Genomic DNA, 55,634 nt, shown 5'->3' with positions numbered 1-55,634 from the left:
TACCGGTCGTTGCCGTCGGTGTCCCACGCGACGCTGTTGACGCCGACCAGGTAGCCGGTGCGCGACGCGCTCTTGTAGTTGTAGAGGAACGGTCCGCCGCTCGCGCCGGCGGTGAAGGAGCACTTGAAGCCGATGTGCTCCTGCAGGTTGTACTTCTTGGCCTCGGGCATCGGCCTGGTCTTGCCGTAGCAGAACTTCATCGTGCGCCCGGTGTACGGCTTGTCGCCGTCGGGGTGCTCGCCCGCCGGGTACCCGAACGAGAACACGTTCAGCTTCGTGCTCCTGTTCCAGGTGAAGCCCTGGCCGCCGACGTTGTCACCGAGCCGGCCGACGTTCTTGACCGTCCACTGCCAGCGGTTGTTGACCTTCTCCCAGTTGACCTTGATCCCGTTGTAGACGTTGACGAACGCGTAGTCGAAGTCGTAGTCCTCCTTCACCACGAAGTCGTCGTGCGCGTTGAACGTCTTGGCGGCGTAAATGCCGTAGGGCGCCTTGCCCTCCCAGACATTGTTGCCGTCCCAGTACGACGGGATGAAGATCCAGTTGTCGTAGAAGGTGTTCTTGCTGGTGTCGTAAACGCAGTGGGCGGAGGTCGCCACGAGGTTGCGGTACTTGCCCTGCACCGAGCTGGCCGAGCAGTAGCGCCAGCTCTTCGGGTTACGCGGGTCGGCCTTGGGCAGCGTGAAGAACACGCGGCCGACCGTGTTCGGCAGGTTGACCTGCTTGCTCTTCTTGGCCTTCGTCTTCTCCTCGCCGATCGGCGCGACGGATCCCGGAGGACCGTCGGGGGCGTCGTTGGTGCCCTTGACGCCCTTGGAGGTCAGGTCGAGGCCATCGTCGTAGTCGGTGGCCAGCTTGATGCGGTCGGGTGTCCAGAACTGGACCGCCTGCTCGGCGGGGGTGGCGGAGTTCCGGGACACGACATCTGAGGGTGCGGCCGCGCTCGCCGCGGTGCCGCCGATCGTGCCCGCGGCCAGCCCGACGGCCACCAGGCCGGCGAGCGGGATCGCGATGCGCCTTGCTCGGGAAAACATGGAGCTCCTCTCAGCTTTCGGCGGCCCAGAGCGGGGTACTGCGCCCCGGTGGGCCAGGAAAACGATCGGAACGTTAATGAATGGCGCAAGCGGGCGGCCAGGAAACGACGTGAAAAAGCATGGTCCGGTTCCATTCCGTTATAGAAATAGCGAAATCGCATGTATTACTGATCGGCATCTCCGCAGGTAGCGGTATCGGTTATTTGTCTGCAGTAACAGCGGTAACTCGCATTATCAAATGCCACTTCCCGGCCATCCGAACCTTGTTCTGGTTAGATGACTTTCATGGACCCTCGCACCCCCTGTCTCATTGGCATCGCGCAACGCACCATTCGCGAGCAGCCCGGCCCCGAACCGCTCGATCTGTGGGAGGAGACGGCTCGCGCGGCCGCCGGCGACGCCCGGCTCCCCGTCGAACGGCTCGACTCGATCCAGATCGTCTACACCGACTCCTGGCAGTACGACACCCCGGTCGGCCGCCTCGCCGAGCGCCTCGGCGCGACGCCGCGCCACCGGGCGTACTCCAAGGTCGGCGGTACGGCTCCGCAACTGCTCATCGGCGAGGCCGCGGCCAGGATCGCGGCGGGCGACATCGAGTCCGCGCTGGTCACGGGGGCCGAGGCCCTCGCGACGCGCAGGGCGTACCGGCAGGCGGGCGAGCACGTGCCGTGGAGTCATCCCGCCGTGCCCAAACCCCCTTACGGGTGGGAACGCCCGCCGCACCCGTCCGCGCTGGCTCACGCGCTGTTCCTGCCGGTGCACACCTACGCGATCATGGAGACGGCGCGGCGGGCGGCGTTCGGGCTCATGGTCGGGGAGGAGATGCGCGACAGGGGCCGGATGATGGCGCCGATGACCGAGGTGGCCGCCGCGAACCCGTACGCCTGGCGCAGGACCGTCCGCACCGCCGACGAGCTCGCGCACGACGACCGTTTCGTCGGCTGGCCCTACGCCAGGAGCACGGTGGCCGTGCTGGAGGTGGACCAGGCGGCGGCCGTCGTCCTGGCCGGCACTCGGCTGGCCGACCGGCTCGGGGTGCCCGCCGAGCAGCGCGTGTACCTGCGCGGATGGGCGTACGGCGAGGACACGTGGGAGGTGGCCGCGCGGCCCGCGCTCGGCGCCTCGGAGGCGATCGGCGACGTGGCCGGTGCCGCCTTCCGGCGGGCCGGGCTCGGACTGGACGACATGGACGCGCTGGACATCTACAGCTGTTTCGCGGTCGCGCTGCGGCAGGCGTGCGACGCGATCGGGCTCGACTCGCTGGACCGGCGCGGGCTCACCGTCACCGGCGGGCTTCCGTACGCGGGCGGGCCGGCCAGCGACTACGTGCTGCACTCCACGGCGACCATGGCGGGGCTGCTGCGGGCACGGCCGGGGCACGGGCTGGTGAGCGGGGTGGGGATGCATCTGACGAAGCACACGTACGCGGTGTGGTCCAGCGAGCCGGGCGGGCGGCTGGGGAGCGCTTCGCCGGTGTTCGTGGCCGAGGAGGTGCCTCTCGTGGATGCCTTTGAGGGGGACGGGGTGGTGGCCGGGTACACGGTCGCGCACGCGCGGGACGGGGCCGCCGAGAGAGGGATTCTGGTGGTCGACGTGCCTGGTGGCCGGGCTTATGCGGTGGTGGAGCAGGCCGAGCTGCTGGCGGAGGCGGAGTCGCGGGAGCTGGTGGGGCAGCGGGTGCGGCTTGTGACCGACGGGAAGGTCAATGTAGCCGCGTGGTGACTTAAAGTGGATGCCAAATCTGTGACCGCGTGACTACTATCCGGTGTTGACATTTTTATGTCACAGGCGGACGCTGGAGTCATGCGGAGGACAACTGTGCGCATCGACGAGACGCTCCTCAACGAGGCGAAGGCGTACGCGGCACGTAACGGACGCAGTCTCAACTCAGTGATGGAGGATGCCTTGAGGCAACTGCTCAACCGGTCCACGGAGGTGGCCGAGCGGCCCCGCGTGGAGCTGATCACTTCCACCAGCAAGGCCGGCTTCCAGCCGTGGGTTCAGGAGCGGATCGACGCCGGCGAGAAGCTGGAGCACATCGCCTGGGACCTCGACGACGAGGAGCGTTTCCCGGAGCTGCGCAATGCTGCTAGCTGACATCAACGTCCTCGTCAACGCCTTCCGGCACGAGTCCGCCGATCACGATCGCTGCCATACGTTCGTGGAGGAGATGGTGAACGGCGACTCGAGCTACGCAGTGAGCGACTTCGTCGTCAGCGGCTTCATCCGGACGGTGACCAACCGGCGCGTTTACAAGGACCCCGACGACCTCGAGCGTGCCCTGACCTTCGCCGAGACCTACCGCAACCAGCCGCAGGCGTCGGTGGTCACACCGGAGGCAAGGCACTGGGAGATCTTCTGCCGGCTCTGCCGTCAGGCGGGCGCTACCGGCAACCTGGTCCCCGACGTCTACCTCGCCGCACTCGCCATCGAGCACGGTTGCGAATTCGTGTCCTGCGACAAGGATTTCGCCAGGTTCGAGGGCTTGCGTTGGAGGTCGCCACTCAACTGAACTGAGGTGAAGGGGCGCGAGCCCTCACTACTCGGCTAGGAACGTCGTGGTTGACCAGTTCGACGTCATCGAGCAAGGCGCGCGAGGTCGCCGCCGGTGGATCGGGCTGGTCGCGGTGCTCGCGCTCTTATTGATCCCGATCGTCAGCCTGCTGACCAGCCGGGATCCCCGCCCACAGCCGTTGGCGACGCCCACCCCCGGGCCCATCGGGTCGCTCACCAGGATCGGCGGCGCCCCCAACCTCCTGAACGCCCCGGCCAGGGCCAAGGGCGGCGACGAGGTCATCGAGGTGGTGTTCCCGCACGGGGTGCGGGCCGAGGTGCGTTATCCCGCCGAGCTCGGCCTCGGCGAGATGGGGTCACGGCCGTTCCAGGGTGCCTGGATCGACGGGCAATACCGGCAGTTCACAGCCCCGTACAGCGGTGAGTTCGAGGTGACCAAGGGCGGCGAGCCGATCAGGAACTACACGCCCAACGTCACCCTCTGGCCCCGTCAGGCGGGGAGCGGCTACTACGGGCAGGTGCTGCTGTTCGCGTTCGGGCGGTGGCGGCTGGCGATGTACGACCGGGGGCAGGGGCTGACGTTCGACCAGCGGATGGCGCTGGCGAAAGGGCTGAAGGGGCGGGTGACGAAGGACGGTTACCTCGTGCTGTCGGCGAAGGAGCCCGTGCGGCTCGCCAAGCCGGGGGAGACCGTGCAGGGGGAGCCGGTGGGGCCGCAGCTCTGGTTCGGCGGTGGCGTGGGGGAGATGGTCGCGCTCGTGCCCACGCCCGACTGCAGGAAACGAGCCAGGGTGCCGACGGTCATCAGAGGGCGAGGGCGGTCTGCCGACTCGGTGTGCCGAGGTGACGTGCTGGTCGCCGTCACGGGGTCGCAGCCGTTCAGGAAGAAGGCGATCGAGGGGATCGGCGTCACGCTGAAGTAAGGCGGTCCGGGGAAAGGCGGGGGCGCTGAAGTAAGGTGCGGCCATGTTCGCCGTAACCGCCACACAGACCGACCCCGACAACCCACTCGCCGGGCTGACGCTCGGCGAGCATCCGGAGCCGAAGGTCCCGGACGGATGGACGACCGTCTCCGTGCGGGCGGCCGCACTCAACCATCACGACCTGTGGACGCTCAAAGGCGTCGGCATCAGGCAGGACCGGCTGCCGATCGTGCTCGGCTGCGACGCAGCGGGAGTGGACGAGGACGGCAACGAGGTCATCGTGCACTCCGTGATCGGTACCGGCGCGGACGAGACGCTCGATCCCAGGCGCTCGCTGCTGTCCGAGCTGCACGACGGCACGTTCGCCGAGCGCGTGGCCGTCCCGCGCCGAAATCTCGTGCCGAAGCCGCCCGCGCTCAGCTTCGAGCACGCCGCCTGTCTGCCCACGGCCTGGCTGACGGCGTACCGGATGCTGTTCGACAAGGCCGGGCTGGAGCCCGGCTCCACCGTGCTGGTACAGGGTGCGGGCGGTGGCGTCGCCACCGCGCTGATCGCGCTCGGCAGGGCCGGCGGCTATCGGGTCTGGGCGACCAGCCGTTCCGAGGAGAAGCGCGAACGTGCCCGGGAACTCGGCGCGGACCAGGTGTTCGAGCCGGGCGCGCGACTGCCCGAACGGGTCGACGCGGTCATGGAGACCGTCGGGCAGGCCACCTGGGACCACTCACTCAAGTCGCTCAGACCCGGTGGGCGCATCGTCGTCTCCGGCGCCACCAGCGGCGCGGTCCCGCCCGCCGACCTGAACCGCGTCTTCTTCCTGCAGCTGTCCGTCATCGGCTCCACGATGGGCACGCGAGACCAGCTCCAGCGGCTGGCGGTCTTCCTGGAGCAGACCGGCGTGCGGCCCGTCGTCGACCGGTTGCTGCCGCTGGCGGACGCGCGTGACGGGTTCGCCGCCATGGCCGCAGGGGAGATCTTCGGAAAGATCGTTTTCACCGTATGAATAAGTAAAGGGTTACTTTTGCGGCTCCTGGGTGATACAAGCGTGAGTGGGGTTGTCTCACCCGGGAGGCCGTCATTATGGAGGTCGAGCCCTTCGGCCCAGGTTCGATGCACTGGGACACCGCCGGCGAATATCGCAACCTGCTCGTCGCCGGCAGTGCGCTGGTCATCCAGACCATGCACCCGGCCGTCGGCGCGGCCGTCGCCGAGCACTCCACGTACAAGGACGACCCGTGGGGGCGGCTCACCCGCACGCTCGTCTCCATCCAGAAATGGGTGTACGGCGGGGCGGACGGCCCGGCCGAGGGCCGGCGGCTCAGAGAGCTGCACAAGCCGATCAGCGGGGTGGACGAGCTCGGCAGGTCGTACCACGCGCTGAACGGCGAGGCGTGGGCGTGGGTGCACCTGTCGCTGTTCGAGCGGTTCATCACACTCCGCCGCTGTTTCGGCACCCCGTTCACCGTCGAGCAGCAGCGGCGGCTCTACGCCGAGTCGCGGCAGCTCGGCACGATCCTGCGGGTGCCTGAGCGCGAGATGCCCCCTGACCTGGAGGCGTTCTGGCGGTACTTCGACGAGATGGTGGCCCACCGGCTGGAGGCCCATCCGACCGCGCTCGACGTGCTGTCGGTCCTGCGCGGCACGCCGGCGCCGCCCGGGCTGCCGAGGCCGCTGCGCCGGTTGTGGACGCCGGTCGGGGCCGGATCGGGGGAGTTCAACCACTTCGTGACCGTGGGCACCTTGCCGCCCGCCGTGCGGCAGAAGCTGGGGCTGCGGTGGACGGCACGGGAGGAGCGGCGGCTACGGCACCTCGGGCACGCCGTGGCTGTGCTGACGCCGCGCCTGCCCGAACGCCTGCGGTACATGCCCATCGCCTACCACGCCCGCAAGGCCGAACGGAGCTCGCGCCGCCTGGAGCGGCAGCTCCGCTCGGCATGACCAACCGCCCGGCTCAGCGTCCCGAAGGTGCGAGGGCATGGGTGAGGGTCAGCGTTCGAGGATGTCCCGGACGCGGCGCCTCGCCTCGTCGAGCGCCGTACGCAGCTCCGCCAGTTTCTCCGGCGTCAGCCGGGCCTCCGAGGCCTCCTCACGGGCCTCGGCGACGAAGTCGGCCAGCAGTTCGCCCAGCTCCGCGTCGAGGTCGGCGTGGTTCTTGGGCGCGCCTCCGAGCGTGGACCAGACCTCGGACCAGATCCTGCGCCACTCTCTGTTGAGCCGCTCTCCCTCGTCCTGCCAGTGGTAGGCGTGCTCCATCCACTGCCGCTTCTGCTGCTCCTTGAGCCGCTTGAAGTCCTCCTTCTGCTGCTCCTTGAGCCGCTTGGTGCTTTCCCCGGTCCCCGTGCGGACGTCCTTGGCCATCCGGGTCAGCTCGTCGCGCAACGACCTGACCGTGTCGCGGACGTCCTCCTTGACCTCGCGGGCGATGTCGCGTACCGAGGCGGAGATCTCCTGCTCGAGGTCGTCGAGCTCGTCGAGCCGGGCGTTCAGCTCCTCGCGGCCCTTGTCGGTGATCGAGAACACCTTCTTGCCCTCGACCACCTCGTGCGTCACCAGACCCTCTTCCTCCAGGCGGGCCAGGCGCGGATAGATCGTGCCAGGAGAGGGGGAGTAGACGCCGAGGAAGCGGTCCTGGAGCAACCTGATGACCTCGTAGCCGTGACGCGGGCTCTCCTCCAGCAGCTTGAGCAGGTACAGCCGGAGCCGGCCGTGACCGAAGACAGGGCTCATTCCTTCTCCCCCTTGAGCAGCGCGACCTCGCCGGAGATCGTGGTCGCCGACAGCGACGCCATGCCGCCGCCCAGCCGGCCCGACATCGACTTGGAGCCGGGGCCGTGTGTGTTGGACAGTTCGTCGAACGTGCTGACCAGCCTCCCGGAGGTGGACCGCACGCTGACGTCCGTCTCCACGTTTTCCGGCAGCCTGACCAGGATGGCACCGGAGACGCTGTTGAGCGTCACATGACCCGTCGGCCGCAGCGCCAGGTCGGCCGTGATCCGGCCGGACACGGTGTTCGCTCTCAGTCTGCGCGGGGTGCCGTCGGCCACGGTCAGGTCGCCGGAGACGCTCTTGAACGCCAGGTCGCCGTCCATGGCCCGGCTCTCCACGGGGCCCGAGACGGTCGTGGCGCTCACGTCACCGCTGACGCCGTCGAGCACGATCTCCGCGGACACGCTCCTGACCTGGGTCATCTTCTCGAACCCGGCCACCACGGCGGGCGCGGAGACCACCCCGGCGTTGACCGTGCAGTCCTTGGGCACCGCGATCGTCAGGACCGTCCTGCGCCGGTCACGCCGCAGCCAGCCGAGCAGGCCGTCCCAGGTGAGGTCCTTGTAGGCGACCGTGAGCTCCCCGGTGTCCTCGTCGTACGTCACCAGCAGCGGGGACGCCGACTCGATCTCGGCCACCTCCACTGTGGGCGGGCCGTCGCTGGCGAGCACGTCCAGGCGACCGGCGACGATGCGAACGTCGAGCGACTTCACTGGACCGAACGTCAGCTGTTCCGGTGCATCGATCGTCCACTGTTGCATTGATCCCCGCCCTTCTGGCGACACGTCTCTACACAAGACACGATATGTCGCGTGTGTTGAAATCTCAAGATGTATCGCGTTTGACGGGGCGGTCAGCCGGTGTCCTTGGGAGAAGGGGTGGCGCGCGATCCCCTTCTCCCCATCGGGATCAGTCGTCCTCGTCGTCGTCCAGCCGAGCGAGCCAGGTGGCCAGCCGCTCGATCGGGGTCTCGAACTCGGGGTTGAGGTCGACGAACTCCCGCAACCGCTCACCGAGCCACAGCAGGCTGACCTCCTCCTCACCCCGCCGCTCGACGAGCTCCTCGATCCCCCGATCAGTGAAGTACATCTCTCTCCATTCCTCCTGAAACGGCAGTGAGCCCCCAGCCGGGGCCGGGGGCTCACTTGTTGCGTCGGATCAGCCGAACACCTCGTGGAGCATCTGCTCGAGCTCGGTGTCGTGCGCGTTGTGCGACCCCGTCGCGGGCGAGCTGTTGGGCCGGCGCGAGATGCGGCGCACTGGGCGGCCGTCCAGCGTCTGCGGGTCTTCCGCCAGCTTCAGCGTAAGGTACGGCCACGGCCCCATGTTGGCTGGCTCGTCCTGCGCCCAGACCAGCTCCGCCTGCGACCCGTAGCGCGCCAGCTCGGCGGCCAGCTCCTCACCCGGGAACGGGTAGAGGCGCTCGAGCCGGACGATCGCGACGTCGTCGCGGCCCGACTTCTCCCGCTCCGCGGCCAGGTCGTAGTAGACCTTGCCGGAGCAGAGCACCACCCGGGTGACCTTGGCCGCGTCGGCGAATGAGTCGCCGAGGACCGGCTGGAAGGTGCCGGAGGTGAAGTCGGACGCCTTGGACGTGGCCGCCTTGTGGCGCAGCAGCGACTTGGGTGTGAAGACCACCATCGGCTTGTGCCGCTGCGACTCCACCTGCCAGCGCAGCAGGTGGAAGTAGTTGGCCGGGGTCGAGGGCTGCGCGACCGTCATGTTGTCGAGCGCGCACACCTGCAGGAACCGCTCGATGCGGGCCGAGGAGTGGTCGGGACCCTGGCCCTCGTAGCCGTGCGGCAGCAGCAGCACGACCGAGGACTTCTGGCCCCACTTCTGCTCGCCCGACGAGATGAACTCGTCGATGATCGTCTGGGCGCCGTTGACGAAGTCGCCGAACTGCGCCTCCCAGGCGACCAGGGCGTCCGGGCGGACGACGCTGTAGCCGTACTCGAAGCCGAGCGCCGCGAACTCGCTGAGCAGCGAGTCGTAGACGTAGAACTTCGTGGTGCCCTCGTTGAAGGTCTTGAGCGGCGTGTGGTCGGCGCCGGTCATCCGGTCGACCAGGACGGCGTGGCGCTGCGTGAACGTGCCGCGGCGCGAGTCCTGGCCCACCAGGCGCACCGGGTGGCCGTCGATGAGCAGCGAGCCGAAGGCCAGCGTCTCGCCCATCGACCAGTCGATCGTGTCCGTCTCGACCATCTGGCCGCGGCGCTGCAGCACCGGCGCCAGGCGCGGGTGCGGCGTGAAGCCCTCGGGCAGGTTGAGCTGGGTGTCGACGATGCGCTTGAGCGTCTCGTCGCTGATCGCGGTGGGCGTCTCGTCATGCGACCACTTGACGACCTCGGCGGGCGGCACGCGCATCGCGGCCGCCTCGGCCGGCTTCTTCGCCGCCTCGCGGGTCTCCGTGAACGCCTGCTCCAGCTTGGCCTGGTAGTCGCGCAGCGCCTGCTCGGCCTCCTCGACCGTGATGTCGCCCCGGCCGATCAGCGCCTCGGTGTAGAGCTTGCGGGTCGAGCGCTTGGCGTCGATCAGGTCGTACATCAGCGGCTGGGTGAAGGCGGGGTTGTCGCCCTCGTTGTGGCCGCGGCGGCGGTAGCAGATGAGGTCGATGACGACGTCCTTGCGGAACGCCTGGCGGTATTCGTAGGCCAGCTGGCCCACGCGCACCACGGCCTCGGGGTCGTCGCCGTTGACGTGGAAGATCGGGGCCTGGATCATCCGGGCCACGTCGGTCGCGTAGACCGACGACCTGGACGAGGCGGGCGAGGTCGTGAAGCCGACCTGGTTGTTGACCACCACGTGCACGGTGCCGCCGGTGCGGTAGCCGCGCAGCTGCGACAGGTTGAGCGTCTCGGCCACGACGCCCTGGCCGGCGAAGGCCGCGTCGCCGTGGACGAGGACGGGCAGGACGGTGAAGCCCTCCTCGCCGCGCTCCAGGAGGTCCTGCTTGGCGCGGACGACGCCCTCGAGCACCGGGTCGACCGCCTCCAGGTGGGAGGGGTTGGCGACCACGGACGCGGTGATGGTCTTGCCGCTGGGCGCGGTGAACGTGCCCGCCGCGCCGAGGTGGTACTTCACGTCGCCCGAGCCGTGCGCCGTGCGCGGGTCGATGTTGCCCTCGAACTCGCCGAAGATCTGCGCGTAGGACTTGCCCACGATGTTGGCCAGCACGTTGAGGCGGCCACGGTGGGCCATGCCGATGACGACCTCGTCGAGGTCCTCGTCGGCGGCGTCGCTGATCACCGAGTCGAGCAGCGGGATCAGGGACTCGCCGCCCTCCAGCGAGAAGCGCTTCTGGCCGACGAACTTCGTCTGCAGGAACGTCTCGAACGCCTCGGCGGTGTTGAGCCGCGACAGGATGTTGAGCTGCTCGTCACGCTCGGGCGACTTGTGGGGCTTCTCCACCCGCGCCTGGATCCAGGCCCGCTCCTCGGGGTTCTGGATGTGCATGTACTCGATGCCGACCGTGCGGCAGTAGGAGTCGCGCAGCACGCCGAGGATCTCGCGGAGCTTCATCAGCGGGCGGCCGCCGAAACCGCCCGTGGCGAACTCACGCTCCAGGTCCCACAGCGTCAGCCCGTGGGACTGGATGTCCAGGTCGGGGTGCTTGCGCTGCTTGTACTCCAGCGGGTCGGTCTCGGCCATCAGGTGGCCGCGCACGCGGTAGGCGTGGATCAGCTCGATCACGCGGGCGGACTTCGACACGTCGTCGTCGTGGGAGGCCGAGACGTCCTGGACCCAGCGGACCGGCTCGTACGGGATCCGCAGCGCCTCGAAGATCTCGTCGTAGAAGCCGTCCTCGCCCAGCAGCAGCCGGTGGATCTGGCGCAGGAAGTCGCCCGACTGGGCGCCCTGGATGATCCGGTGGTCGTAGGTGCTGGTCAGCGTCATGACCTTGGAGACGGCCAGGCGGGAGAGCGTGTCGGGCGAGGCACCCTGGTATTCGGCCGGGTATTCCATCGCTCCAACGCCGATGATCGTGCCCTGGCCGGGCATCAGGCGCGGCACGGAGTGGACGGTGCCGATCGTGCCGGGGTTGGTCAGCGAGATGGTGGTGCCGGCGAAGTCGTCGACGCCCAGCTTGCCCGCGCGGGCCTTCCGGACGACGTCCTCGTACGCCATCCAGAACTGGCGGAAGTCCATCTCCTCGGCGCCCTTGATCGAGGGCACGAGGAGCTGGCGCTCGCCGTTGCTCTTCTGTACGTCGATCGCCAGGCCGAACCCGACATGCTCGGGCTTGATCAGCGTCGGCTTGCCGTCGACCTCCGCGTAGGAGTAGTTCATCTCCGGCATGGCCCGCAGGGCCTTGACGATCGCGAAACCGATCAGGTGGGTGAAGGACACCTTCCCGCCGCGACCCCGCTTGAGGTGATTGTTGATCACAATGCGGTTGTCGATGAGCAGCTTGGCCGGGATCGCGCGCACGCTGGTGGCCGTCGGGACCGTCAGCGACAGGTCCATGTTGGCGGCCGTGCGTGCGGCGGCGCCGCGCAGCTTGACCTCCTCGGCGCCCTTGGGCACCGGGGTGGCGGGCTGCTTCGGCTTCTCGGCAGCCGGCGGCGCCTTGGGCGGCGCCTGCGGGGGAGCGGGAGCGGTCACAGTACCGTTCGCCGCCTCCCTTGCCGGTGCCGCTCGGCCCGGCCCGTAATCAGGGTTGTAGTCAGCGAAGAAGTTCCACCAGGCCTTGTCGACAGACTCGGGATCTTGGAGGTACTTCTGGTACAGCTCGTCGACAAGCCATTCGTTCTGACCAAAGCTTGCCAGCGGGTTTGTCCGCGACGACTCAGACGACACGGCGGAAATCGCCCTCTTCCGCAGATCGGCGTTGATGTTAGAGAACCTGTCCAAGGCTACTCGCCCGGACCGGCAGCGCGCGCCGAAGAGGCTGTGGCGCCTCGAACGATCCTCTCAGGACAGAGCAAAGACGTCACGCCCCCCTAGCCAGTCCAGGCGGTGCCGCAATTATTACTCTTTGGTATCAACACTGGGACGGGAGGTTTATTTCCCGCTCGACACCACTCTGCTAGCGATCCGCACCTGAGGGGACAACTCGGACAGGAGGTCCGCCAGCTCCTCGCCCGCCTGCTTGAGCTCCTCCAGCGACATCGGCTCGAGGCGTTCGAGCAGGAAGATCGCGTTCGTCGTCTCCTCGGTGAGCCGGGTGCGCACCACCTGGCGCCAGTTCCACCTGCGGCAGGTGACGCCGACGTCGTCGCGCCAGATCACCTCGCCGGGCTCTGGCGTGCCGAGCGCCTCCTCGGACGCCTCGTCGCCGGTCGCCCTGACCAGCCGGGCCGGCCCGACGTAGTGGTCGAGGTCCTCCCCGCCGATCGGCAGCGCGTGCTTCACGCTGATCGAGTTGTACGCGTCCACGACCTGGTTGATCTCCGGCAGGGGCATCCTGCGGGTGAGGGCGTCGACCGAGGGCCGGGTCCGCTGCGGCTTGGCCCCGAACGCCCGGTACGCGTCCTTCCAGGCGTCGATCTTGTCCGACTGGACCTCCACCTCGGAGGCCGCCGCCAGCCATGCCCGGGACCGGTCGTCCGTGGGCCCGTTGCGCAGGCCGTGCGCGGTCATGATCAGCACCGCGAAGTCGGGGCGCAGCGCGAAGACGGAGTCGTCCACCCAGATGTCGTCAAGCATCCCCACAGTCTAGGAGCGGACAGACCGCAAAATTACCTTTGCAAAATTGTCTTTGCGGTCTATCGTGAGGCGTATGGAGGAGCGCTACAAGATCAGCGACCCGCAGGTGCTGAAGGCGGTCGCCCACCCGCTGCGGGTGCGCCTGCTCGGCCTGCTGCGCACCGACGGGCCGGCGACCGCGAGCGAGCTGGGCCGCAAGGTCGGAGAGAGCTCGGGCTCGACCAGCTATCACCTGCGCGAGCTGTTCAAGTACGGCTTCATCGAGGAGGACCCCGAGCGGCGCGACGGGCGCGAGCGCCGCTGGCGGGCCCGCCACAACTACACCTCGTGGGACGACGTCGAGATGTCCGCCACCGCCGAGGGCCGCGAGGCGATCAGGATCATCCATCTGCGGCAGGCCGAGATGGTCGGGCGGGTGATGGAGGAGTTCGACCTCGGCGAATGGTCCCACGACTGGGTGGACGTGGCGGGGATGAGCGACCACGTCGTCTGGTTGCCGCCCGCCGCGCTGCGCGAGTTCAACCGGAAGGCCGAGGAACTGCTGCACGACCTCGAGGCCGAATACGCCGGTGATCCCGAGGCCAGGCAGGTCAGCGCCTGGCATGGCGCCGTACCGCTGTCGAAGGAGGAGCAGTGACCGCACGCTCGGCGTTACGCCGCTACATGCTCGTCAGCTTCCTGACCTGGCTGCCCCTCGGGCTCATGGTGGCCACCATGGTGCTGCTGATGACCGCGCGCGGGCTCAGCCTGGCCCAGGTGGGGCTGTCGGTCACGGTGTTCTCGATCGTCACCGTCGGCCTGGAACTGCCCACGGGGGGCCTGGCCGACGTCATCGGGCGGCGGATGGTGCTGGCCGCCTCCGCCGCGTGCACCGTGGCGGCGCTGGCGCTGATCAGCGTGTCCACGACGTTCTGGATGTTCCTGGTGAGCGGTGTGCTCAAGGGCGTGGCCAGGGCGTTGTCCAGCGGCCCCGCCACCTCCTGGTACGTCGACACGCTGCACGAGGTCGAGGGCCGCGACGCCGACCTCAAGCCGGGCCTGGCACGAGGCGGCGCGATGGAGTCGGTGGCGCTGTGCCTGGGCGTGCTGACGGGCGGGGCCGTCCCGCTGCTGGTGCCGCGTTCGCTGATGTTCCCGCTGGCCGCGCCGCCCCTGCTGGGCGCGATGGCGGCGGTCGTCCTGCTGGTCGTGGTGGTGTTCGCGATGCCCGAGCCCCAGCACGCCCGCAGGTCGCTGGTGAGTGTGCTGCGCGAGGTGCCGGCCACGGTCGTGTCGGGCGTCCGGCTGGCGGCGGGCACACCTGTGCTGCGCCGCCTGATGGCCGCCGCGGCGTGCTGCGGCGTGCTGCTGTTCAGCATCGAGCTGCTCACCCCCGGCCGGCTGGCCGAACTGGCCGGCACGGCCGAGCGCGGCAGCCTGGCCTATGCCGTGGTCGCGGCCCTCGGGTTCGCGAGCAGCGCGGCGGGCAGTGCCCTCGCGCCCCGCGTGGCGCGGCTGGCCGGCGGCTCGGCCCGGGGCGCGATCGCCGGGGCAGTGCTGGCCGCGCTGTCGGTCGGGTCGCTGGCCGCCACGGCGGGGCTCGGCGGCACGGCCGGGCTGGTGAGCGCCGGGGTCGCGTACGTGACGCTGTTCGTGGGGCTGTCGGCGGGAAGCCTGCTCTGCCTGGAGATGACCCACAACGCGGTCAGCGCCGCCGAGCGCACCACTGTCACCTCGACCAGCTCGCTGTCTCTGCAGTCCGGCGGGGTCGCGGCCAACCTCACGCTCGGCGTACTGGCCGCCCAGGCGGGCCCGGGTGTCGCCTGGGCACTCGCCGCCGTGGTGATGCTGGCCTCGGCCCTGCTGTTCGTGCGGATGCCCGCTCCTACAGGCTCCAGTCGATCTCCGGTCCCACTGGCACGATCCGGTTCGGATTGATGTTGGTCTGGGTGATGTAGTAATGACGCTTGATCTGGTCGAAGACTGTGGTTTCCCGGAAGGCCGGGATCGCGTAGAGCCGCCGCGCGTACGCCCACAGCGCCGGATAGTCGATCAGCCGCCGCACCGAGCACTTGAAGTGCGCGTAGTAGACGGAGTCGAACCTCGCGAGGGTCGTGTAGAGGCGCACGTCGCTGTCGGTGAGCGTGTCGAAGAGGTACTCCGACTCGGCGAGGCGTACCTCGAGGAAGTCGAGCGTGGTGAAGACCCGCGCCACCGCCTCCTCGTACGCCTGCTGGTCACGGGCGAAGCCCGCCTCGTAGACCGCGTTGTTGAGGCCGTGGTACAGGCGGTCGTTCATGATGTCGATGTCGGGGCGCAGGCGTTCCGGATAGAGGTTGGGGGAGGTGCCCCATGACATTTCCAGATCGAGCGTGATCTGCGGGAAGTCGTTGGTGACGATCCGCTTGTCCTTGACGTCCCAGACGCAGGGAACGGTGTAGCGGCCCGTGTAGCCGGGGTCGCTCGCGTGGTAGAGCTCCGACAGGTATTCAGGGTCGCCGCCAGGGACACGCCAGCCCTTCTCGTCGCGGATGGGATCGACGATCGTGACGTCGAGCAGGTCCTCGAGGCCCAGCAGTTTCCTGACGATCAGCACGCGCTGCGCCCACGGGCAGGCATAGGAGGCATAGAGGCGGTAGCGGCCCGGCTCGGGAGAGTCGAGGCGGTCGGTGAAACGGTTCGGCTGCCGATTGAAGCGGCCATTACGGGAGGTCTCGCCGCTCAGCTTCATGACCCCTAGTGAAACACGATTCTGATACAGAACTATATTCGGGACTGTGGCGAAATTTGTGGTGACTCCCGCTAGCCAGGCGCAGCGGGAGGCGTGGGTGGGCGGGGCGATCCCCGAGGTCGAACGAGTACGCCCGGGGCTGTGGTCGATCCCGGTGCCGATCCCCATCAACCCCCTGCGGTACGTGCTGGTCTACGCCCTCGAACTCCCCGACGGGGTGGCGATCGTCGACGCCGGCTGGAACACCGACGAGGCGTACGACGCGCTCGTCGCCGGCCTCGGTGTGGCCGGATACGCGATCACCGACGTCAAAGGTGTGCTCGTCACCCACATCCACCCCGACCACTACGGTCTGGCCGGGCGCATCCGCGAGACGTCGGGCGCATGGATCGCCCTGCACCCGGCCGACGCGGGCCTGGTCAGGGAGCGTTACGACGACGAGGCCATCGACTCCCTCGTCGAGCGGGAACGCGCGCTGCTCGTCCGCTGCGGGGTGCCGCCGCTGACGCTGGACGAGCTGGCCGGCGCGTCCATGATGATCAGGCACATGGTCTCGATGGCCAGGCCCGACCGCCTGGTCGAGGACGGTGAGGAGCTCGGCCTGCCCGGCTGGGACCTGCGGGCCGTCTGGACGCCCGGCCACTCGCCGGGTCACCTCTGCTTCTTCTCGCCCTCGCGCCGGCTGCTGCTCTCCGGCGACCACGTGCTGGCGAGGATCACGCCGATCGTGGCCGTCCATCCCCAGTCGGGGCCGAACCCGCTGGCCGACTACCTCGACTCGCTGGCCGCCGTGCGCAAGCTGGACGCGGACGAGGTGCTGCCGGCGCACGAGTACCGATTCCTGGAGCTGGCCGAGCGGGTGGACTATGTGATGGCGCACCACGACGCGCGGCTGGCGGAGATCGAGCAGGTCGTGGGCTCGCTCGACGGCGTCACGTGCTGGGACGCGGCCACCCGCCTGACGTGGTCGCGGCCGTGGGAGACGATCCCGCCGTTCATGCGTCGCTCGGCCAACAACGAGACGCTGGCCCATCTGGTGTGGCTGGAGGCCAAGGGCCGGGTACGAAGGGAGCTTGGCGAGCCGGACCTGTGGCGTCTGCCGTGACGCGGAGCGGCGAACGTTCAGGCCCGAGAGCGGTAGCTCGCGTGACCAGCGAGGGCCAAGTGGGCGCGACCATTCAACGCGTTATCGTACTCGTAACAGAATGTTGTTCTCCTGCGTGGGAGGTTCGATGCTTCGGTTCGACGACAGGGTCGCGATCATCACGGGGGCCGGGCACGGTCTCGGCAGGTCACACGCGCTGCTGCTGGCCGAACGGGGCGCCAAGGTGGTCGTCAACGACCTCGGCGGCGCGCTCGACGGCACGGGCGCCTCCACCGGGCCCGCCGCCGAGGTGGTCGAGCTCATCACGAAGAACGGCGGCCAGGCCGTCGCCAACGCCGACAACGTCGCCACGCCGGAGGGTGCCAGGGCCATCGTGCAGGCGGCCGTCAACGCGTTCGGCAAGCTGGACATCGTCGTCAACAACGCGGGCATCCTGCGGGACAAGTCGTTCGGGAAGATGACGGTCGAGGACTTCGACGGGGTGCTGGCCGTGCACGTACGCGGCTCGTACCTGGTCAGCCAGGCCGCCTACCCGCTGATGAAGGCGGCCGGCTACGGCCGCATCGTCAACACCTCCAGCCCGGCCGGCCTGTTCGGCAACTTCGGCCAGGCCAACTACTCCACCGCCAAGATGGGCCTGGTCGGCCTGACGAAGACGCTCGCCATCGAAGGCGCCCGCAACGGCATCAGAGCCAACGCCATCGCGCCCATCGCCTGGACCCGGATGACGGAGGCGCTGCTGCCTGCCGAGTTCGAGGCCAAGTTCACTCCCGAGCGGGTGAGCGCGCTGGTGGCGTACCTCGTGCACGAGACGTGCGAGGCGAGCGGCGAGGTGTTCAGCGTCGGCGGCGGCCGGGTGGCGCGGGTGTTCGTGGCGGAGGGGCCGGGCTGGAAGACCGACGACCTCACGCCGGAGACCATCGCGGGCAACTGGGAGGCCGTCATGGCCGAGCAGCCCTACGTCCTCACGGCCGCCGACTCGATGAAGGCGATGCTCTAACGCTTGCGAGCCCCCGCCGCCGGGCACTCCACGTCGGCGGCGGGGATCACCCCGTCCAGCAGGTACGCGTCCACCGCCTCGTTGACGCACCGGTCGCCGCGACAGGCACCAAAAAGTCGGCAAATTTAAGCACAAACCGGGCTTTGTTCGATCTTCGGCGGAAGTTTGGGGAGTTTGGTCGATCCTGGCTCTTGATTTGCCGCATCGGTGATCTTATTGTCTCGGCATGACCCCCCAGCCGGGCTCCGCCGGGGATGTGCTGACGCTTATCAGCGCCGGCTCGGCCACGACCCGTTCCGACCTCGCGAGGCTCACCGGCCTGGCCAGGTCCACGATCTCGCAGCGCGTGGACGCGCTGATCGAGCGCGGCCTGGTCGAGGAGACCGAGAGTGGCGAGTCCACCGGCGGGCGGCCGCCGCGCCAGCTGCGCCTGCACACCGAGGAGCACGCCTTCGCGGGCGTCGACCTGGGCGCCACCCACTGCCGGGTGGCGCTGATGGACATCTCGGGCAACGTGCTGGCCGAGTGCGAGGACGCGCTGCTGATCGGCGAGGGGCCGGACAAAGTGCTCGCCCACGTGGACCAGCGGGTCAATCGGCTGCTCGGTGAGGTCGGGCGGCCGCGCTCGGCGCTGCGCGCCATGGGGATCGGGGTGCCGGGGCCGGTGGAGTTCGCCACGGGACGGCCGAACAACCCGCCGATCATGCCGGGCTGGAACGACTACCCCGTCCCCGAGTACTTCGACGGCGTCTCGGTGCTGGTCGACAACGACGTCAACGTCATGGCGCTGGGCGAGCACCGCCACTCGTTCCCCGGCATCCAGCACCTGCTGTTCGTCAAGGTCGGCACGGGCATCGGCTGCGGCATCATGGCCGAGGGCAAGCTGCACAGAGGCGCCCAGGGCTCGGCCGGCGACATCGGCCACATCCGGGTCAGCGGTCACGAGGATGCGGGCTGCCGGTGCGGCAACAGCGCCTGCCTGGAGGCGGTGGCCGGCGGGGCCGCCATCGCGCGGCGGCTGACCGAGCTGGGCCTCGCGGCCGAGTCGGGAGCGGACGTCGTGGCACTCGTACAGGCGGGCGACACCCAGGCGCTGCGGCTGGTCAGAGAGGCCGGCCGGCACATCGGCGAGGTGCTGGCCAGCCTGGTCAACTTCTTCAACCCCGAGGTCATCGTCATCGGCGGCGCGCTGTCGAGGGTGCACGAACACCTGCTGGCCGGCATCAGGGAGACGGTCTACCGCAGGTCGCTCCCGCTGGCCACGCACCACCTGTCGATCACGCCGAGCCGTACGGGCATCAACGCGGCCGCGCTCGGGGCGGGGATCCTCTCCATCGAGCACTACCTCTCACCGGACAACATCAACCGCATCGTCAACGCCTGAAAGGGACCCCCGATGCTGGTCATGAAGGGCATCGTCAAGCAGTTCCCCGGCGTGCGCGCGCTGGACGGGGTCGACCTGGACGTACGGGCGGGCGAGGTGCACTGCCTGCTCGGCCAGAACGGCGCCGGCAAATCCACCCTGATCAAGGTGCTGGCCGGGGCCCACCAGCCGGACGAGGGCACGATCCTGTTCAACGACAAGGAAGTGCGCCCGAGCAGCCCCATAGACGCCATCAGGCTCGGCTTCGCCACCATCTACCAGGAACTCGACCTGGTCGACGGGCTCAGCGTGGCCGAGAACATCTTCCTCGGCCACGAGCACGCCCGCTTCGGCTTCGTGAACAGGGCGGCCGCCAGGCGCGCGGCCCGCGAGGTGCTCGAGCGGCTGGGTCATCCGGAGATCCGCCCGTCGGCCGAGGTGGGACGGCTGTCGCCGGCCGCCAAGCAGGTCGTGTCCATGGCGCGGGCGCTCTCGCACGACGCCCGGCTGATCATCATGGACGAGCCGTCCGCGGCCCTCGCCCACGACGAGGTCGTGAACCTCTTCCGCATCATCCGCGAGCTCACCGCCCAGGGCGTGGCCGTCGTCTACATCTCCCACCGCCTGGAGGAGATCCGCGAGATCGGCGACCGGGTCACCGTGCTCAAGGACGGCCGCACGGTCGCCGTCGGCCTGTCCGCGCGCGACACCCCCACGGCGGAGATCGTCTCCCTCATGACGGGCCGGAACGTCGAGTACGTCTTCCCGCCCCGAGCCGAGCGCTCCCTGGGCGAGGAGGTGCTCAGGGTCGAGGACCTGTCCTCGCCCGGCGTCTTCTCCGGCGTCTCGTTCTCCGTGCGGGCGGGCGAGATCGTCGGGCTGGCCGGGCTCGTCGGCTCGGGCCGCTCGGAGATCCTCGAGGCCGTGTACGGCGCCCGCCCCTCCTCGGGGCGCGTCCTGCTCGACGGACAGCCCGTACGCCGGAGCGTCGTCGGGACCGTCAGGCGCGGCATGGGCCTGGCCCCGGAGGAGCGCAAGGCCCAGGCCCTGCTCCTCGACCAGAGCGTCACCGCCAACATCACGCTGGGCAGCCTGCCGGGGTTCGCCAGGTTCGGCTGGATCGACCGCAAACGTGAACGGAACGAGGCCAAGCGCCTGTCAGAAATGCTGGACATCCGGCCACCCGACCCCGAACGCCCGATCAGGACGCTCTCGGGCGGCAACCAGCAGAAGGCCGTGCTCGCCCGCTGGCTGCTCGGTGGCCGCAAACTGCTCCTGCTCGACGAACCGACCAGGGGCGTGGACGTGGGAGCCAGGGCCGAGCTGTACGCGGTGATCCGCGACCTCGCCGAGCGGGGAATCGGCGTGCTGCTGGTCTCCAGCGAGGTGCCCGAGGTGCTCGGCCTCGCCGACCGGGTGCTGGTGTTACGCGAGGGATCGGTCATCCACGAGGGCGACGCGGCGGAGCTGGACGAGCACCGCGTACTCGACATGATCATGAATGGGAGGGCGGCGTGATGAGCGAGCCCACAACGGAGCGGCCTCTGTCCGGAGCGGCCGCGCCCCTGCCGTCGCGCGGCTTCGGCGGATTAGGGGAGATGCGACATCTCGGGCTGCTGGTGGCCCTGGCGCTGCTGGTCGTCGTCGGTCTGGTCACCAGGCCCGAGAACTTCGCCACCACCTCCAACCTGGTCAGCATCCTCTCCCTGGCCGCCACGATCGGCGTGATCACGGTCGGGGCCACGTTCGTGATCATCGGCGGCGGCATCGACCTGTCGGTGGGCGCGGTCATGGCGCTGGCCTCGGTCTGGGCGACGACGCTCGCCACCCAGTCGTACGGGCCGGTGGTGATGGTGATCTGCGCCATCCTGGTCGGCACGGGAGCGGGGCTGGTCAACGGCCTGCTCATCGCCTACGGGCGGCTCGTGCCGTTCATCGCGACGCTGGCCATGCTCGTCGCCGCCCGCGGGCTGGCGCAGCGCATGTCCGACCGCAAGACGCAGCTCATCCAGGCCGACAACGCCGCCATCGTGGACCTGTCGACCACGCGCGTGCTCGGCATCCCGCTGCTGGTCTACATCTTCGCCCTGGTCGTGGTGCTCGGGTGGATCGTGCTCAACCGCACGACGTTCGGGCGGCGGACGTACGCGGTCGGGGGCAACCCCGAGGCCGCCAGGCTCGCCGGGATCGACGTGCGCAGGCACACGATGCTGCTCTACGCCCTGTCGGGGCTGTGCTGCGGCATCGCCGCCATCCTGATCATGGCACGCACGACGACGGGCTCGTCCACCCACGGCGACCTGTACGAACTCGACGCCATCGCCGCCGTGATCATCGGCGGCACGCTGCTCACCGGCGGCCGGGGCACGATCGTGGGCTCGATCCTGGGTCTGCTGATCTTCACGCTCATCACCAACCTGTTCATTCTCAACGGGCTCAACACCAGCGACCAGCTCATCGCCAAGGGCCTGATCATCGTCGTCGCCGTCCTTCTCCAGCGGCGGAACCTGAAGGAGAGAGCACCATGAGTGAGAACGTCGCGCGCAGGGGATTCCTCGTCGGCGGGGCCGTACTCTTAGCGGCGGGCTGCACCAGCAACGAACCCGCGGCGGCGCCCAGCAGCGCGGCCCCCGCTCCAGCCCCCGCTGCGAGCGGCAACGACGAGGCCGGCCAGAAGGTCACGATCGGCTTCTCGGCGCCCGCCGCCGACCACGGCTGGATCGCGGCCATCGCCAAGAACGCCGAGAGCGCCGCGAAGCAGTACTCCGACGTCGACTTCAAGCCGGTCGAGCCCACCAACGACATCAACCAGCAGATCTCGGCGGTCGAGTCGCTCATCGCCGCCAAGGTGAACGCGCTGGTCATCCTGCCCAACGACGGCCAGCAGCTGAACCAGGTCGCGCTGCAGGCGACCCAGGCGGGGATCCCGGTCATCAACCTCGACCGCGTCTTCCCCGACAAGCTGGCCTACCGTACCTGGATCGGCGGCGACAACTACGGCATGGGCGTCGCGGCCGGGCAATTCATCGGCAAGCAGCTCAAGGACAAGGGCGTCTCGAATCCGGTCATCGTCGAGATCCAGGGCATCGCCACGTTGCCGTTGACGCAGGACCGCAGCAAGGGGTTCGCTGACGCGCTGAAGACGTACGGGTTCAGCGTCACCGCCAAGCAGGACGCCAAGTTCACGGTGGAGACCGGCAACCAGGTGGCCACGTCGCTGCTCCAGGCGCACAAGAAGATCGACGCGATGTGGAACCACGACGACGACCAGGGCATCGGCGTGCTCGCCGCGATCAAGGAGGCCAACCGGAACGAGTTCATCATGGTCGGAGGCGCCGGTTCGCTGAACGCGATGAAGGAGATCCAGTCGGGCACATCGGTGCTGAAGGCCACGGTCACCTACAGCCCCACGATGGCCTCCTCCGCGATCAAACTCGCGCGTCTGATAGCACAGGGGAAGGGCATGAGTGATCTGGTGGAGCAGCAGGTTCCGCAGTCCATCACGCTCGCGTCCGAGACCATCACCAAGGAGAACGTCGAAAAATACCTTTCTCTTGGGTTCGAATCCTGATCGGGGGTTGCATGTCAGACAAGACCACCATCGGCGTGGGCATGATCGGCTACGCGTTCATGGGCCGCGTTCACTCCCAGGCCTGGCGGAGCGTGGGAGCCTTCTTCGACCTTCCGCTGACGCCGCGCATGGCGGTGATCGCCGGCCGGTCGAAGGAGCGCACGGAGGCCGCCGCGGCGCAGCTCGGCTGGGCCGATGCCGAGACGGACTGGAGGGAGCTGATCACGCGTGACGACGTGCAGATCGTCGACATCTGCACACCCGGCGACTCGCACGCCGAGATCGCCATCGCCGCGCTGCAGGCAGGCAAGCACGTGATCTGCGAGAAGCCGCTGGCCAACACCGTCGAGGAAGCCGAGGCCATGGTCCGGGCCGCGGCCTCCGCGCCGGGCAAGAGCATGGTGGCGTTCAACTACCGGCGAGTGCCCGCGGTCGCGCTGGCCCGCCGGTTCGTCGAAGAGGGCCGGATCGGCGAGATCAGGCACGTGCGTGCCGCGTACCTGCAGGACTGGATCGTCGACCCGGAGTTCCCGCTGGTCTGGCGGCTGCAGAAGGACAAGGCGGGATCGGGCGCGCTGGGCGACATCGGCGCGCACATCGTCGACGCGGCCCAGTTCATCACCGGGCAGACGCTGGTGGGTGTCTCGGCGCTGACGGAGACGTTCATCAAGGAACGCCCGCTCGCCGCGGAGTCGGCGGGCCTGGGCGCTTCGCGGGCCGACTCCATGGGGCAGGTCACCGTGGACGACGCCGCCCTGTTCATCGGGCGGTTGTCGGGCGGAGGGCTGGCCTCGTTCGAGGCCACCCGCTTCGCCTTCGGGCGCAAGAACGCGATGCGCATCGAGATCAACGGCTCGCTCGGCAGCCTGGCATTCGACTTCGAGGCCATGAACGAGCTGTGGTTCAGCTCCGGCGGCGGCGGTTTCGAGCGGATCCTGGTCACCGAACCCGACCACCCGTACGTGGGCGCCTGGTGGCCGCCGGGGCACGGGCTCGGCTACGAGCACACCTTCACCCACGAGGTCAAGGACTTCCTGGAGGCGATCGCCGCCGGAGCCGACCCGTCGCCGTCGTTCGCGGACGGGCTGCGGGTCCAGCGGGTGCTGGAGGCGGTCGAGCAGAGCGCGGCTGAGGGCAGCCGCTACACGAACGTGGAGGACTGACTCATGCGACCTGTCACCCTGTTCACGGGGCAGTGGGCCGACCTGCCGTTCGAGGAGGTGTGCAGGCTGGCGGCCGAATGGGGCTACGACGGCCTGGAGATCGCCTGCTCGGGCGACCATTTCGACGTGGCCCAGGCCGTGGCTGACCCGTCGTACGTGGAGCAGAAGCGCGCCCAGCTCGACAAGCACGGGCTCAAGGTCTGGACCATCTCCAACCACCTCGTCGGCCAGGCCGTCTGCGACCTCATCGACGAGCGTCACAAGGCCATCCTGCCCGCCCGCATCTGGGGCTCCGGCGACCCCGAGTCGGTGCGCCAGGCCGCGGCCGAGGACATGAAGAACACGGCCCGGGCGGCCTCGCTGCTGGGCGTGGACACGGTGGTGGGCTTCACCGGGTCGTCGATCTGGCACACGGTGGCCATGTTCCCGCCGGTGCCCGCTTCGATGGTGGAGGCCGGCTACCAGGACTTCGCGGACCGCTGGAATCCGATCCTCGACGTCTTCGACGAGGTCGGGGTGCGCTTCGCCCACGAGGTCCATCCGAGCGAGATCGCGTACGACTACTACACCACCCAGCGGACCCTGGAGGCGATCGGCCACCGCCCCGCCTTCGGCCTGAACTGGGACCCGTCCCACATGGTCTGGCAGGACCTGGACCCGGTCGGGTTCATCCTGGACTTCCAGGACCGGATCTACCACGTGGACTGCAAGGACACGCGCATGCGCGTCGGAGACGGCCGCAAGGGCCGCCTGTCCTCGCACCTGCCGTGGGCGGACATGCGCCGCGGCTGGGACTTCGTCTCCACGGGGCGGGGCGACGTGCCGTGGGAGGACTGTTTCCGCGCTCTGAACTCGATCGGGTACGAAGGACCTATCTCGATCGAGTGGGAGGACGCGGGGATGGACCGGCTCGACGGGGCCAGGGAGGCTCTGGCGTACATCCGCAAGCTCAACTCCATCACCCCACCGGCCACCGCCTTCGACGCCGCCTTCTCGACCACCTAGGGGAGAAGCAAGGCCTTCCACGGGGGGCGCTGCGCGCCAGCGGTTCCAGACAGCGCCTCCCAGGGGGCTCCTCCCTCGCGCACTCCGGCGTCGACCGGGGCGAAGTCGTCCTTCGGCTGACCGCCGGAGATGAATGCGCGTAAAGCCCTCGAGGAGGTGACGGGGCTCGTATCGAGAGAGGAGGGAGCGCCTCCACCTCGCGGTGCGCTGACGCCAGGTGTCGAGTCGGGAAGGCCGCCCGCCGGTGACGCGGGCGGCCTCCATGACCCGTGGGCGATCAGTTGTCCCTTCCAGGAAGGCAGGAGGAACACATGCTGCCGTGGTCTCAGTGGGCTCTACGGGCTCACGTAGTGGTGTAGCAGCGCGGGCTCACCGGCTGCGTTGACCCAGTGAGCGCGGCTGCTGCCCACCCTGCGCCAGCCGGACCGTTCGTAGAACGCGATGGCCGCCCTGCCCTCAGAGGACACCTCCAGCTTCAGCGGCCCCCGCACAGCGGCGCGGACCGAGTCCAGGAGTTGGGCGGCCACACCCCGCCCGCGTGCTGCCGGGGTCACGAACAGCCGGACGATCTCCGCGTCCCGGGTGAGACCGACGTGGCCATACACGGTGCCCGCCTCGATCGCTATCCAGGCCGACGTCAGATCGGCCGGGGTCAGCCAGCCCCAAGGATCGTCCGGCCAGTCCACGGGATAGCGGTCGGCGGCCTGGACCTGGGCGAGTGCCTGCACGCAAGCGTCCCTGTCCCTGGAGTTCCTGAGGCGGATCTGCATGCGGGCAAGCGTAAGGCCAATGTCCTCTTCGACTGTGGCGGACCATCAGTCCATGAGGACGATCTGCCGGAGGACCTCACCGCTCCGCAACGCCGCCACAGCGTCGTTCAGGTCCGCCAGGCGGATGCGGGCGCTGATCATCGACTCCAGGTCCAGCTTGCCGGCCTTGTGGAGCTTGGCGAAGTAGGGGAAGGCGTGGCGCACGTCCGCCTCCCCGTACAGGCTGGACAGCAGGTTCTTGCCCTCGAACAGCAGGCTGAACGCCGAGATCGACACCATGTCGTCCATCGCGCCCGCCCCGACCACGATGACGTCGCCGCCCTGCCTGGTGATCTGCCAGGCGCTCTGGATCGTGGCCGACTTGCCGACCACCTCGAAGCCGTAGTCGAAGCCGGCGCCGGCGGTGAGCTCGTTGATGGCCTCCGGTACATGCTCCGGGGTGACCGCGTGCGTCGCGCCCACCTTCTTGGCCAGCTCGTGCTTGGACTCCAGCGGGTCGACCGCGAGGATCGTCCTGGCCCCGGAGACGCGGGCGCCCTGGATGACCGACAGGCCGACGCCGCCGCAGCCGATCACCGCGACCGTCGAGCCCGGGCGTACCTTGGCGGTATTGATCGCGGCGCCCACGCCGGTCGTGATGCCGCAGCCGATCAGGGCCGCCGCCTCCCACGACACGTCCTCGTCGATCTTGATCGCGCCCTGCCATGGCACGACGATCTCCTCCGCCCAGGTGCCGCACCCCGCCATCCCGAACGCCGTCGCCCCGTCGCCCCCGAAGCGGAAGTTGCCCTTGCTGAACGCCTCGACGACGTACTTGATGCAGAGGTACGGCTGGCCGCCCAGGCACAGGTCGCACTCCTGGCAGCCCGGCCGCCAGTTGATGACCACGTGGTCGCCCGGCTTGAGCGAGGTGACGTGCTCGCCCACCTCGACCACCTCGCCCGCGCCCTCGTGCCCGAGCACCAGCGGCACGGGCTGCGGCAGGACGCCGGTCATGGCCGACAGGTCCGAGTGGCAGACGCCCGTCGCCTTGATCCGTACGCGTACGTCCGCCGGCCCGACTTGGGCCAGGGTGACGTCGTCGCGGATGTCCAGCTTGTCGTTGCCTACGGCGTGCAGGATCGCGGCGCGCATGGGGGGTTCCTCCTCGAACTCAGGCGTAGGGCTGGCTATTCCTCGAGGGAAAGGGCGGCTTTGGGGCAGGACCTGACCGCGTGGCGGACGCGATCCTGCAGCTCGGGGGGTGGTTCCGGCAGCAGGATGTGGAGCTGGTCGTCGTCGTCCACCTCGAACACTTCCGGCGCGAGCCCCATGCACACGGCGTTGGCCTCGCAGACCAGCTCGTCCAGCTTGATTTTCACGTGAGCCTCCTGTGATCCCATGAGACCACTTTGGTGTGCTCGACGACGTACGCAACCCGCTTCTGCCCGGTCTTGTCCACGTACGGGCGCAGCAGTTCGTCCGGTACGCCCGGAGTCATCCGGCGGGCGACCATCATGCCGACGTCCATGACGCGATCGCGGTCGTCCACCCGCTCGGCCTTCCCGTACACCAGGACGCCGCGCAGCTCGCCGTAATCGTCGCCGGTCTCGACCAGGCAGCTCACCCGGGGATCGCGCGCCAGGTTGCGGGCCTTCTGGGCTTTCGTGTAGGTCCAGAAGGTGATACGTCCCTCGTCGAGCCCGTAGAACATGGTCACCAGGTGCGGCGTGCCGTCCGGGTTGATGGTCGCCAGCTGCAGCTTGCGTGAGCTCTCGAGGAACGCGTTGACGTCGTCGTCCGACATCGCGATGCGAGCGCGCTGATTCACGTTGCAAGTAGAACAGGTTTCAGAAGAGCCCTGCAAGGGCCTCCTGGAATGTTGTTCGGTTCGGCTAGTGTGCTTCCCTATGTCGATGCCGTCAGAGCTGCGCCACGCAGCGAAGCACGCCAAGGGATTCATGCCGGCCAACGAGGGGCTGGCTCTGTTCGAGGCGGCCTGCCAGTACGGCAAGCTCGGCCCGATCTGTGAGATCGGCACCTACTGCGGCAAGTCGGCCATCTACCTCGGCGCGGCGGCCAGGCAGGCCGGGTCCGTGGTCGTCACCGTGGACCATCACCGGGGCTCGGAGGAGATCCAGCCCGGCTGGGCCCATCACGATCCGACGCTGGTGGATCCCCGGTTCGGGAAGATGGACTCGTTGCCGACGTTCAGGGCGACGATCGCGGCGGCGGGACTCGAGGACGAGGTGATCGCCGTCGTGGGCCGGTCCGAGCAGGTCGCCAAGCTCTGGCACGCGCCCCTGGGCATGCTGTTCATCGACGGCGGGCACTCCGATGAGCCGGTGACCCGAGACTACGAGGGGTGGGCGCCGCACGTCATGGAGGGTGGCGCTCTGGTCTTCCACGACATTTATCCCGATCCCAACGATGGGGGGCAGGCGCCGTACCGGATCTATCAGCGGGCGGTGCGGTCGGGCGCGTTCAGTGAGGTGTCGGTGGAGGGGTCGCTGCGCGTGCTCGAACGCGTCGGCCCTGGTATCTGACCCCTGGTCAGAAACGGTGGCGGCGGGTCCAGGAGCGGCGGGTCTGGGACTGCCAGTGCTGGAAGTCCTCGTGCGTGTGCGCCTCGTGCCCGAGCGCGATGAGCGCCTGGTCCGTCCACGAGGCCGCCTCCTCCGGCTCGGCCCCCGCCAGGATCGGCACGGCCCGCGCCGAATGGTCCGGCAGCGTCCCTGACCGCAGTCTGGCGGCCACGGCGAACGCGCACCCCTGCGCCAGATGGGCGCGGAACCCGTCGGCGCCGGCGTGCTCGGTCAGCCACCACAGCTCGTCGGACTCGGCCCCGCCGGTGTACGTGGCCGCGAACCCGACCCCGCTCCACAGGTCGGCCCGCCGTCCCGGCGGGTACCCGCCGATCCTGGCGGAGACGTCGTCGGGTGAGGCGCAGTCGTGGTACCAGAGCAGCCGCCCCAGCCCCTGGTCGAACACCGCGCAGTGCCCTCTGGTGAGCAGGTCGGGCATCGTGCGCTCGCCCACCATGCGATTGGCCCTGGTCAGGCTCCACTGGAAGCCGAACCCGTCCACCGCCAGCCACCGCAGCAGCGGATGGGCCCGCCGGGCTCCACGTACGGGCCGGAGCCGCAGCAGCGCGTACGCGCGACCGGCTCCGAGGTAGGCGGCGTGGCGATGATGCTGGGCGGGGCCGGTGAGTAGCTCGTGAAGGCGCCGGCCCCGCGTCAGCGTGAGCAGGTCGAGTACGGTGCAGGCCGCCGCCGCCCCTTCGTAGCCGAAGGGCCGCTGCTCAGCCGAGATTTCCTCAACCTTCTCAACTTCCCGGGACATCACCGCGTTGAAGCCGAAGACGTACGATCTTTCGGCGTCGTTGAATGCTGACCGGGAGGCTCCACTTCTGGTCCGGAACCGTCGCCGGCTCAGATCGGACTCCAGCGGATCCTTGGCCAGGAGCCGCCGCAGCCCCGCCGCTCTGGGCAATGTCGGCTCGGTCCTGACCTGGTCCAAGAACAATGTTGTGCCCGCGTCGCCCACGCTTCCCCCGAAGACGCCTCGTACGAGTCACTCCGAAGCTAGTAAGCCCATTGCGCCGATCATCGGCGGCGCACCGGATTTCGGGGGCAAAGAACCCGCAAAAGCGCTTGTGCCTGATGATCAGGCCAGGTCAGAGGTCCTCGAGACGTACCAGTCCGGTGCCGGCGGCGCACCCGCAGCTCTCCGGATCGGACACCGACGTCCCGGCGATGTCCCGGAACAGTCCCGAGCCCGGCGTCAGCTCCAGCAGCGCGTCCGCCGCCAGGACGGCCGCGGCGGCCGTGTACCCGGATCGCTCGTGGGGGAAGTGCTTGCGGTTCGCGAACTGCCACCCCGTCCAGTACGAGCCGTCCTCGTGCCGCAGATGCTGCACGTCCCCGAACAACGTGACCGCCCGCCCCCGGTCTCCCAGCGCGTCGAGGGCCAGCACCAGCTCGCACGTCTCCGCCCCCGTCACCCACGGCTGGTCGGACACGCACCTGATCCCGAGCCCGGGCACCACGAACGTCGCCCACTCTCGTTCCAGCAGCTCGAACGCCTGCCGCCCGCGCAGCGCGCCGCCGAGCACCGGGTAGTACCAGTCCATGGAGAAGCGGCTCTTGTCCGCGAACGCCTCGGGATGGGCCGCCAGCACGTGGGCCAGCCGGTCGGCGGCCAGCTCCCAGTGGGGTTGCGGGTCCTCCAAGTGCTCGGCGAGCAGCACGCCGCAGCGCAGCCCCTGGTGGATGGACGAGCAGCCGGTGAGCAGCGCGTACGTCGAGGCCCTGCCGCGCGCGTCCCGTTCCCAGACGATCTCGCCCCGCTCGGTCTGCAGCCCCGCCACGTAGTCGAGCGCGGCCTTGACCATGGGCCAGTGCTCCTCGGTGAACGCCTGGTCGCCGGTGACGAGGTGGTGGTGCCAGAGCCCGGCGGCGACGTAGGCGGCGTGGTTGGTCTCGCCGCCCAGCTCCGTGGGCACGCCGTCGACCAGCTTCATCGGCCAGGAGCCGTCGGGGCGCTGGTGGCGGGCCAGCCAGGCGTAGCCGCGCCGTACGGGCTCCTCGAGGCCCGCGACGGACATGGCCATGAGGCACTCGACGTGGTTCCACGCGTCGACGTGGCCCTCCGGCCACGGCATGCCACCGTCGTCCTGTTGTATCGCCGCGATGCTCTCGGCCGTCCGCACGACCTCCGCGGGGGAGATCATGGCTTCCTGACGTAGAGGACCACGCTCTTGCCGATGATCGGGTTGAGCACGGCTTCGGCGATCCTGGTCGCGGCGGGGCGCTTCATGATGTCCCAGACCAGCAGCTCGTGGTACGCCTTGGCGAGCGGGTGGTCGTCCTTGTTGACGCCGACGGCGCACTTGATCCACCAGTACGGCGCGTGCAGCCCGTGGGCGTGGTGGTGCGGGCCGATCTCGAACCCGGTGGCCTTCAGCTTCGCCGACAGCTCGGCCAGCGTATAGATCCGGACATGTCCGCCGGGGGCGGTGTGGTAGGCCTCGTCCAGCGCCCAGCAGATGCGCTCGGGCAGGAAGCTCGGCACGGTCACGGCCGCAGTGCCGCCCGGCTTGAGCACGCGGAAGATCTCGCGCATGGCCGCCATGTCGTCGGGGATGTGCTCCAGTACCTCGGCCGCGATGACCCGGTCGAAGCCGCCGTCCTCGAACGGCATGTCCAGCGCCGTGCCCTGAACGGTCTGCCCGCTCGCGCCCGGCGGCACCTCGCCCTCTTTGTCCATCGCCGCGAACATGGCCGCCACGCCGTCCAGCTCTGACTGGTCCATGTCGAACGCGATCACGTCCGCCCCCCGGCGCAGCACCTCGAAGGCGTGCCTGCCGCCGCCGCAGCCCAGGTCGAGCACGCGCACACCGGGGCCGACGGGGAGCCGGGCGAAGTCCACGGTCAGCACTGGTCAGCCTCTCCTCTTGTGATTAGCGATGGCCTCGTGGTACGCCTCGACGGTTCTCCTGGCCACGACGTTCCAGGTGTAGCGCGCCATGACACGGTCGTATCCGGCCTTGCCGACGCGTTCGCGCTCCTCGGGGGAGTCGTGCAGGCGGCGCAGCACCGTGGCCAGCTCCTCGGGGTCGCCGGGGGCAACCTGGATGGCCGCGTCGCCGACGACCTCGGGCAGCGCCCCGGTACGGCTGGCCACCAGGGGTGTGCCGCAGGCCATGTGCTCGACGGCCGGCAGCGAGAAGCCCTCATAGAGCGAGGGGACGACCGAGATCTCCGAGGTGGCGATCAGCTCGCCCAGCTCGTCGTCGGAGATGCCGTGCACGAAACGCACCCGCTCTTCCAGCGACAGCTCCTGGACGAGCTGCTCGGTCGGGCCGCCGGGGGTCGGACGGCTGACGACGGTGAGGTGCACGTCGCGCTCGGTGGCCAGCTTGGCGACCGCCCGCAGCAGTGTCGCGACGCCCTTCATGGGCGAGTCCGCGCTGGCCACCGCCACGATCGAGCCCTTGCGCCTGGGCTTGTCCGGGCGCGGGTGGAAGTAGCGGGTGTCGACGCCGAGGGGGATCAGGCGCATGTTCGCCTGGGGGACGTTGAAGTCGCGGTGGATGTCGGCCAGCGACGACTCACTGACGGTCAGGATCGGGCTCAGGCGGGGCGCGACGCGCGACTGCATCTTCACGAACCCGTACCAGCGGCGCAGGCTCAGCCTCTTCCCGCCCGTGGCGGCCTCGAGCTCGATGCGCCGGTCGACGCTGATCGGGTGGTGGATGGTGCCGACCACGGGGAACATCCGCTGGATGCCGAGCAGGCCGTACCCGAGGGTCTGGTTGTCCTGCACGACGTCGAAGTCGCCGACGCGCTTCTTCAGCTCGCGGTAGGCCCGCAGCGTGAACGTCAGCGGCTCGGGGAACCCGGCGGTCCACATCGTCCCGACTTCGAGCCAGTCGATCCAGTCGCGGTATTCGTGCAGCTTGGGGGTTCTGAACGGGTCCTCGTCGCGGTAGAGGTCGAGGCTGGGCACCTCTCGCAGAATGACGCCCTCGTCCAGCTCGGGATAGGGCTGTCCGGAGAACACCTCGACGTGGTGGCCGAGCGCGACCAGTTCGCGGCTTACGTGGCGGAGATAGACGCCCTGGCCCCCACAGGTGGGCTTGCTGCGGTAGGACAGCAGCGCGATCCGCAGCCGTTCCCCCGAGACACCCTGCGTTGGCTCCTGCACGGACACCCCTTTCTCCGCCGGTTGGGCCCTGAGACGGGCGTGTACCGTGAAGATGACCTTAGTCCGAGAAGGCTACCATTCGGTAGGTCGGCTGGAATTGTTCACATTGGCTGTCACACGTCGTGCGAACTGCGACGTTGCTGTAACCGAGCGTGGTTCGGTGGAACACGTTCTAGGTAGGCCCGATGCCCTGTCGGCGCGCTTACCTGTACATTCCCGTCCCAAAAGGATGCGGTTCGTGATAGTTGGAGGACCCTTGGCCAGGCGCGCTCTGATTACCGGCATCACCGGCCAGGACGGTTCCTACCTAGCGGAGCACCTGCTCGAGCAGGGATATGAGGTATGGGGGCTGGCCCGGGGGCAGGCGAACCCGCGTGTCTCCCGGATGCGCAAGCTGCTCTCCGACGTGCAGGTGGTGCGGGGAGACCTGCTGGACCAGGGGTCCCTGATCTCGGCGGTGGAACGGGTTCAGCCGGACGAGGTGTACAACCTGGGGGCGATCTCGTTCGTGCCGATGTCGTGGGAGCAGGCCGAGCTCACGGCGGAGGTGACCGGAATGGGCGTGTTGCGCATGCTGGAGGCCATCCGGGTGTGCTCGGGTGTGTCGCGAGGCTCGGGCTCGTCCGGACAGATCCGCTTTTATCAGGCTTCCTCCTCTGAGATGTTCGGCCAGGTCAGCGAGACGCCGCAGACCGAGGGCACCAGCTTCCACCCGCGCTCGCCGTACGGGGTGGCCAAGGCGTACGGGCACTTCCTCACCCAGAACTACCGCGAGTCGTACGGGATGTTCGCCGTGTCCGGGATCCTGTTCAACCACGAGTCGCCGCGCCGGGGAGCCGAGTTCGTCACCAGGAAGGTGTCGCTGGGGGTGGCGCGGATCAAGCTGGGTCTCGCCACCGAGCTGCGGCTGGGGAACCTGGAGGCGCGCCGGGACTGGGGGTTCGCCGGCGACTATGTCAAGGCCATGCACCTGATGCTGCAGGCGGCCAATCCCGAGGACTACGTGATCGGGACGGGGCGGATGAAGTCGGTCAGGGAGCTGGTGGAGGCGGCGTTCTCGGCCGCGGGGCTGGACTGGGAGCGGTACGTGGTGACGGACCAGACGCTGCACCGTCCGGCCGAGGTGGACCTGCTGTGCGCGGACCCGAAGAAGGCGCGGGCGCAGCTGGGGTGGGAGCCCAGTGTGTCGTTCGACGAGCTGGTCGCGATGATGGTCGAGTCCGATCTGCGGCTCCTGTCCGACGGCGCCGATCCCGACGAGGACTCTTGGCCCTGATCGCCGTTATTCGCTCGCGTCTGTCCACGAAGCGGCCGCCGGCTGCTTTCCATCCTTTACGCGTTGCCGTGGTCGGCCAACCGCCGTCGCCGGCTCGCGTCTGTCCAGGGACACGGCCGCTGACCGGTCAGTGGCGCGCCGCCGTGACGGCGCGCAAGTTCACCGGCTCCGTGGTTCGCGCTGACCGTCTACGCCCCCGTGGTTCGCGCTGACCGTCACGCCCCCGTGGTTGCCTCACGGTAGGTGCCTGGGGTCAGGCCGAAGTAGCGGGTGAACCAGCGGGTCAGGTGGCTCTGGTCGGCGAAGCCCGTCTCCATGGCCGCCTCGCCGAGTGGCGTGCCGCCGGCGATCAGGGCACGGGCCTTTCTGAGCCGTAGCTGCCGCTGGTAGTCGCTCGGGGCCATCCCGTACTCGGAGCGGAACGCGCGGTACACCGCGTACCGGCTGGCGCCCGTGGCCCTTGCCAGGTCGTCGGCCGTGAGATCGTCCCTGAGCCGGTCGTGGAGTAGCTGTCTGGCCTGCCGCGCGACACGGGCCGATCTGCCGGGCCTGCCGGCCGGGCGGATCGGGGTCGTCGCCGCTCGCCGTACGATCGCCGCGATCGTCCTCGTGAGCAGCTCATCGCGCCGTAGCGCCGTCGCCTCGCCGCTCAGGAGGGCCGCGTGCAGTTCGCGCAGCGCGCTCGCCAGGACGGGGTCGTCGACCACGGGGGCGGCGAAGAGCGGCAGGCCCGTATGGCGGCCCGTCACGTCCGTGAGGGCGTTCGAGACGAGATCGGTGCCGATGTGGACGATCTTGTAGGTGAAGCCGAGCGCGTTCGTGGCGTGGCCGTCGTGGGGGTCCTCCGGGTTGAAGGCCATGACCATGCCTGCCGCGCTCGTGTGGGCCGAGCCGCGGCAGGTGAACGACTGCGCGCCGGTCTCGGTGACCCCGAACGAGTACGTCTCGTGACTGTGCCGGTGGTACACGTGCCGCTCGAAGTGGGCATGCATGGCCTCCAGCGGCCGGTCCGGCGACCGCCAGTATCGGGACCAGTCATGTGCCATCCATCCATTGTCGCCATCTCCATTGACAAACAAAATTTTTACGTAAAGGATTCTTTTTGCGATGAGAGACGTCCTGTACCTGGAAGAGATCGAGCAGGCCGAGGCACTGCTCAAGCCGCAGCGCGTGGAGGTGCTGCGGCAGCTGGCGGAGCCGCGTACGTGCTCAGAGGTCGCCGAGCGGCTCGGCCAGACGCCGCAGCGGGTCTACTACCACGTCAAGCGCCTGGTCGAGGCGGGCCTCGTGGACCTGGTGTCGGAGCGCAAGGTGCGCGGGATCCGCGAGGGCATCTACCAGGCCGGTGCGCGTTCGTACTGGCTGTCGCCTCGCCTGGTGGGCCGGATCGGGCTGAGCAAGGCGCGCGACGAGTTGAGCCTCGGCTATCTGCTGGACCTCATGGAGGAGGTCCAGGCGGACATCGCGGCACTCGACAGGAGCGCGCCCGAGCTGCCGTCGGTCGGGCTGTCCGGCGAGATCCACGTGCGGCCCGAGAAGCGTCAGGAGTTCCTGAACGATCTGCAGTCGATGCTGCAGGACCTGTTCACGCGGTATGGCGGGGCGGAGGGGGACGCGTTCAAGCTCGCCGTCGCCTGCTACCCGAAAGCCCTCGACCAGCCCGGCCAGCCGGACACCACCAGACCCACCGATCAGAGTCGTCAGAGGAGAAAGTGACCATGACCGAGCCCATGATTCTTCGTGCCCGCGTTCAGGCGCCTCTCAAGGAAGTGCGCAACGCGCTCACCGATCCGGTCGTGCTGCGGATCTGGCTCGCGGAGCACGCCGAGGTGGAACTGCCCGGCCGGTTCGGGTTCTGGGGGCGTACCACGCCTGAGGGCGACGCGCCGCACCAGCGGTTGCTGCACGCCGACGAGCGTACGGTGCGGTTCGCGTGGCTGCTGGACGGCGAGGAGACGACCACCGAGTTCCGGCTGGAGGAGGACGGGGACGCGACCATCGTCTCGCTGTCGCAGACACACTTCGACTTCCAGGACGTCATCACCGGCAAGAGCATCCGGGGGGTGCTGCAGACGTACTGGTGCCAGGCCCTCGCCAACCTGGCCGAGCACTTCGAGGGGCGTGAGCTCACGCCCAAGGCCGACTACACCTCTCTGGACCTGCGTGCCGAGGTCACGATCGACGCCTCGCCGTCGCAGGTGTTCGACTCCCTGATCGACTCGGAGGCGGTGACGCGGTGGTTCGGGTTCCCGATCGAGATCGAGCCGTACGTGGGCGGCCGCTTCGCGATGGGCGGCCTGGCGAACGACCCGAGCCCGGCCAAGGTGCTCGAGCTCGAGCCCGGCCGGAAGTTCTCCCTGGACTGGGGCGGCACCGGCGTCGGGACGTGGGAGCTGGAGGGGTCGGAGGGGAAGACGCGGCTGACGTTGGTGCAGAGCGGGTTCGACGGGGAGCGGCCTCCGTACGCGGCGTGGGGCGGGATCCTGGCGGGCGTCGCGGAGCTGCGGCGCTACCACGAGGTGCCCGACTGGCAGCCGGTCTTCATGGCCTAGCTGTTCCTGTTCCGCACGAGCGTTCAAGACGTGACCGGGGCGGGGCGTGGAGACTCGTGGCCATGCGTTTCGACACCAAGATCGGCATTGTGGTCCGCGCGGATCTGGCCGCATGGCAGAAGCTCAACGTCACCGCCTTCCTGTCCAGCGCGGTGGCGGGCGGGGTGCCGGGGGTCATGGGGGAGCCGTACGAGGACGGGTCGGGCAATTCGTACCTGCCGATGCTCCGACAGCCTGTGCTCGTCTATACGGCGGATTCAGCGGGGCTGCGGGGCGTCCGGGAGAAGGCGCTGGGGCGCGAGATGGATGTGGCCGTCTACATCGAGGAGATGTTCAAGACGGGGCACGACGCGGACAACCGGGCGGCCGTGCGGGCGGTGGAGGCCGACGAGCTGGCGCTGGTGGGGGTGGCGGTCCATGGGCCGAAGAACGGCGTAGACAAGGTGCTGAAGGGTCTCTCGCTGCACCCTTAGCACCTCCGGGCACGCCTCCCGCTGTGTCTGAGCACCGATGGTCGCCCCACGTCCTGTGGATAACCGGCCCTCATCCACAGAACCCCATTCGGCCGCCCGGCACGCCGGCCCGCCGTAGCACCCTTGGCGCCATGCCCCACCCCGCTGCCACACCCCTCGCCCTCCAGGCCATCGGCCCCGACGCCTCTGGGGGAGAGCCGGTCGGTGCTCGCGTAGCACCCCCTCCGAAAGCCCCGCTCGCTCCGGCCCCTTACCCCTTCTCTCGCCTCTCCTTGATCGAGCGCGCCGGTCGAGCCACCCGAGCGGTCCCGCAGGTCGTCGTCTGCCGCCAGACGGCCGCACACATCTGGGGCCTGAAAGTCCTGCCGGCCGCAGAGCCCGACTGGCCCATAGAGCTGACCGCCCCCAGCCATCTGGCGCTCCCCGGCTGCGTCACCTACACGGCGCCCCTTGCGCCAGAGGACATCACCACACACAAGGGCGTCCGCCTCACCACCATGGAGCGCACAGCCCTCGACTGCGCTCGCTGGCTGCCGCGCATGGAGGCGGTGGCGATCCTCGACCAGTTCGCCCGTAGGGGTGTGGATCTCGAAGCGCTGTGGCACCGCCCGTTCAACTCCTGGCGGCTGCGCGACACGCTCGCTCTGGCCGACCGGGGCGCCGCCTCTCCCAGAGAGAGCTGGCTCAGGGTCATCCTCGTCGACGCCGGCCTTCCCAGGCCCAGCACCCAGATCAGGGTCGAGCTGGACGAAGACCGGTTCGCGTACCTCGATCTGGGCTGGGAGGAGTTCAAGATCGCTGTTGAGTACGACGGCCGCGAGCACCACACCGCGGCCGCCGACCAGCAACGTGACGCCGACCGCCGCGAGGAGCTCCGGCGGCGGGGCTGGCGCGTGATCGCCGTCCGGGGGGACGTGATCCCCGGCCAGATCGCCGACCTCCTCCACCACGTGGCCAACGCCCTGATCGAGCGCGGCTGGCAGCCCGGGCCGGAACGCACCAACCGCATCCTCCGCCGCATCCGCGCCGCCCGCCGCCGCTCCCGCTTCCGCTTACCCAGCCGGACACGCCACGGGCGCCGCATGACCGGGGGCGACGCCCACGCCGGGCGGTGTCGCGGCGCCACCCGTGACGAGCGGGCAGGCCGCATCGCCCTGGGAGGTGTGTGCACCGTACGAGAAGTGCGTCGCATGGCACGAGCCGGCAGGCGGCATCGCCCTGGGAGGCGTGTGCACCGTACGAGAAGTGCGTCACATGGCACGAGCGGGCGAGCCGCATCGCATGAGCGGGCGCGCCCCCTCGCGACGAGCGGGGCCCGGCGCACCGCGCGGGTGGGCGCGTCATGCCGCCTCGGCGGGCACGGCGCACCGGACGGCCGCGTCGCACCCCACGGCTGCGTCGCACCGGACGGCCGCCTCGCACTGCAGGGAGCGCGACGCACCGTCTCGGTGGGTGTTGGTGCGACGCGATGGGTGTCGGCCGGAGGGGGTGATCGAGGGGCGGGTCAGCCGACCGTGACGGGGAGTTCCTTGATGCCGTTGATGAAGTTCGAGCGCAACCGGCGGGCCGGGCCTGTTTGGTGGAGGTGGGGGCGGCGGCGGGCCAGTTGTTCGAAGAGGATCCGGAGTTCCAGCTTGGCCAGGTGGTTGCCGAGGCAGAAGTGGGCGCCGCCGCCTCCGAAGCCGATGTGCGGGTTCGGGTCGCGGGTGATGTCGAAGACCTCGGGTTCAGGGAAGACCGTGGTGTCGCGGTTGGCGGAGGCGTAGAAGACGACGACCTTGTCGTCTGCCTTGATCTCCTGTCCGCCCAGCACCTGGTCGGTGGTGGAGGTGCGGCGGAAGAGGTTGACCGGGGAGACCCAGCGGACGATCTCGTCGGCGGCGGTCTTGGCGAGGGTGGGGTCGGCGACCAGGCGGTCCCACTGGTCCGGGTGCTCGAAGAGGGTGAGCATGCCGCCGGAGGCCGCGTTGCGGGTGGTCTCGTTGCCGGCCACCACCAGGAGGAGGACGAAGAGGTTGAACTCGTCCTCGTCGAGCGTCTCGCCGTGTTCGTTGGATTGGAGGAGCTTGGTGACGATGTCGTTCTTCGGAGTGCCCCTACGTCGTGCCGCGAGCTCGCTGGCGTAGGTGTAGACCTCCATGGCGGCGGCCGCGCCCGCCTCGGGGCTTTCCGAGTAGTCGGGGTCCTGGCTGCCGATCATGCGGTTGGACCAGGTGAAGATCTTGTCGCGGTCGGCCACGGGCGCGCCGAGCAGCTCGCAGATCACGTAGAGGGGGAGCGGCGCGGCGACTTCGGTGACGAAGTCCACCTCGCCGGTGCACTTGTCGAGGAGGTCGTCGCAGATGTCGCGGATGTGTTCTTCGAGAGCTCCGATCGTGCGCGGGGTGAAGCCCCGGTTGACCAGGGAGCGCCGTCTCGTGTGCTCGGGCGGGTCCTGGTTGAGCATCATGTGGCGCTGGAGGTCGATCTGGTCCTGGGTCAGCTCTTCGAACAGGGCGAGCTTCCTGTGGGAGGAGAACAGGTCCGAGTGCCGCGATACGTGGACCACGTCCTCGTATCGGGTGACGGCCCAGAAGCCGGGCGCGCCCTCGTGCCAGTGGACGGGGGAGTTCGCGCGGAGCCAGGCTAGCTGCTCGTGTGGTGGTCCGGTTGTCGCGTAAATGTCCCTGTCGACGAGGTCGATGTGCACCCGATTCACCCTCTTGATCAAGCGCTTGGTTAAATGCCCTACTGAAACGTGTTCTATTACGTCCCTGTACGGTCGTCAAGGAGGAATGTAGTTGCGCGATGGCCCGATGGGGCGGGGGCAACGGGGTCCCGGCGGCGACAGGTTCTTGTGATCCCGGTGGTGAATGACATCCCTGTGTGGCTGTGGTGGTGTGCCTGTTTCGGCAAATCGACCTCTGGGCTGGGGCTTCGGGGTCCGCTCGTGTGGGTGTGTCGTTTTGATTGCGGGTAGGTGTAGTGATCGCAGCCGTGACCTGCGCGTGACCGCCTCGGCGACAGGGCTTGAGGTGGGTTTTACCTCCGATGTTTTGGAAGGCGTACATTCGTGTATGTGAACGTAGCCATCGGAGCGGTTAAGTCGATTCACAGGCGCCGACCGTCTCCTCGGGGTGTCTTCCGAGGTCACGGATCGGATGTATCCCTCTCGACGCCCTTGACATGCTCCGGCTGGTCGCACGAGCATCGTGAAACGAGACATCCGATGTATATGTGAAGGATGCGGTGTGAAGCTGCTGCGAGTAGGACCTGTCGGCCAGGAGCGCCCGGTGGTCATGGATGACGCCGGTAACCTGCGCGACATCGGAGAGCCCGAGATTGATGGGGCTTTCCTCGCTTCCGGGGGAGTGGCGCGCGTCCGGGACGCGCTCGAGCGCGGTGCCCTGCCCGTCGTCGAAGCCGAGGGGCTGCGGATCGGCGCCCCCATTGCGCGTCCTGGCAAGATCGTTTGTATCGGCCTGAACTACAGCGACCATGCCGCCGAGTCTGGTCAGGACGTGCCGGCCGAGCCGGTCGTGTTCATGAAGGCCTCCAACACCATGGTCGGCCCGTACGACGAGGTGCTCGTCCCGCGGGGCAGCGTGAAGACCGACTGGGAGGTGGAGCTGGCGATCATCATCGGCGAGGAGGCCCGCTACCTGGGCAGCCGGGAGGAGGCGCTCGGCGTGATCGCCGGGTATGCGATCTCCAATGACGTCTCCGAGCGTGAGTTCCAGCTCGAACGCGGCGGCCAGTGGGACAAGGGCAAGTCGTGCGAGACGTTCAACCCGCTCGGCCCCTGGCTGGTGACCGCGGACGAGGTGGCCGACCCGCAGAGCCTGGCCCTGCGCCTGTGGGTGAACGGCGAGACGCGTCAGGACGGCGACACGAAGAACATGATCTTCGATGTGGCCGAGATCGTGCGCTACCTGAGCCAGTTCATGGTCCTGGAGCCAGGCGATGTGATCAATACCGGCACGCCCGCCGGCGTGGCGATGGGCATGCCGGGGCAGCCGTACCTGCGTGCGGGTGACGTGATGGAGCTGGAGATCCAAGGGCTCGGGCGGCAGCGCCAGACGGTGGGGCAGGCATGACGGCCCCAGGCGCGTACCGGATCGTCGGGATGGAGACGCACGACGTGCGTTTCCCGACCTCGCGGGAGCTCGACGGTTCGGACGCGATGAATCCCGATCCCGACTACTCCGCGGCCTATGTCGTGCTCAAGACCGATGACGGGTTCGAGGGGCACGGGTTCGCGTTCACGATCGGGCGCGGCAACGACATCCAGACCGCCGCCATCAGCGCGCTTCAGCCGTACGTCATCGGCAGGGACGTCGAAGACCTCGGCGCGCTCTACAAGGAGATGGTCAACGACTCGCAGCTGCGCTGGCTCGGCCCGGAGAAGGGCGTCATGCACATGGCGATCTCCGCCGTAGTGAACGCCCTGTGGGATCTCAAGGCCAAGCGGGCGGGCAAGCCGTTGTGGCGGCTGCTGTCCGAGATGTCCCCCGATGAGATCGTCGATCTCATCGACTTCCGCTACCTGAGTGATGCCCTCACGCGCGACGAGGCCCTTCAGATCCTGAGAAATGCAGAGGAGGGTAAGGGAGAGCGGATAAGTCGGCTGATTGAGGATGGCTACCCCGCTTACACGACCTCCCCCGGTTGGCTGGGCTACGACGACGAAAAGCTGCGCAGGCTGTGCAAGGAGGCGCTCGACCAGGGCTTCACGCAGATCAAGCTCAAGGTCGGCGCCGATCTCGACGACGACCGGCGCCGCTTCAGGGTGGCCCGCGAGGTCTGCGGCCCGGACTTCCCGATCGCGATCGACGCCAACCAGCGCTGGGACGTCGGCTCGGGCATCGAGTGGATCAACGCGCTGCGCGAGTTCAACCCCCACTGGGTCGAGGAGCCGACCAGTCCCGACGACGTGCTCGGCCACGCCGCCATCGCCAGGGGCATCGAGCCCATCCCGGTGGCCACCGGCGAACACGTCCAGAACCGCATCGTGTTCAAGCAGCTCCTGCAGGCCAACGCCATCTCCTACCTGCAGATCGACTCGGCCAGAGTCGGCGGCGTCAACGAGAACCTGGCGATCCTGCTGCTCGCGGCCAAGTTCGGCGTGCCGGTGTGCCCGCACGCGGGCGGTGTCGGGCTGTGCGAACTGGTGCAACACCTGTCGATGTTCGACTACGTAACGGTCACCGGCTCCATGGACAACCGCGTGATCGAGTACGTCGACCACCTCCACGAGCACTTCGTGGACCCGGTCGTCATCCGTAACGGCAGGTACGTGGCACCGTCCACGCCCGGCTTCAGCGCGGAGATGCATGCTGCGTCGATCGCCGCCCATACGTTCCCCGGCGGCGAGGTCTGGAGGGACGCGTGAGTCTGAAAGCGATCGTCACCGGCGGCGGCTCGGGGATCGGCCTGGCCGTCGCGACACTGCTCGCCGAGCGTGGCATGCAGGTCGCCTGCCTCGACATCAATCCGCCCGGCGAGCCGTTCATCGGGATCAAGGTCGACGTGACGGACGACGAGGGGGTACGTGCGGCGGTCGCGGAGGCCGCCGACCGCCTCGGCGGCATCGACGTGCTCGTCAACAACGCGGGCATCGGCGCACAGGGCACCATCGAGGACAACCCGGACAGCGAGTGGCAGAAGGTGTTCAACGTCAACGTGCTCGGCATGGTCCGGGTCGCGCGGGCGGCGCTGCCGTACCTCAGGAAGTCCCAGCACGCCTCGATCGTCAACACCTGCTCGATCGCGGCCACCGCGGGGCTGCCGCAGCGGGCGCTCTACAGCGCGACCAAGGGCGCGGTGTTGTCGCTGACGCTCGCGATGGCCGCGGACCACATACGCGAAGGCATTCGGGTCAACTGCGTAAACCCGGGCACAGCGGACACTCCGTGGGTCGGCAGGCTGCTCGACTCTGCCGACGACCCCGACGCGGAGCGTGCCGCACTCAACGCCAGGCAGCCAATGGGCCGCCTGGTGAGCGCGGAGGAGGTCGCCGCGGCGATCGCCTACCTCGCCAGCCCCGAAGCCGGTGCGACCACCGGGACCGCGCTCGCGGTCGACGGCGGAATGCAGGGGCTCCGGCTCAGAGCATCCAACTAAGGAAGGTCACCCCCCAATGAAGTTCGGATCGGCGGTCGCGGCAGCGGCCCTCTTGGCGGTCGTCACCGCGTGTGGCTCAGGCACAACGACGGGAGGAGGAGGCGGAAGCGGCGGCGGGAAGATCGGTATCGACCACCCGCGGGCCGACTCCGACTTCTGGAACTCCTACATCAAGTACGTCCCGCAAATGGCCGGCGAGCTCAAGGTGGACCTCATGCCACCCACGAACTCGCAGAACGACGTGGCCAAGCTGGTCAACAACGTGCAGGCGCTGATCGGACAGGGTGCCAAGGCGATCGTCATGGCCCCGCAGGACACCGGCGCCATCGCCAACACGCTCCAGCAACTGGAGAACAAGAAGATCCCTGTCGTGACCGTCGACACCCGTCCGGACAAGGGCAAGGTCTACATGGTCGTACGCGCCGACAACCGCGCGTACGGGACGAAGGCCTGCGAGTTCCTCGGCGAGAAGCTGGGGGGCAAGGGCAAGGTCGTCCAGCTCCAGGGTGCGCTCAGCTCGATCAACGGCCGTGACAGGTCGGAGGCGTTCCTTGAGTGCATGAAGACCAAGTTCCCCGGCATCACGGTCTTCAGCGAGCCGACCGAGTGGGAGGGCAGCAAGGCGGCGTCGATGCTGCAGACCCGCCTGGAGCAGAACCCTGACATCAAGGGCATCTACATGCACGCCGGCGGCGTCCACCTGGCCCCGACGCTGCAGGTGCTGAAGCAGAAGGGGCTGCTCGTCCCGCCGAGCGACCCCAAGCACATCTTCGTGGTGTCGAACGACGGCATCCCGCAGGAGTTCGAGGCGATCCGCAAGGGCGACATCGATGCCACGGTATCGCAGCCGGCCGACCTGTATGCCAAGTACGCGCTCTTCTATGCCAAGGCCGCGTTGGAGGGTAAGACGTTCAAGCCCGGCCCGACCGACCACGACAGCAACATCATCCAGCTCCCGAACGGCCTGGAGGACCAGCTTGCCGCGCCGCTCGTGACGAAGGACAACGTGGACGACAAGAGCCTTTGGGGTAATCAGGTCAAGTGATGAAAAATCACGTTGAAGCCCGAAACGTCGTCAAGCGCTTCGGGCCGACCGTCGCGCTCAACGGCGCGGGGATCGCGATCGCCGATGGCGAGACCCACGCGCTCGTCGGCAGGAACGGCGCGGGGAAGTCCACCCTGGTGTCGATTCTCACCGGGCTCCAGCCGGCCGATGAAGGCGAGGTGCTGTTCTCGGGAGAGGCGGCGCCCGCCCTCGCCGACCGTGACGCCTGGCGGCAGCGCGTCGCCTGCGTCTATCAGAAGTCCACGATCATCCCGGCGCTCACGGTCGCAGAGAACCTGTTCCTCAACCGCCAGGCGGCCAAGGGCGCCAGGATCAACTGGCGGGCGCTGCGGACCAGGGCTCGCGACCTGCTGGACACGTACGAGGTGGATGTCGACGCGCAGGCGCTGGCCGGCGACCTGACCGTCGAGCAGCGCCAGCTCGTGGAGATCGCCCGCGCGCTGTCGTTCGGCGCCAGGTTCATCATCCTCGACGAGCCGACTGCCAGGCTCGACGGGCCGGCCATCGAGCGGCTGTTCGCCCGCATGCGCTCGCTGCGCGAGCAGGGCGTCACGATGATGTACATCTCCCACCACCTCGACGAGGTCTACGAGATCTGCCAGAGCGTCACGGTCTTCCGCGACGCGCGGCACATCGTGACCAGGCCCGTCGCGGACCTCCCGCACGACGAGCTGGTCGCCGCGATGACGGGCGAGGCCACGGTGGCCTACGAGTCCCGCGTGCACACGCCCGCCGACACGGTGGTGCTGTCGGGCGAGGGCCTCACGCTGGGCGGCCGCTACGCGAATGTTGATATCTCCGTTAAATCGGGTGAGGTCGTCGGCCTGGCCGGATCCGCGAGCAGCGGCAAGGTCGGCCTGGCCGAAACCCTGGTCGGGCTGCGCAAGGCCGACTCCGGCACGGTCACGGTCAACGGCACCCTGGTCAAGCCGGGCGACGTGCCCGCCGCCATGAAGGCGGGCCTCGGGTTCGTGCCGGAGGACCGTCACCACGAGGGCTTCGTCCCGCTGCTCTCGGTGGGGGAGAACGCCACGTTCCCGATCGCCCGCAAGCTGGGCCGGTACGGGATCGTGTCGCCGGCCCGCCGCCGGGCCAAGGCCGACGAGCTGATCAAAAACCTCGACATCAAGACAGAAGGGCCTGACCAGCCGGTTGGCGACCTGTCCGGAGGCAACGCCCAGAAGGTGGTGTTCGCGCGGGCGCTCGTGGACGACCCGAACGTGCTGGTCGTGATCAACCCCACCGCCGGCGTCGACGTCAAGGCCAAACAGGCCCTGCTCGGCGCCGTCGAGGACGCGGTCGAGCAGGGAGCCGGGGCTGTGGTGGTCTCCGACGAGCTCGACGACCTACGCATTTGCGACAGAGTGCTGGTGATGTTCCACGGCAGGGTCGTCAAGGACGTGCCGCGTGGCTGGACGGACCACGAGCTCGTGGCCGTGATGGAAGGCATAGAAGATTGACCACTTTGAGTGCGCCGGCCCCTCGGATCAGGCTCGCCAGGTTCCGTGACCTGACGCTGGTGCCGGTGATCGTGATCCTGCTCGTCGTGGGCGCGTTCCTCGACCCGACCTTCCTGACGGCGGGCAACCTCACGAACGTGCTGCAGCAACAGGCGGCGATCTCGCTCCTCGTGCTGGCGGAGGCGATGATCCTCATCGCCGGCAAGTTCGACCTCTCGCTGGAGTCGACGGTCGGCACCGCGCCGGCCATCGCGGTGATGCTGGTGATCCCGGTGTCGGCGGGCGGGTTCGGCATCGGGCTGCCGGGCGCGCTGGTGATCCCGCTGGCCCTGCTGGTCGGCGCCGCCATCGGGGCATTCAACGGCTTCCTGATCATCAGGTTCCAGTTGTCGGCGTTCATCGTCACGCTGGCGATGCTGATCATCGTGCACGGCTTCCTGCAGGGGCCGACGGAGGGCAAGACGCTCTTCCAGCTGCCCGACTCGATCCTCTACCTGGGCAGCGCCGTGTGGCTCGGCCTGCCCGCCGCCATCTGGATCGCCGGGGTGCTGTTCGCGGTGGGCATCTTCGGCCTGGGCTACCTGAGGCTCGGCCGCGCGCTCTACGCGATCGGCGGCAACGCCGACGCTGCCCGCGCCGCCGGCATCCGGGTGGACCGGGTGCTCTACGGGGTGTTCATCCTGGGCGGAACGCTGGCGGCGCTGGCCGGGATCCTGGAGACCGGCCGCCTCGGTGCGATCGGCAACAACCAGGGTGTCGGGTGGATCTTCATGGTGTTCGCGGCGGCGGTGATCGGCGGCGTGAGCATGGACGGCGGCAAGGGCACGATCCTGGGCGCGCTCACAGGCGTACTGGTGATCGGCCTGGTCCAGAACATTCTGACACTTATCGGCGTCTCGGGCTTCTGGCAGCCGGTGATCTACGGTGGGATCATCCTCATCGCACTGATGATCAGCCGGATCGCGGGCGGAAAGGCACAAGATTGAGCGGGATCGAGGAGCCTCGCATCGGCTCGGACGGCGGCGCGGTCGGCAGGGCTGAGGCTGGCCTGGATGGCAGCGCGGTCGGCGGGGCTGAGGCTGGTTTGGACGGCAGCGCGGTCGGCGGGGCTGAGGCCGGCTCGGATGGCGGCGCGGTCGGCAGGGCGGGGGCCGGGCGGGACGGTGGCAGGACTGGGACCGAGACCGGGACCAGGGCCGGGGGGGACGGTGGCGGGATCGAGTTGTCGCGTCACGGCTTCGGCGGGGCTCCGATCGGCAACCTCTTCCAGGAGGTGCCGGAGGAGCAGGCGCGCGCCACGATCGACGCGGCATGGGACAGCGGGGTGCGCCTGTTCGACACCGCGCCCCACTACGGACTCGGCCTCTCGGAGCGCCGCCTCGGCGCCGCTCTCAAAGGCCGTTCGGGCTACGTCCTCTCAACGAAGGTCGGCCGCCTGCTGGTGCCCGCGTCATCGCAGAGCGGCCGTGACGACGAGGGCTTCGACGTGTCCGCCGAGGTCCAACGGGTGTGGGACTTCTCCGGCGACGGCGTGCGCAGGTCCTTGGAGGAGTCCCTGGCCCGCCTCGGGCTCCCGTCCGTCGACATCGCACTCATCCACGACCCCGACGACCACCTGGAGCAGGCGCTCGAGGAGGCGTACCCGGCGCTGGCCGAGCTGCGGGCGCAGGGCGTGGTGAAGGCGATCGGCGTCGGGATGAACCAGTGGCAGGCGCCGCTGCGCTTCGTCCAGGAGACCTCCATCGACGTCGTCATGCTCGCGGGCCGCTACACCCTGCTCGACCAGTCCGGCCTGCCGCTCCTGGAGGAGTGCGCGCGGCGCGGGGTGAGGGTGCTGGCGGCGGGCGTCTTCAACAGCGGCATCCTGGCCACGCCGCGGCCGTCGGGCACGTACAACTACCAGCCCGCCCCCGCACCGATGCTGGAGAGGGCGACGAGGATCGCGGAGGTCTGCGAGCGCCACGGCGTCGCGCTGCCCCAGGCGGCCATGGCCTTCCCCCTGCGCCACCCGGCCGTCGCCTCGGTCGTCCTGGGCGCCCGCTCGCCCGAGGAGGTCACCGCGAACGCCGCCCTGTGGTCCCGCCCGGTGCCGGACGTGCTGTGGGAGGAGCTGAAGTCCGAGGGCCTGCTGCCGGAAGGAGCCGGCTGAGGCCGGAGGGCTCGACGACCGCCGGACGGTAGGGCCGTCCCTCGCGAGGCATGGCCGCGGTGCCGCCGTCAGACGCCGCGGCTGTTCCGGGGGTGGGGCGGCCCGCTGTGCCACCGTCGGGTGGGGTGGCTCGCTGTCCATCGCGGGCGTCACGGTGGTGGGCGTGTGGACGTTCCGAATGAAGGCGCGGCGGAGGAGGAGCGGCCATCCGCTGCGTGAACGGCGTGTCCCCAGGCGGGACCACGACCCGCCGCGCGCCCGGTCCGCTTGGGGGCGTCAGGAGGGGATGAACAGCCAGGACTTCGACGGCCCCGATTCGTACGGGGAGTCGAGGCGCTTGGCCACGATCCCGGGCAGGCCCTGCTCGCGGGCGGCCTGGCGCACAGGGCCGGCCTCGCCCGGCCACGACGGGGCGGTCTGCCAGTGGGCGCCCGCCGGCTCCAGCGCCTCCAGCGCCGCCCGCCGCACCGTGTAAGGCTGGTCGACCAGCGAATGGCCGTCGTCGTACAGCAGGTCGTAGAACACCAGGATCTCGGCGCCCCCCAGCGTGGCCAGCTCCCCGTCCAGTATCGCGGTGCGGCTGCCGAACGACCTCGCCAGCTCCGGAAGCCACGGATGTTCCCGCGCGGCCGTGGTGCGCCCGCCCTCGATGGGCACGAGCAGGCGCCGGCCGCCCCACGCGAACTCGAAGGCGTAGGCCGAGACGTCTTTCGGCGGCTTGGCGCGTTCCGTTGGGAGCATGGGCTCGACCTGTGGGAACGGGTCACGGGCCAGGGCGTCCATGCGGTGGATCATCCAGTTCTTCCCCCGCGTCCGGAACAGCACGAAACGCCCGGAGGCGCGCTTCCCATGCAGGACGAACTTGACCTCGCGATCAGACCACTTCTCGGTCTCGTACGTGCCGGTGTCCCAGATGGTCATCGTGCCGCCGCCGTACTCGCCCTTGGGGATCTCGCCGTGGAACGCGAGGTACTCCATCGGGTGGTCCTCGGTCTGCACGGCCAGGTGGTTCGTGCCGGGGTCGGTCGGCAGGCCCTTGGGGACGGCCCAGGAGGCGAGGACGCCGTCGCGCTCAAGGCGCAGGTCCCAGTGGAGGGAGCGCGCGTGGTGCTCCTGGATGACGAACGCGTTGCCCTTCCCCGTGGAGGGCGGCGACGGGGGGATGGGCTCGGGGGTTCGGCTGGCGTCGCGTTTACTCCGGTATCGCTCCAGTTTGTCGGACACGACAGGGGTACTACCCGCCCGTGCTCTCCCGGATCATCAGCCGGTACGGCACCCGGAACTCGCGTGCCTCTCTGGACGTGCCGCTGATGCGCTCGGCCAGCAGGTCCACAGCCTTTCCGGCGATCGTCTGCTTGTCGGGGGAGATCGTGGTCAGGGTCGGGGTGCCGTACCGGCCGTCCTCGATGTCGTCGAAGCCCGCCAGCGCCACGTCACCAGGCACCGCGAGACCGCGTTCGAGCAGGGTCCGCAGTGCGCCCAGTGCCAGCAGGTCGTTGAAGCAGAAGACCGCGTCGGGCGCCGCGCCGGAGTCGAGCAGCTCGGCCATCGCGCGGGCCCCGTCCGCCCGGTGGTACGCCTCGACCGGGACCACCAGCCGGTCGTCCTGCGGCAGCCCCGCCTCTTTCAGCGCCCGGCGGTAGCCCTCGAGCCGCAGCCGGGACGTCTCCGCCGCCTCGTCGTCCTTGGCCCCGATGGCGGCGATGCGGCGGCGGCCGAGCGAGGCCAGGTGCAGGGTCGCCTCCTTGGCCGCCGCAACGTTGTCCACCACGATGTGGTCGGCCGGACCTTCGTAGACCCGTTCGCCCAGGAGCACCATCGGCGTGTCATCCATGCGCGCGGCCAGGTCCTCGGGCGTCAGCGCCAGCGGGCTGAGGATCAGGCCGTCGATCAGGCGGGCGCGGAAGCCCTCGGCGACCAGCTGCTCGCGTTCCCGAGAGGCGCCCGTATGGTCGATCAGCACCGTCAGCCCCTGCTCCTCCGCCGCCGCCACCACGAACCTGGCCAGCTCCGCGAAGTACGGGGTGTCCAGCTCGGGCACGGCCAGGGCGATGATCCCGGTGCGGCCCTGCCGCAGGTTCCTGGCCGACAGGTTGGGCCGGTAGTTGAGCTCCTTGATGGCCGCCTCGACCCGGCTTCTGGTGGCCGGCGTGACGTGAACGTAGCCGTTCACCACGTTGGAAACGGTCTTCACCGAGACGCCGGCCAGGTGGGCCACGTCCTTGAGGCCGACGCGAGCTTTGTCCATGGACAGAAAGTGTATGCGCTTCTTTACAACGTTGAATACAACGATGTATAGATGGGGCAAGCCTACGAGGGAGGATTGTCCATGGAATCCGCCAAGCTCACGCTGGACCCGGCGTTCGAGGTCGGGCCGGTGGAACGGCGGCTGTTCGGATCGTTCGTCGAGCACATGGGGCGGTGCGTGTACACGGGCGTGTTCGAGCCCGGGCACGAGACCGCCGACGGCGACGGCCTGCGGCGTGACGTGATCGAGCTGGCGCGGGAAATGGGCGTGACGGCCGTCCGCTATCCGGGTGGCAACTTCGTGTCCAACTACGAATGGGAGGACGGCGTCGGGCCGGCACCGGAGCGGCCCACGAGGCTGGACCTGGCGTGGCGGCAGATCGAGACGAACGCGTTCGGGCTGGGCGAGTTCATGACCTGGCTGGGTGAGGTGGGGGCCGAGCCGGTGATGGCGGTCAACCTGGGCACCAGAGGCGTGCGCGAGGCCCGGGACCTGCTCGAATATGCCAACTACCCGGGCGGCACCCGCTGGTCCGACCTGCGCATCAAGCATGGCGTACGCGAGCCGTACGGCATCAAGGTGTGGTGCCTGGGCAACGAGATGGACGGACCCTGGCAGATCGGCGGGAAGACCGCAGTCGAGTACGGCAGGCTCGCGCTCGAGACGGCCAAGGCCATGCGCCGGGTGGACCCGAGCATCGAGCTGGTGGCCTGCGGCAGCTCCAACATGCGGATGCCCACGTTCGGCTCGTGGGAGGCGACGGTGCTGGAGCACTGCTACGACCAGGTGGACTACATCTCCGCGCACGCCTACTACGACGCGGTGGCCGGCGACCGGGCCAGTTACCTGGCCTCGGCGGTGGAGATGGAGCAGCACATCCAGGGTGTCATCGCCACGGCCGACCACGTGGGGGCCAAGCTCGGCAGCCGCAAGCGGCTCAAGATCTCCTTCGATGAGTGGAACGTCTGGTCGCAGAGCCTGTTCGGCGGCGAGGACAGCCTCGACTGGGCGCACGCGCCGCGCATCATCGAGGAGGAGTACGACGTGGCCGGCGCCGCGGTCGTCGGCAGCCTGCTCATCACCCTGCTCAACCACGCCGACCGCGTCGGCATCGCCTGCCAGGCCCAGCTCGCCAACGTGATCGCCCCCATCCGCACCGAGCCGGGCGGACCCGCGTGGCGGCAGACGATCTTCCACCCGTTCGCGCTCACCGCCGCCAACTCCCGAGGGCGGGTGCTGCAGGTGCAGGCCACGGCCCCGGCCATGCCGACCGAGCGCTACGGCGAAGTGCCCGTGCTGGCCGCCGCCGCCACCCTGGACGAGGGCGAGCTCTCGGTCTTCGCGGTGAACCGCGGCGAGACCCCGCTGCCGCTGGCCATCGACCTGCGCGGCCTGCCGCGACGCTCGGGGATCTCACACGTCACGGTCGCCGGAGACGACCCGGCCGCGCGTAACACCGAGCGCGATCCGCGCCGCGTCGAGCCCCGCGCGGTCCAGGGCGCGACGATCGACGGCGACCGGCTGAACGTGGTGCTCCCGCCGATCTCATTCAACGTCGTCAAGGCCTCGTGAGCGGGGCTCGAGGGCGGCACCTACCCTTGGTGAGTCAGTCCAGCTCGAGCGCCGTGCGCAGCCACGACTCCACGCCCGCCACGTGGACGGTCGCCCAGGAGCGTGCGACGTCGGCCTGGCGGGCGGCGATGGCCTCGTAGATCGCGGTGTGCTGCTCCCGCGTCTTCTGCATCGCGCCCTCCTGCGTGAGCCCACGCCAGATCCTGGCCCGAGTGGTCGGACCTGACAGGCTCTCGATGAACGAGGCCAGCACGCTGTTGCCCGATCCCTGTGCGATCCGCTGGTGGAAGCGCAGGTCGTTGGCCACGAGCTCTTCGACCGTGGGCTCGGCGGGCAGGGACTCGAGGATCACACGCAGCTCCTCGATCCCCTCGTCGGTCATGAGCTCGGTCGCCATCGCCGTGGCGGCCGGCTCCAGGATGCGCCTGACCTCGAAGAACTGGATCACCGTGTCGTCGCGGTGCAGGTCGAGCACGAACGACATGGTGTCGAGCAGCAGGCGCGGCTCCAGGCTGGTGACGTAGGTGCCGTCGCCCTGACGTACGTCGAGCACGTTGATCAGGGACAGGGCGCGCACGGCCTCACGCAGCGAGTTGCGTGACAGGCCGAGGCGCTCGGCGAGGTCGGCCTCCTTGGGCAGCCTGTCGCCTGGGGCCAGCTCGCCAGAGACGATCATCTGCTTGATCTTGTCGATGGCCGCGTCGGTGACCGCCACGCTTCTCTCCCTAGACATCGGATGTCTAGGAGTCTAGAGCCTGGAAGCGGACCAGATCGACACCGGGGACCCGGCGAACCTGTCCTCGGGCCTCCAGGGCGCGCAGGTGCGCCGCGGCCTCGCCGGCCGCCATGCCTCTCAGCATGGGGGACAGGTCGTCCCATGGCCTGTTCCACGTCATCATCGCGGCGACCTCCCAGATGGTCTGCGGCTCCGGCCGCTGGGCCAGGAGAGCGCGCAGCCGTTCGAGCTTCTCCTCGTGATGGTGGCGGATCTCGGCGGCCCGCGCGGCCACATCCGGAAATATCCACTCATGTGCGGGGAGGGCGTCGAGGGGTCCCAGCTCACCGACCCTGTCCAAGGAGTCCAGGAAGTCGCCCAATGGATCGACATCGTCCCGGTCGTAGGGATAAATCCCGACGTGGGGAGTGATGTCGGGGAGGACGTGGTCGCCGGTGAACAGCCGGTCGGCGTCCTCCAGGTGCAGGCAGATGTGCCCGGGGGTGTGCCCGGGCGTGTGGACGGCCCGCAGCTTGCGCCCCGGCAGGTCCACCAGGTCACCGTCACGCAGCTCGCGGTCGGGCAGGGCGGGCGGCGTCGGGCGGCTCACCGCCTGCCGCACCTCGCCCGGGTCGGCCCCCGCCCGCCTCAGCATGTCGGACTGGAAGCTCTCGTGCTGGTCGGCCGGATACTCGTGCATGAGCCTGACCAGCGCCGCGTCGTTCTCGTGCATCGCGATCCACGCCCCGGACCGCTCTTTGACCTGCCCCGCGAGCCCGGCGTGGTCGGGATGGAAATGGGTGACGACCACCCCGCTCACCGTGCTCACGTCGAGCCCGAGCGCCGCGAGCCCGCCGCTGAGCGCCTCCCAGGCGTCCGGATGGTTCCACCCGGCGTCGACCAGCACCGGCCCCTTGGGCGACTCGACGGCGTAGACGAGTGTGTAGCCGAGCGGGTTGCCCGGGATGGGCACCGGCACGTTCCACACCCCGCCGCCGAGGTCCTGCGGCCGCTGCTCGGAGTACGGCCTGCGTCTGCTCTTCATGCGCTCCCCGATCGGGTGGTCATTCGTGTCAGCCGATCCGCTCCAGGACGGTGGCCGTGGCCAGCGCGCCGCCAGCGCACATCGTGACCAGGGCGGTGGCCGAATCCGACCGCTCCAGTTCGTGCAGCGCCGTGGTGATCAGCCGTGCGCCGGTGGCGCCGACCGGATGCCCAAGCGCGATGGCGCCTCCGTTGACGTTGACGCGGTCGAAGTCCGGCTCGTGCACACTCGCCCACGACAGCACGACCGACGCGAAAGCCTCGTTCACCTCGAACCTGTCGATGTCACCGATCGTCATCCCGGCCGCCGTCAGTGCCTTGGCCGTCGCCTCCACCGGCCCGTCCAGGTGGTAGTACGGCTCCGCGCCCACGAGTGCCTGCGCCAGGATCCGCGCCCTGGGCCGCAGCCCGTGCCTCGCGGCCGCCTCCTCGCTCATCACCAGCACGGCCGCGGCGCCGTCGGAGATCTGCGACGAGGTGCCCGCGGTGTGCAGCCCGCCGTCGGCGACGGGCTTGAGCTTGGCCAGGGTCTCGGCCGTGGTCTCGCGTAATCCCTGGTCTCTGCGTACGTCCCCGACGGGCACGATCTCCCGCTCGAACCGCCCGTCGGCCCACGCCTTGGCCGCCAGCCGCTGCGAGCGCGCCCCGAACCAGTCGAGCCGCTCCCGCGTCAGCCCGCGCCGCCGCGCGATCCGTTCGGCGGCGGTGAACTGGTCGGGCAGGTCGATGCTCCAGTCGTCCGGCTTGGCCCTGGCGGGCGCCACGTTGCTGCCGAGCGGAGCCCGGCTCATCACCTCGACACCGCACCCGATACCCGCCTCGATCACGCCCGAGCTCACCATCGCCGCCGCGAGGTGCACCGCCTGCTGCGACGACCCGCACTGCGCGTCCACGGTCGTCGCCCCGGTCGCGTACGGCAGCCCGGCATACAGCCACGAGTAGCGCCCGACGTGCCCGCCCTGCTCGCCCGCCTGCGTCACGCACCCGGCGAACACCTGGCCCACGGCCGCCGGATCGATGCCCGAGCGCTGGACGAGCCCGTTCATCGCGATGGCCAGGACCTGTTGCGGCTTGAACCCGGCCAGCCAGCCTGCCCGCTTGCCGATGGGAGTGCGAACGGCCTCGACGATCACAGGTGTGCCCACAGTCGCCTCCAGAACGATGCTCTGGCGAGACTGTAACGCGTTCTACTTTGTCGCGGAACCCTCCAGCGCCGACGGCAGCCCGAACGTCTTGAACAGGTTCTCCTCGAAGAACATGCCGACATGGCTGATCCGCTCCCCGGAGAACGTCAGCACCATGATCGCGAACTGCCGGTAGACGCCGTCCTCGCGGAAGTACACGGCGAAGGCCGGCTGCCCGTTGGCGGCGGTCGGCACCAGCTTGAGATCGCCGGCGCGCTCGGCGGGACACTGCGTCCTGGTGAGCTCCGCGATCGTCTCCGGCCCCTGGTACCAGCCGACGAAGGGCGGCATCTCCCAGATCGCGTCCTTGGTGAACAGATGCACCAGGCTGTCGACGTCGTAGTTCTCGAACGCGGCCACGTAACGCTCGAGCTGGGCCCGCTGCTCGGGCGACAGCGGCTCGACCGGGTCGTCGATGCTCGGCTGCACCTCGTTGAGCTGGGCGCGGGCCCGCTGGAGGATGCTGTTGACGGCCGCGGTGGACGTCTCCAGCGCCTCGGCCACCTCGGCGGCCTTCCACTTGAGCACGTCGCGCAGGACCAGCACCGCGCGCTGCCGGGGCGGCAGATGCTGCAGCGCGGCGATGAGCGCGAGCCTGATGCTCTCGCGCGAGGTCACGATCGAGGCGGGGTCGTCGCCGCCCGTGCCCGTCAGCGCGTCGGGCGCGGGCTCCAGCCACGGCACCTCGTTGTCCGTCACCAGGGGAGCGGCCGGCTCGGTGCTGGGGGCGCCGAGACCGGTGGGGAGCGGCCGCCTGCTCCGGCTGTCGAGCGCGGTCAGGCAGGCGCTGGTGGCGATGCGGTAGAGCCACGTGCGCAACGAGGAACGCCCCTCGAAGCCGTCATAGGCCCGCCACGCGCGCAGGTACGTCTCCTGGACGAGGTCCTCCGCGTCGTGCACCGAGCCCATCATCCGGTAGCAGTGCGCCAGCAACTCGCGCCGCATCGGATCAGCGTGCTGGAGGAACTCCTCGTTTGTCGGCTTGTCGGTCATACCTCTCTGTATAGACCTCGCCACCGACAGACCGATGACTTTCAAGCCCACGGCCCGTCTATTAAGGCGAACCATTTACGGAACCAAAGGAATGACCATGAATTCGGAACGTTCGCGCTGGGTGGCGCTGGCGGTGCTGTGCACCGGAATGCTAATGATCGTCCTCGATGTCACCGTGGTGAACGTGGCGCTGCCCGCCATCCAGAGTGACCTGGGCTTCACCCAGTCCAGCCTCGCCTGGGTGGTGAACGCGTACCTGATCGCCTTCGGCGGCCTGCTGCTCCTGGCGGGCCGGGTCGGCGACCTGGTCTCGCGCAGGGGCGTCTTCCTGGCCGGGCTGGCGGTGTTCGTGCTGGCCTCGCTGGTGTGCGGGCTGGCGGGCAGCCAGGAGGTGCTGATCGCCGCGCGGTTCGTGCAGGGCGTCGGCGGCGCGATGACCTCGGCCGTCATCCTCGGCGTGATCGTCACCATGTTCCCCGAGCCGCGCGAGCGCGCCAAGGCCCTCGGCTTCTACAGCTTCGTCGCCTCCGCGGGCGGCTC

The 55,634-nt window shown here is 69.1% G+C and carries 54 protein-coding genes and 1 pseudogene (2 of these 55 running past the window's edge); 31 read left to right on the top strand and 24 right to left on the bottom strand.

Translation table 11 applies throughout. The annotated features are described in order from the left end of the window. On the bottom strand, positions 1 to 1,034 hold the 5' portion of the coding sequence (locus tag ACQPWU_RS51450; RefSeq protein WP_433433984.1) for a trypsin-like serine peptidase. The gene continues 88 nt to the left of window position 1, outside the view; the window shows 1,034 of its 1,122 coding nt (coding positions 1–1,034); the start codon lies at positions 1,032 to 1,034; the stop codon falls past the left edge of the window. Positions 1,035 to 1,319: 285 nt separating this feature from the next. Between ACQPWU_RS51450 and ACQPWU_RS51445 the strand changes: the two genes are divergently transcribed. From ACQPWU_RS51445 to ACQPWU_RS51420, 6 genes are all read left to right on the top strand, one after another. Continuing rightward, positions 1,320 to 2,756 (top strand): acetyl-CoA synthetase, encoded by a 1,437-nt coding sequence (locus ACQPWU_RS51445; protein WP_433433982.1) that lies wholly within the window; start codon positions 1,320 to 1,322, stop codon positions 2,754 to 2,756. A 96-nt stretch (positions 2,757 to 2,852) separates the two neighbouring features. Then, the gene (locus ACQPWU_RS51440) at positions 2,853 to 3,131 is read left to right on the top strand and encodes a hypothetical protein (RefSeq protein ID WP_433433980.1); all 279 of its coding nucleotides are present in this window, start codon (positions 2,853 to 2,855) and stop codon (positions 3,129 to 3,131) included. Beyond that, positions 3,118 to 3,546, top strand: coding sequence for a type II toxin-antitoxin system VapC family toxin (locus ACQPWU_RS51435; RefSeq protein ID WP_433433978.1), 429 nt, complete (start codon positions 3,118 to 3,120; stop codon positions 3,544 to 3,546). The genes ACQPWU_RS51440 and ACQPWU_RS51435 overlap by 14 nt, the downstream gene beginning before the upstream one ends. A gap of 46 nt (positions 3,547 to 3,592) precedes the next feature. Beyond that, positions 3,593 to 4,471 (top strand): hypothetical protein, encoded by an 879-nt coding sequence (locus ACQPWU_RS51430; RefSeq protein WP_433433977.1) that lies wholly within the window; start codon positions 3,593 to 3,595, stop codon positions 4,469 to 4,471. A gap of 43 nt (positions 4,472 to 4,514) precedes the next feature. Next, positions 4,515 to 5,471 (top strand): zinc-binding dehydrogenase, encoded by a 957-nt coding sequence (locus tag ACQPWU_RS51425; RefSeq protein ID WP_433433975.1) that lies wholly within the window; start codon positions 4,515 to 4,517, stop codon positions 5,469 to 5,471. Between the two features lie 77 nt (positions 5,472 to 5,548). Continuing rightward, positions 5,549 to 6,406 carry an oxygenase MpaB family protein gene (locus tag ACQPWU_RS51420; RefSeq protein ID WP_433433973.1) on the top strand — a complete coding sequence of 286 codons (858 nt, stop codon included), beginning with the start codon at positions 5,549 to 5,551 and terminating at the stop codon, positions 6,404 to 6,406. Between the two features lie 48 nt (positions 6,407 to 6,454). On the opposite strand, the gene ACQPWU_RS51415 is transcribed toward ACQPWU_RS51420, so the two are convergent. From ACQPWU_RS51415 to ACQPWU_RS51395, 5 genes are all read right to left on the bottom strand, one after another. Continuing rightward, complete coding sequence (locus tag ACQPWU_RS51415; RefSeq protein WP_433433971.1) at positions 6,455 to 7,195, bottom strand: PadR family transcriptional regulator; 741 nt, start codon at positions 7,193 to 7,195, stop codon at positions 6,455 to 6,457. After that, the gene (locus ACQPWU_RS51410; RefSeq protein WP_433433969.1) at positions 7,192 to 7,947 is read right to left on the bottom strand and encodes a DUF4097 family beta strand repeat-containing protein; all 756 of its coding nucleotides are present in this window, start codon (positions 7,945 to 7,947) and stop codon (positions 7,192 to 7,194) included. Before ACQPWU_RS51410 ends, ACQPWU_RS51415 begins: the two co-directional genes overlap by 4 nt. 196 nt (positions 7,948 to 8,143) lie before the next feature. Continuing rightward, positions 8,144 to 8,323 carry a DUF6104 family protein gene (locus ACQPWU_RS51405; protein WP_080045373.1) on the bottom strand — a complete coding sequence of 60 codons (180 nt, stop codon included), beginning with the start codon at positions 8,321 to 8,323 and terminating at the stop codon, positions 8,144 to 8,146. Between the two features lie 69 nt (positions 8,324 to 8,392). After that, positions 8,393 to 12,034, bottom strand: a complete 3,642-nt coding sequence (locus ACQPWU_RS51400; protein ID WP_433433966.1) for a multifunctional oxoglutarate decarboxylase/oxoglutarate dehydrogenase thiamine pyrophosphate-binding subunit/dihydrolipoyllysine-residue succinyltransferase subunit — start codon at positions 12,032 to 12,034, stop codon at positions 8,393 to 8,395. A gap of 204 nt (positions 12,035 to 12,238) precedes the next feature. After that, positions 12,239 to 12,883: a B3/B4 domain-containing protein gene (locus ACQPWU_RS51395; RefSeq protein ID WP_433433965.1), complete on the bottom strand. Its 645-nt coding sequence runs from the start codon at positions 12,881 to 12,883 to the stop codon at positions 12,239 to 12,241. A gap of 73 nt (positions 12,884 to 12,956) precedes the next feature. Between ACQPWU_RS51395 and ACQPWU_RS51390 the strand changes: the two genes are divergently transcribed. Both ACQPWU_RS51390 and ACQPWU_RS51385 read left to right on the top strand, forming a co-directional pair. Further along, positions 12,957 to 13,520, top strand: coding sequence for a helix-turn-helix domain-containing protein (locus ACQPWU_RS51390; RefSeq protein ID WP_433433964.1), 564 nt, complete (start codon positions 12,957 to 12,959; stop codon positions 13,518 to 13,520). After that, entirely contained in the window at positions 13,517 to 14,800 is a 1,284-nt protein-coding gene (locus ACQPWU_RS51385; RefSeq protein WP_433433962.1) for an MFS transporter, read from the top strand. The genes ACQPWU_RS51390 and ACQPWU_RS51385 overlap by 4 nt, the downstream gene beginning before the upstream one ends. On the opposite strand, the gene ACQPWU_RS51380 is transcribed toward ACQPWU_RS51385, so the two are convergent. Further along, positions 14,748 to 15,593, bottom strand: a complete 846-nt coding sequence (locus ACQPWU_RS51380; RefSeq protein ID WP_433433960.1) for a glutathione S-transferase family protein — start codon at positions 15,591 to 15,593, stop codon at positions 14,748 to 14,750. The genes ACQPWU_RS51385 and ACQPWU_RS51380 overlap by 53 nt on opposite strands. Before the next feature lie 46 nt (positions 15,594 to 15,639). On the opposite strand from ACQPWU_RS51380, the gene ACQPWU_RS51375 reads away from it, so the two are divergent. Both ACQPWU_RS51375 and ACQPWU_RS51370 read left to right on the top strand, forming a co-directional pair. Continuing rightward, entirely contained in the window at positions 15,640 to 16,698 is a 1,059-nt protein-coding gene (locus ACQPWU_RS51375) for an MBL fold metallo-hydrolase (protein ID WP_433433958.1), read from the top strand. 127 nt (positions 16,699 to 16,825) lie between these two features. Then, positions 16,826 to 17,698 carry an SDR family oxidoreductase gene (locus tag ACQPWU_RS51370; RefSeq protein WP_433433956.1) on the top strand — a complete coding sequence of 291 codons (873 nt, stop codon included), beginning with the start codon at positions 16,826 to 16,828 and terminating at the stop codon, positions 17,696 to 17,698. On the opposite strand, the gene ACQPWU_RS51365 is transcribed toward ACQPWU_RS51370, so the two are convergent. Further along, entirely contained in the window at positions 17,695 to 17,823 is a 129-nt protein-coding gene (locus ACQPWU_RS51365) for an alpha/beta hydrolase (protein WP_433445514.1), read from the bottom strand. The genes ACQPWU_RS51370 and ACQPWU_RS51365 overlap by 4 nt on opposite strands. A 101-nt stretch (positions 17,824 to 17,924) precedes the next feature. Here ACQPWU_RS51365 and ACQPWU_RS51360 point away from each other — a divergent pair, with 101 nt between their 5' ends. From ACQPWU_RS51360 to ACQPWU_RS51335, 6 genes are read left to right on the top strand one after another with little or no spacing between them, the layout of a single operon-like run. Then, the gene (locus ACQPWU_RS51360; RefSeq protein WP_433433955.1) at positions 17,925 to 19,082 is read left to right on the top strand and encodes an ROK family transcriptional regulator; all 1,158 of its coding nucleotides are present in this window, start codon (positions 17,925 to 17,927) and stop codon (positions 19,080 to 19,082) included. 12 nt (positions 19,083 to 19,094) lie between these two features. Next, entirely contained in the window at positions 19,095 to 20,579 is a 1,485-nt protein-coding gene (locus ACQPWU_RS51355) for a sugar ABC transporter ATP-binding protein (protein WP_433433953.1), read from the top strand. Beyond that, positions 20,579 to 21,589, top strand: a complete 1,011-nt coding sequence (locus ACQPWU_RS51350; protein WP_433433951.1) for an ABC transporter permease — start codon at positions 20,579 to 20,581, stop codon at positions 21,587 to 21,589. The genes ACQPWU_RS51355 and ACQPWU_RS51350 overlap by 1 nt, the downstream gene beginning before the upstream one ends. After that, the gene (locus ACQPWU_RS51345) at positions 21,586 to 22,632 is read left to right on the top strand and encodes an ABC transporter substrate-binding protein (RefSeq protein WP_433433949.1); all 1,047 of its coding nucleotides are present in this window, start codon (positions 21,586 to 21,588) and stop codon (positions 22,630 to 22,632) included. The genes ACQPWU_RS51350 and ACQPWU_RS51345 overlap by 4 nt, the downstream gene beginning before the upstream one ends. 11 nt (positions 22,633 to 22,643) lie before the next feature. Next, complete coding sequence (locus ACQPWU_RS51340; RefSeq protein ID WP_360685440.1) at positions 22,644 to 23,795, top strand: Gfo/Idh/MocA family protein; 1,152 nt, start codon at positions 22,644 to 22,646, stop codon at positions 23,793 to 23,795. 3 nt (positions 23,796 to 23,798) lie between these two features. After that, entirely contained in the window at positions 23,799 to 24,800 is a 1,002-nt protein-coding gene (locus ACQPWU_RS51335; RefSeq protein WP_360685437.1) for a sugar phosphate isomerase/epimerase family protein, read from the top strand. Positions 24,801 to 25,135: 335 nt separating this feature from the next. On the opposite strand, the gene ACQPWU_RS51330 is transcribed toward ACQPWU_RS51335, so the two are convergent. The 4 genes from ACQPWU_RS51330 to ACQPWU_RS51315 are packed head-to-tail and all read right to left on the bottom strand — an operon-like array spanning position 25,136 to position 27,380. Then, a complete protein-coding gene (locus ACQPWU_RS51330; protein WP_433433946.1) occupies positions 25,136 to 25,570 on the bottom strand; it encodes a GNAT family N-acetyltransferase in 435 nt (144 codons plus the stop codon). A 45-nt stretch (positions 25,571 to 25,615) separates the two neighbouring features. Then, entirely contained in the window at positions 25,616 to 26,704 is a 1,089-nt protein-coding gene (locus tag ACQPWU_RS51325; RefSeq protein ID WP_433433945.1) for a Zn-dependent alcohol dehydrogenase, read from the bottom strand. 35 nt (positions 26,705 to 26,739) lie between these two features. Then, positions 26,740 to 26,931: a ferredoxin gene (locus ACQPWU_RS51320; protein ID WP_360685428.1), complete on the bottom strand. Its 192-nt coding sequence runs from the start codon at positions 26,929 to 26,931 to the stop codon at positions 26,740 to 26,742. Beyond that, a complete protein-coding gene (locus tag ACQPWU_RS51315; RefSeq protein ID WP_433433943.1) occupies positions 26,928 to 27,380 on the bottom strand; it encodes a pyridoxamine 5'-phosphate oxidase family protein in 453 nt (150 codons plus the stop codon). The genes ACQPWU_RS51320 and ACQPWU_RS51315 overlap by 4 nt, the downstream gene beginning before the upstream one ends. Before the next feature lie 85 nt (positions 27,381 to 27,465). On the opposite strand from ACQPWU_RS51315, the gene ACQPWU_RS51310 reads away from it, so the two are divergent. After that, positions 27,466 to 28,095 (top strand): class I SAM-dependent methyltransferase, encoded by a 630-nt coding sequence (locus ACQPWU_RS51310; RefSeq protein WP_433445512.1) that lies wholly within the window; start codon positions 27,466 to 27,468, stop codon positions 28,093 to 28,095. A 7-nt stretch (positions 28,096 to 28,102) separates the two neighbouring features. Here the strand turns inward: ACQPWU_RS51310 and ACQPWU_RS51305 are convergent, their stop codons facing one another. From ACQPWU_RS51305 to ACQPWU_RS51290, 4 genes are all read right to left on the bottom strand, one after another. Then, positions 28,103 to 29,071, bottom strand: a complete 969-nt coding sequence (locus tag ACQPWU_RS51305) for a DUF1702 family protein (RefSeq protein WP_433433941.1) — start codon at positions 29,069 to 29,071, stop codon at positions 28,103 to 28,105. 157 nt (positions 29,072 to 29,228) lie between these two features. Beyond that, positions 29,229 to 30,284, bottom strand: a complete 1,056-nt coding sequence (locus ACQPWU_RS51300; RefSeq protein WP_433433939.1) for a prenyltransferase — start codon at positions 30,282 to 30,284, stop codon at positions 29,229 to 29,231. Then, positions 30,281 to 30,991, bottom strand: coding sequence for a class I SAM-dependent methyltransferase (locus ACQPWU_RS51295; RefSeq protein ID WP_433433937.1), 711 nt, complete (start codon positions 30,989 to 30,991; stop codon positions 30,281 to 30,283). Before ACQPWU_RS51295 ends, ACQPWU_RS51300 begins: the two co-directional genes overlap by 4 nt. A 3-nt stretch (positions 30,992 to 30,994) precedes the next feature. Further along, the gene (locus ACQPWU_RS51290; protein ID WP_433433935.1) at positions 30,995 to 32,260 is read right to left on the bottom strand and encodes a glycosyltransferase family 4 protein; all 1,266 of its coding nucleotides are present in this window, start codon (positions 32,258 to 32,260) and stop codon (positions 30,995 to 30,997) included. 256 nt (positions 32,261 to 32,516) lie between these two features. Here ACQPWU_RS51290 and ACQPWU_RS51285 point away from each other — a divergent pair, with 256 nt between their 5' ends. Further along, positions 32,517 to 33,536 carry a GDP-mannose 4,6-dehydratase gene (locus ACQPWU_RS51285; RefSeq protein ID WP_433433933.1) on the top strand — a complete coding sequence of 340 codons (1,020 nt, stop codon included), beginning with the start codon at positions 32,517 to 32,519 and terminating at the stop codon, positions 33,534 to 33,536. A 215-nt stretch (positions 33,537 to 33,751) separates the two neighbouring features. Here ACQPWU_RS51285 and ACQPWU_RS51280 read toward each other — a convergent pair whose 3' ends face one another. Beyond that, the gene (locus tag ACQPWU_RS51280; protein WP_433433931.1) at positions 33,752 to 34,582 is read right to left on the bottom strand and encodes an AraC family transcriptional regulator; all 831 of its coding nucleotides are present in this window, start codon (positions 34,580 to 34,582) and stop codon (positions 33,752 to 33,754) included. 61 nt (positions 34,583 to 34,643) lie between these two features. Between ACQPWU_RS51280 and ACQPWU_RS51275 the strand changes: the two genes are divergently transcribed. The 4 genes and pseudogenes from ACQPWU_RS51275 to ACQPWU_RS51260 form a co-directional block, all read left to right on the top strand. Beyond that, entirely contained in the window at positions 34,644 to 35,252 is a 609-nt protein-coding gene (locus tag ACQPWU_RS51275) for a helix-turn-helix domain-containing protein (RefSeq protein ID WP_433433930.1), read from the top strand. 2 nt (positions 35,253 to 35,254) lie between these two features. Then, a complete protein-coding gene (locus ACQPWU_RS51270) occupies positions 35,255 to 36,088 on the top strand; it encodes an SRPBCC domain-containing protein (RefSeq protein WP_433433928.1) in 834 nt (277 codons plus the stop codon). A gap of 62 nt (positions 36,089 to 36,150) precedes the next feature. After that, the gene (locus tag ACQPWU_RS51265) at positions 36,151 to 36,561 is read left to right on the top strand and encodes a DUF2000 family protein (RefSeq protein WP_433433926.1); all 411 of its coding nucleotides are present in this window, start codon (positions 36,151 to 36,153) and stop codon (positions 36,559 to 36,561) included. A 131-nt stretch (positions 36,562 to 36,692) separates the two neighbouring features. Next, positions 36,693 to 37,460: pseudogene (locus ACQPWU_RS51260) on the top strand (hypothetical protein); the annotation flags it as partial. 605 nt (positions 37,461 to 38,065) lie between these two features. On the opposite strand, the gene ACQPWU_RS51255 reads toward ACQPWU_RS51260, so the two are convergent. Then, positions 38,066 to 39,250: a cytochrome P450 gene (locus tag ACQPWU_RS51255; protein WP_433433924.1), complete on the bottom strand. Its 1,185-nt coding sequence runs from the start codon at positions 39,248 to 39,250 to the stop codon at positions 38,066 to 38,068. A gap of 541 nt (positions 39,251 to 39,791) precedes the next feature. Between ACQPWU_RS51255 and ACQPWU_RS51250 the strand changes: the two genes are divergently transcribed. Genes ACQPWU_RS51250 through ACQPWU_RS51220 form a run of 7 tightly spaced genes read left to right on the top strand, consistent with a single transcriptional unit; the run spans position 39,792 to position 47,338 of the window. After that, complete coding sequence (locus ACQPWU_RS51250; RefSeq protein ID WP_433433922.1) at positions 39,792 to 40,637, top strand: fumarylacetoacetate hydrolase family protein; 846 nt, start codon at positions 39,792 to 39,794, stop codon at positions 40,635 to 40,637. Beyond that, positions 40,634 to 41,932, top strand: coding sequence for an L-fuconate dehydratase (locus ACQPWU_RS51245; RefSeq protein ID WP_433433920.1), 1,299 nt, complete (start codon positions 40,634 to 40,636; stop codon positions 41,930 to 41,932). The genes ACQPWU_RS51250 and ACQPWU_RS51245 overlap by 4 nt, the downstream gene beginning before the upstream one ends. Beyond that, positions 41,929 to 42,663, top strand: coding sequence for an SDR family NAD(P)-dependent oxidoreductase (locus ACQPWU_RS51240; RefSeq protein WP_433433919.1), 735 nt, complete (start codon positions 41,929 to 41,931; stop codon positions 42,661 to 42,663). The genes ACQPWU_RS51245 and ACQPWU_RS51240 overlap by 4 nt, the downstream gene beginning before the upstream one ends. A gap of 16 nt (positions 42,664 to 42,679) precedes the next feature. Continuing rightward, positions 42,680 to 43,708: a sugar ABC transporter substrate-binding protein gene (locus tag ACQPWU_RS51235; RefSeq protein ID WP_433433918.1), complete on the top strand. Its 1,029-nt coding sequence runs from the start codon at positions 42,680 to 42,682 to the stop codon at positions 43,706 to 43,708. Continuing rightward, positions 43,708 to 45,189, top strand: a complete 1,482-nt coding sequence (locus ACQPWU_RS51230) for a sugar ABC transporter ATP-binding protein (RefSeq protein ID WP_433433917.1) — start codon at positions 43,708 to 43,710, stop codon at positions 45,187 to 45,189. The genes ACQPWU_RS51235 and ACQPWU_RS51230 overlap by 1 nt, the downstream gene beginning before the upstream one ends. Next, on the top strand, positions 45,186 to 46,175 hold the full coding sequence (locus ACQPWU_RS51225; RefSeq protein ID WP_433433916.1) for an ABC transporter permease: 990 nt from the start codon (positions 45,186 to 45,188) through the stop codon (positions 46,173 to 46,175). Before ACQPWU_RS51230 ends, ACQPWU_RS51225 begins: the two co-directional genes overlap by 4 nt. Then, entirely contained in the window at positions 46,172 to 47,338 is a 1,167-nt protein-coding gene (locus tag ACQPWU_RS51220) for an aldo/keto reductase (RefSeq protein ID WP_433433914.1), read from the top strand. The genes ACQPWU_RS51225 and ACQPWU_RS51220 overlap by 4 nt, the downstream gene beginning before the upstream one ends. A 276-nt stretch (positions 47,339 to 47,614) precedes the next feature. Here ACQPWU_RS51220 and ACQPWU_RS51215 read toward each other — a convergent pair whose 3' ends face one another. Further along, positions 47,615 to 48,562, bottom strand: coding sequence for a DNA polymerase ligase N-terminal domain-containing protein (locus tag ACQPWU_RS51215; RefSeq protein ID WP_433433912.1), 948 nt, complete (start codon positions 48,560 to 48,562; stop codon positions 47,615 to 47,617). A 10-nt stretch (positions 48,563 to 48,572) separates the two neighbouring features. Continuing rightward, positions 48,573 to 49,586 (bottom strand): LacI family DNA-binding transcriptional regulator, encoded by a 1,014-nt coding sequence (locus tag ACQPWU_RS51210; protein ID WP_433433910.1) that lies wholly within the window; start codon positions 49,584 to 49,586, stop codon positions 48,573 to 48,575. 81 nt (positions 49,587 to 49,667) lie between these two features. Here ACQPWU_RS51210 and ACQPWU_RS51205 point away from each other — a divergent pair, with 81 nt between their 5' ends. After that, positions 49,668 to 51,158, top strand: coding sequence for an alpha-N-arabinofuranosidase (locus tag ACQPWU_RS51205; RefSeq protein WP_433433908.1), 1,491 nt, complete (start codon positions 49,668 to 49,670; stop codon positions 51,156 to 51,158). A gap of 34 nt (positions 51,159 to 51,192) precedes the next feature. On the opposite strand, the gene ACQPWU_RS51200 is transcribed toward ACQPWU_RS51205, so the two are convergent. From ACQPWU_RS51200 to ACQPWU_RS51185, 4 genes are read right to left on the bottom strand one after another with little or no spacing between them, the layout of a single operon-like run. Continuing rightward, positions 51,193 to 51,873 (bottom strand): FadR/GntR family transcriptional regulator, encoded by a 681-nt coding sequence (locus ACQPWU_RS51200; RefSeq protein ID WP_433433906.1) that lies wholly within the window; start codon positions 51,871 to 51,873, stop codon positions 51,193 to 51,195. A gap of 25 nt (positions 51,874 to 51,898) precedes the next feature. Continuing rightward, complete coding sequence (locus ACQPWU_RS51195) at positions 51,899 to 52,918, bottom strand: MBL fold metallo-hydrolase (protein ID WP_433433904.1); 1,020 nt, start codon at positions 52,916 to 52,918, stop codon at positions 51,899 to 51,901. 28 nt (positions 52,919 to 52,946) lie between these two features. After that, complete coding sequence (locus tag ACQPWU_RS51190; protein WP_433433902.1) at positions 52,947 to 54,062, bottom strand: steroid 3-ketoacyl-CoA thiolase; 1,116 nt, start codon at positions 54,060 to 54,062, stop codon at positions 52,947 to 52,949. 42 nt (positions 54,063 to 54,104) lie between these two features. Next, complete coding sequence (locus ACQPWU_RS51185) at positions 54,105 to 55,094, bottom strand: sigma-70 family RNA polymerase sigma factor (RefSeq protein WP_433433900.1); 990 nt, start codon at positions 55,092 to 55,094, stop codon at positions 54,105 to 54,107. A 97-nt stretch (positions 55,095 to 55,191) separates the two neighbouring features. Between ACQPWU_RS51185 and ACQPWU_RS51180 the strand changes: the two genes are divergently transcribed. Further along, positions 55,192 to 55,634, top strand: the 5' portion of a protein-coding gene (locus tag ACQPWU_RS51180; protein ID WP_433433898.1) for an MFS transporter. The gene runs 1,015 nt beyond the window's last position; the window shows 443 of its 1,458 coding nt (coding positions 1–443); the start codon lies at positions 55,192 to 55,194; the stop codon falls past the right edge of the window.

The sequence above is a fragment of the Nonomuraea sp. CA-141351 genome (genome assembly GCF_050944675.1).
GTDB lineage: Bacteria > Actinomycetota > Actinomycetes > Streptosporangiales > Streptosporangiaceae > Nonomuraea.
The sequence above is the reverse complement of the archived record's forward strand: the minus strand, read 5'-3'. Positions and strand labels throughout refer to the sequence as shown.

Coding starts and splice junctions, on each gene's coding strand:
- ACQPWU_RS51245 (WP_433433920.1), top strand. CDS start 40,634: ATGACGGCCCCAGGCGCGTACCGGATCGTCGGGATGGAGACGCACGAC.
- ACQPWU_RS51275 (WP_433433930.1), top strand. CDS start 34,644: ATGAGAGACGTCCTGTACCTGGAAGAGATCGAGCAGGCCGAGGCACTG.
- ACQPWU_RS51350 (WP_433433951.1), top strand. CDS start 20,579: ATGAGCGAGCCCACAACGGAGCGGCCTCTGTCCGGAGCGGCCGCGCCC.
- ACQPWU_RS51300 (WP_433433939.1), bottom strand. CDS start 30,284: ATGATCTCCCCCGCGGAGGTCGTGCGGACGGCCGAGAGCATCGCGGCG.
- ACQPWU_RS51235 (WP_433433918.1), top strand. CDS start 42,680: ATGAAGTTCGGATCGGCGGTCGCGGCAGCGGCCCTCTTGGCGGTCGTC.
- ACQPWU_RS51325 (WP_433433945.1), bottom strand. CDS start 26,704: ATGCGCGCCGCGATCCTGCACGCCGTAGGCAACGACAAGCTGGACATC.
- ACQPWU_RS51270 (WP_433433928.1), top strand. CDS start 35,255: ATGACCGAGCCCATGATTCTTCGTGCCCGCGTTCAGGCGCCTCTCAAG.
- ACQPWU_RS51335 (WP_360685437.1), top strand. CDS start 23,799: ATGCGACCTGTCACCCTGTTCACGGGGCAGTGGGCCGACCTGCCGTTC.
- ACQPWU_RS51415 (WP_433433971.1), bottom strand. CDS start 7,195: ATGAGCCCTGTCTTCGGTCACGGCCGGCTCCGGCTGTACCTGCTCAAG.
- ACQPWU_RS51425 (WP_433433975.1), top strand. CDS start 4,515: ATGTTCGCCGTAACCGCCACACAGACCGACCCCGACAACCCACTCGCC.
- ACQPWU_RS51330 (WP_433433946.1), bottom strand. CDS start 25,570: ATGCAGATCCGCCTCAGGAACTCCAGGGACAGGGACGCTTGCGTGCAG.
- ACQPWU_RS51420 (WP_433433973.1), top strand. CDS start 5,549: ATGGAGGTCGAGCCCTTCGGCCCAGGTTCGATGCACTGGGACACCGCC.
- ACQPWU_RS51265 (WP_433433926.1), top strand. CDS start 36,151: ATGCGTTTCGACACCAAGATCGGCATTGTGGTCCGCGCGGATCTGGCC.
- ACQPWU_RS51185 (WP_433433900.1), bottom strand. CDS start 55,094: ATGACCGACAAGCCGACAAACGAGGAGTTCCTCCAGCACGCTGATCCG.
- ACQPWU_RS51195 (WP_433433904.1), bottom strand. CDS start 52,918: ATGAAGAGCAGACGCAGGCCGTACTCCGAGCAGCGGCCGCAGGACCTC.
- ACQPWU_RS51395 (WP_433433965.1), bottom strand. CDS start 12,883: ATGCTTGACGACATCTGGGTGGACGACTCCGTCTTCGCGCTGCGCCCC.
- ACQPWU_RS51345 (WP_433433949.1), top strand. CDS start 21,586: ATGAGTGAGAACGTCGCGCGCAGGGGATTCCTCGTCGGCGGGGCCGTA.
- ACQPWU_RS51370 (WP_433433956.1), top strand. CDS start 16,826: ATGCTTCGGTTCGACGACAGGGTCGCGATCATCACGGGGGCCGGGCAC.
- ACQPWU_RS51405 (WP_080045373.1), bottom strand. CDS start 8,323: ATGTACTTCACTGATCGGGGGATCGAGGAGCTCGTCGAGCGGCGGGGT.
- ACQPWU_RS51230 (WP_433433917.1), top strand. CDS start 43,708: ATGAAAAATCACGTTGAAGCCCGAAACGTCGTCAAGCGCTTCGGGCCG.
- ACQPWU_RS51435 (WP_433433978.1), top strand. CDS start 3,118: ATGCTGCTAGCTGACATCAACGTCCTCGTCAACGCCTTCCGGCACGAG.
- ACQPWU_RS51310 (WP_433445512.1), top strand. CDS start 27,466: ATGCCGTCAGAGCTGCGCCACGCAGCGAAGCACGCCAAGGGATTCATG.
- ACQPWU_RS51210 (WP_433433910.1), bottom strand. CDS start 49,586: ATGGACAAAGCTCGCGTCGGCCTCAAGGACGTGGCCCACCTGGCCGGC.
- ACQPWU_RS51355 (WP_433433953.1), top strand. CDS start 19,095: ATGCTGGTCATGAAGGGCATCGTCAAGCAGTTCCCCGGCGTGCGCGCG.
- ACQPWU_RS51380 (WP_433433960.1), bottom strand. CDS start 15,593: ATGAAGCTGAGCGGCGAGACCTCCCGTAATGGCCGCTTCAATCGGCAG.
- ACQPWU_RS51360 (WP_433433955.1), top strand. CDS start 17,925: ATGACCCCCCAGCCGGGCTCCGCCGGGGATGTGCTGACGCTTATCAGC.
- ACQPWU_RS51340 (WP_360685440.1), top strand. CDS start 22,644: ATGTCAGACAAGACCACCATCGGCGTGGGCATGATCGGCTACGCGTTC.
- ACQPWU_RS51390 (WP_433433964.1), top strand. CDS start 12,957: ATGGAGGAGCGCTACAAGATCAGCGACCCGCAGGTGCTGAAGGCGGTC.
- ACQPWU_RS51445 (WP_433433982.1), top strand. CDS start 1,320: ATGGACCCTCGCACCCCCTGTCTCATTGGCATCGCGCAACGCACCATT.
- ACQPWU_RS51280 (WP_433433931.1), bottom strand. CDS start 34,582: ATGGCACATGACTGGTCCCGATACTGGCGGTCGCCGGACCGGCCGCTG.
- ACQPWU_RS51205 (WP_433433908.1), top strand. CDS start 49,668: ATGGAATCCGCCAAGCTCACGCTGGACCCGGCGTTCGAGGTCGGGCCG.